Genomic DNA, 56,935 nt, shown 5'->3' with positions numbered 1-56,935 from the left:
GCTTGAGCCTTGGAAGCTACGGCCTTCTTGGCGGCGTGCTTCTTGGCCTTCTTGGCGGCCGGAGCGGAAGCGTCAGCCTTGGCGGCTTGAGCCTTGGAAGCAACAGCCTTCTTGGCGTGGTGCTTGTGAGCCTTCTTGGCTACCGGAGCGGAAGCGTCAGCCTTGGCGGCTTGGGCCTTGGAAGCAACGGCCTTCTTGGCTACGTGCTTGTGAGCCTTCTTGGCCTTCGGAGCGGAAGCGTCGGCCTTGGCGGCTTGAGCCTTGGAAGCTTCTACCTTCTTGGCAGCGTGCTTCTTGGCGTGGTGCTTGTGAGCCTTCTTGGCAACCGGAGCGGAAGCGTCGGCCTTAGCGGCTTGAGCCTTGGAAGCTACTTTCTTCTTTTCAACTTTCTTGGCCTTGTGGATGGCCGGGGCGGAAGCGGCAGCCTTTTCAGCGGCGAAGCCGTTGGCGGAAGCCAAGCCGAAAGCAGCGGTCAGGGCGAGCAGAGCCAGCTTTTTCATTTACGAAACTCCTAAGTTTCTTTGGATTGGGGTGAAACGGACAGGAAATAGTCCTAATTCAGGGCGAGATGCTAGCTGTGGCAAGCCTTTGGCGTCTAGGAGAGGCATGTATCTCAATGTTACGGAATGTACATCAGGCGATGGGCCAGCGAAGTTCGAAGCGCGCGCCGCCCAGCGGCGAGGTCTCCACCTTGATGCTGCCGCGGTGGGCGCGGGCGATGCCGGCTACGATGGCGAGTCCCAGGCCATGGCCGCCGGTCTGGCGGCCGCGGCTTTCATCTAGCCGCACGAAGGGGTCGAACACCCGGCCACGGTCTTCTTCCGGTATGCCGGGACCATCGTCGTCGACGATGAGGCAGAACTGCTGCTTGTCGACCAGGATGTGGGTGGCGACGATGGAGTTCGCATGCCGGCGCGCGTTGGACAGCAGATTGTCCAGCGCCCGGGTGATCAAATGCTCGTCCGCCGTGATGGACAGCGCCTCGCCCACCGGCTCTATCCAGTGGATTTCCTGGGCCAGCGCGGCCTGGCCGGCGATGCGCTCGCGCGCCCAGGGCAGCGCGTTGAAGCTGCTGAGCTTCAGCGGCGCTTCCGGGCGGTCCAGCCGGGCATGGAACAGTAACTCTTCCACCAGTTTGTCGATGGCGGTCAGGTCGCGTTCTATGGCTTGGCGTTCCGGAGAATCTTCGTCGCCGTCCAGCAGCGCCAGCCGGTAGCGCAGCCGCGCCAGCGGCGTGCGCAGCTCATGGGCGACGGCGTTGGTCAGCGTTTTCTTGCTATTGATCAGCGCGGCGATATTGTCGGCCATGTGGTTGAAGGAGACGCCCAGATGATGCACGCCTGAGCGAGGCGGCAATTCGACGCGGGCGGCCAGATCGCCGTTGGCCAATCGGCCGGACGCCCTTTCCAGCGCCACCAGGTCGCGCCAATGCGGCCGCATCCACAGGAAGACCGGAATGGCCAGCGACAGGCCCAAGAGGCCCAGCAGCGCGTAGTCGAACCATTTGAGCCGGTGCAGGAAGAACAGATAGCGCAGCGGGCCGGCCACCAGCAGGTAGTTGCTGTCTTGCAGCTTTTGCAGGAACAGGTATTTGTCTTCCAGCATGACGATCTCGCCGCGGTCCAGCGCCCGGCGCGAGTCGTCGTCCAAGATGTAGTTGCTCATCTTCTCCACCTTGACGCGGAAGGTGAAGCCGTAGTCGGAGTTGGCCAGCGTTTCGCTCCAGCGGTCTTCCGGCACGCCGCGCAGATCGGCCTCGATCAGCGACAAGGTGGTGCGCAGCAGGTCGGCCAGGTAGCGCTCGCCCACGTCGTCCACGGCCTGTTTGTAGACCACGCCGACCAGGATGACCGCCACCAGGAAGCAGGACATCAGCAGCAGATAGAACTGGATGAACAGGCGGCGCATCCGCGCTTACTCCCAGCCGGACAAGGAGAACAGATAGCCGCGGTTGCGCACCGTCTTGATGCGGAACGGCTCGCTGGGGTTGTCGCCCAGCTTCTTGCGCAGGCGCGAAATGGCCACGTCTATGCTGCGGTCCAGGCCATCGTAGCTGACGCCGCGCATCTCCTTGAGCAGGATGTCGCGGTTCAGCGTCTCGCCGGCGTGGCTGGCCAGGAGCCACAGCAGGTCGAAGTCCGAAGTGGATAGCGGGATTTTCTCGCCGGCCAGGGTGACATCGCGGCTGACCGGGTCTATCGACAGCTGGCCGAATACCGCCTTGCGCGAGGCGTTCTTGCCTTGCTGCGGCTCGGCCGGCGCCTGGGTCGGCCGCAGGTGGCGCAATTGGGCGCGCAGCCGCGCCACCAGCACGGAAGGCGGGGTGGTTTTCAGGATGTAGTCGTTGGCGCCAAGCTCCAGGCCCAGGATCTGGTTCATGTCGCTGTCCAGCGAGGTCAGCATGATGATGGGGCCGTCGAACTGCGGCCGCAGCTCGCGGCAGATGGACAGGCCATCCTTGCCCGGCAGCATGATGTCCAGCAAAACCATGTCCGGCTTTTCGCGAGAGATGGTGTCGAGCGCGGCGTCGCCGCGCGGCTCCACGATCACTTCCATTTCGTGGCGCGACAGGAAGTCGCTGATCAGTCCGGCCAGGTCGGCGTCGTCCTCGACAAAAACGATGCGGTGGGTCATGCGTGCGTCCATACCATAAATTAAGCCAATTGCCGGCAAGTATCGCGCGGCGAGCGCCCGGGCTCAAGTGCGGCGGGACGGGTGGCTCAGCGCGGCGGAGGGTCCGCGCGCCATCCGCCGCCCAGCGCTTTGAGCAGGCCGACGCTGGCGAGCAGCTGGCCGCCGCGCAGCTGGGCCAGGCTTCTATGCGCGGCTAGCTGGTTCTGGCGGGCGAGGGCCAGCGTCAGCGCGCTGTCCAATCCTTCGCGGTGCCGCAGCTCGCTGATGGCGTAGGCCTGGTCCTGCTTGCGGGCCGCTTCGTCCTGCAGGCGGCGCGCGCGGTCCAGCCCATGCAGCATGCTCAGCGCGTCCTGCGCCTCCTGCATCGCCTGCAGCACGGCTTGGCGGTAGCCGGCCAGCGCGGCGCGGTAGCCTGCCTCGGCGTAGGCCACGCCGGCGCGGGTCTTGCCGTTGTCGAACAGCGTTTGCGAGGCCTGCAGTCCTATGGCCCAGACCAGGGCCGGCGTGGAGAACAGATTGACCAGTCCGGTCGATTCGCTGCCCAAATACGCCGGCGTCAGCGTCAGCTGCGGGAAATAGGCGGCGCGGGCCGCGCCGATCTGGGCGTTGGCCGCGGCCATCGCGCGTTCGGCGGAGGCGATGTCCGGGCGGCGCTGCAAGAGATCGCTAGGCGCGCCGGCAGGCGCTGCCGGGATAGTCGCCGGCAAGTAACCGGCGGCCAGGCGGAAGGAGGGGGCCGGCGCGCCGCTGAGCATGGCCAGCAAGTCTTCGTTGGCGCGGCGCTGGTTGAGCAGCAGCTCGCGCTGGGCGCGGCTGGCGGCCAGCGTCGCGGCCTGCTGTTCCTCGTCGGCGGCGGAGGCGAGGCCCGCAAGATGGCGGACATGGGTCAGCTCCAGCGCGCGGCGTTGCGCCTCTAGAATGTCGTCCAGCAGGCGGATTTCCTCGTCTTGCTGGCGCAGTTGCAGATAGGCGCCGGCGAGCTGGGCGCTTAGCAGCAGCGCTACGTTGGCGCGGTCGGCGGCGGCTTGTTCGACGCCGGCGCGCGCGGCCTCGACGTCGCGGCGCACCCGGCCCAGCCAGTCCACTTCGTAGCTGACGCCGAGCAGGGGTTTGAGATCGCCCTGCGCCACGCTGGCGTTGCTGGCGCCGTAGCTGGACAAGGGGCGATCGGCCGAGATGCGGCTGCGGGAGGCGGCCAGGCCCAGATTGGCGGAGGGCAGCTCGGCCGCGCCGTGGATGCGGCTTTGCGCTTCGGCCTGCTCCAAGCGGGCTAGCGCCTGGCGCAGCGTCGGGCTCTGCTCCAGCGCGGCGGTTTCCAGCCGGTTGAGCTCGGCGTCGCCGAATACGGTCCACCAGTCGCGCTTGGGCTGGGCGTCCGCCGGCGCGGCAAGCGTCCAGCCGGCTTCGGTTTTCCATTGCGCCGGCAACTCGCTCGCCGGGCGCTGGTAGTCGGGGCCGACGGCGGTGCAGCCGGCCAGCGCGGCGGCTATCAGCAAGAGCGGCGCGCGCATGCTCATTCCTCCCGCAGCGGGGCGACGACGCTCACCGGCTGGCCTTCGTTGATCGCATCCGGCGGATTGACGATGACTTTGTCGCCGGGCTTCAGGCCATGGCGGATCTCCACTTCGTGGCCGTAATCCGTGCCCAGGAGCACCGGCTGCAGATGGATTTTCCCATCCGCGCCCACCAGCGCCACCCGGCTGCCCTTGCCGTTGAACTGCAGCGTATTGGTGGGCAGCGTCAGCGCGTCGCCCTTGGGCAGGCGGAAGGTGGCGTCCACATACTGTCCCGGCAGCAAGCCGTGATCGGCGTTGGCCAGCGTGACTTCCACCTGCAGGGTGCGGCTGGCCGGATCGATGGCGCCGGCGGTGCGGGCGACCTTGCCCGTGAGCGGCCGGCCCGGCGCTTCCTGGCTTCGGATGTCCACCTTCTGGCCGGCATGGATGGCGGCGGCCTGGGCCTGCGGCACATAGGCGTACAAGTGGAGCTGGTCTATCCGGGCGACGGCGAACAGCGCTTGCGGCGCGCCGCCGTTGCCGGCATTGACCAAGCTGCCGGTGTCGATGTTGCGGCGGGTGACGATGCCGTCGAACGGCGCGACGACGCGGGCGAAGTCCTGCAGGTCGCGCAGCCGTTTCAGCTCGGCCTCGGTCTGGCGATAGGCGCTTTCCTTCTCGTCCAGTTCCTGCTGCGATACGGCGTCCTGCGCGCGCAGCGTCTTCCAGCGCAGATAGGCCGTTTTGGCCAGCGCGAAGTTGGCTTGCGCCGCCTGCGCTTGCTTGTCTATGTCGGGGATGTCCAGCTCGGCTAGCAGCTCGCCTTTCTTCACCGGCTGGCCGATGTCCTTGAGCCAGCGCTGGATATAGCCATTGGTGCGGGCGAAGATCTGGGCTTCGGCTATGCCTTGCAGCGTGGACGGCAGCGTCAGCGTGGTGTCGCCGCGGCCGCGCGCGGGCGAGACCACGCTGACCGTCAGCACAGCGCGGCGCTCGGCTTCCTTGGCCAGCGTTGCGGCGTCGGCGCGGCGCGCCAGCAGCTCGCGGCCCAGCCCGGCCAGCAACAAGACGACGACGACTAGGGCGGCGACGCGCGCCTTGCGCGCCACCGCGCCGCGGCGGGAATGATGCAGGTGAAGTTCAGGCAGGCCCTGGCGGGCGTGGCGTGGCTCGGTCATGTCATGCGTCCTGTGCGGCGGCGTCTGCGATGGCGCCGGCCGCCTTGCGTTTTGCCAGATAGCTGTGGAAAGAGGCGAAGACCACCGGCACGAACAGCAGCGTGGATACGGTGGCGAACAAGAGGCCGCCGATCACGGCGCGGCCCAGCGGGGCGTTTTGCTCCGAACCTTCGCCTATGCCGATGGCCATGGGAATCATGCCTATGATCATGGCCAGCGCGGTCATCAGCACCGGGCGCAGCCGGGTGGCGCCGGCCTCCAGCGCGGCGGACAGCGGCGGCAGCCCGTCCTGCATGCGGTGCCGCGCGAACGACACCACCAGGATGCTGTTGGCCGTGGCCACGCCCATGGTCATGATGGCGCCGGTCAGCGCCGGAACGGACAGGTCGGTGCCGCTGAGCATCAGCATCCAGGCGATGCCGGCCAGGGCGGCCGGCAGCGCGCTGATGATGATGAAGGGGTCCAGCCAGGACTGGAAATTCACCACGATCAGCAAGTAGACCAGCACGATGGCGCCGAGTATGCCGATGGAGAGGCCCAGGTAGGAGGAGCGCATGGTTTCGACCTGGCCGCGCATGCCGACATGGCTGCCCTTGGGCAGATGGGCTTGCTCCTCGCGCATGACTTGCTGAATATCGGCCGCCACCGAACCCAGATCGCGGCCGCGCGCGCTGGCGTAGATGTCTATCGACGGCAGGATGTTGTAGCGGGTGACGATGGCGGGCGTGCGGCCGGGCGAGGCCCTGACCAGATTGCCCAGCGTCTGTTCGCCCTTGCCATGGCTGCCCGGCGCGTTGACCGGCAACTGCAGCAGCTTGTCCAGCGAGTCCAGCCGGTACTGCGGCGTTTGAGATTGCATGGTGTAGACGATGTGATTGGACGGGTTCAGCCAGTAGGCCGGCTGGGTTTGCTGGCTGCCGGACAGCGGCAGCAGCAGGTTCTGCGCCACGTCGAACGGCGCGATGCCCATGCCTTGCAGCCGCGCGCGGTCCATCGTCAGCTGGATGGCCGGCGCGTCCAGGCGCTGGTGGATGTGAGCGTCGGCCGCGCCGGGGATGGCGCGGATGCGCGTCAGCAGGCGGCCGGCGTAGGCGGCGTCGCTGGCCAGGTCTTTGCCGAAGACTTGCACGTCTATGGGCGCCGGCGAGCCGAAGTTCAGTATCTGCGTGATGATGTCGGCCGGCTGGAAGAAGAATTCCACGCCGGGAAAGCGCTTCTCCAGCGCCGGCGGCAGCGCGGCGATGTAGTCGGCGCTTGGCTTGTGGCCAGGCATCAGCGAGATCAGCACCTCGTCGTCCAGCGTGCCTATGGTGCCGGAATTGCTGTAGGACAGGTTGATGCCGCTATAGGGCAGGCCGATGTTGTCGATGATGGTGTCCAGGTCCTGCGGCGGAATGACTTTGCGGATTTCCGCGTCCACCTGGTCGGCCAGCACGGCGCTGTCCTCGATGCGGGTGCCGGTGGGCGCGCGTGCATGCAGCTTGATCTGTCCGGTGTCCACGTCGGGGAACAGGTCGCGTCCCAGTAGCGCATAGAGGCCGCAGGACGCGACGCAGAAGCCCAGAAAGACGGTGATGAAGCGCTTGCGGTGTGTCAGCAGGTGGCTGAGCAGGTGCACGTAAAACTCGCGCAGCCGCTCGAAACGCGCGTTGAAAGCCAGGTGCGCGCGATGGATCCATGCCGAGGCGCGGCCGTCATGATGGCGGTGGCCCATCAGCAGCAGCGCCAGCGTCGGCACCAGGGTCCGCGACAGCACATAGGAGGCCAGCATGGCGAATACCACCGCCTCCGCCATGGGCACGAACAGATAACGCGCCACGCCCTCCAGGAAGAACATGGGCACGAACACGATGCAGATGCACAGCGTGGAGACGAAAGCCGGGATGGCGATTTCGCCGGCGCCGTCCAGGATGGCGGTGTACAGCGGCGAGCCCATGTGCAGGTGGCGCTCGATGTTTTCTATGGTCACCGTCGCATCGTCCACCAGAATGCCCACCGCCAGCGCCAGGCCGCCCAGCGTCATCACGTTGATGGTTTCGCCCAGCATGTGCAGCGCGATGATGGAGGCGAAGATGGACAGCGGGATGGAGACGGCGATGATGGACGTGGTGCGCCAGTTGCCGAGGAACAGCAGCAGCATGACCGCGGTCAGCGCGGCCGCCACCAGCGCCTCGTGGATGACGCCGCTGACTGCGGTCTTGACGAAGACGGACTGGTCGGCCAGCAGGGCGATGCGCAAGTCTTTGGGCAGCAGCGGCAGCAGTCCGGGCAGCTTCTCTTTCAGATGATCCACCACGTCCAGGGTGGAGGCGCCGCCGTTCTTGTAGATGGACATCATCAGGCCGCGCTGGCCGTTCTGCTTGACGATATTGGTTTGCGGCGAAAAGCCGTCTCGCACATGCGCCACTTCGCGCAGGAAGACGGTGGCGCCGCCCTGGGTCTTGATCGGCAGGTCGTTCAGGCCGGCTAGCGTGTCCGGCGAGCCGTTCAGCTCCACATTGTATTCGGTGCCGCCTATCTTGGCGGTGCCGGAGGGCAGCGCCAGATTCTGCGCGTTGACCGCGTTGACCACGTCGGCCGGCGTCAGGCCATGGGCGGCGATGGCCTGGCTGTCCAGGTCCACCGACAGCAGGCGGATCTTGCCGCCGTAGGGATAGGTGATGGCGATGCCCGGTATCGTCACCAACTGCGGCCTGAGCGTGTTGATGGCGGCGTCGAAGACGTCTTGCTCCGACATGGACTTGCTGGACATGCCCAGTTGCAGCACCGGCACGCTGGAGGCGGTGTACTTGATGATCAGCGGCGGCGTAGCGCCGGGGGGCATCTGCTTGACCACGGCTTGCGACACCGACACCACCTGGGCGATGGCGGTCTGGATGTTGGCGCCGGGCTGGAAAAAGATCTTGATGATGGCGATGCCGTTCAGCGACTGCGACTCGATGTGCTCGATGTCGTTGACCGTGGTGGTCAGCGTCCGCTCGTGGATCTGGGTGAGACGGTCCGCCATCAGCTGCGGCGGCAGGCCGCCATAGCCCCAGATCACGCTGATCACCGGGATGTCTATCTCCGGCAGTACATCCACCGGCGTGCGCAGGAGGGCGAGCGGCGTGGCCAGCAGGATGACGATGGCCATCACGATGAAAGTATAGGGCCGTTTCAGGGCGGTTTCGACGATCCACATGGCGCGGCGGGTCTCTTCGGTTGATGACGCGCGCGAAGGCGGTCTATTGCAGCTTATGCCAGCCAATGGCTGCTTGGCGGCTGGAATGCGGACAAGTCTGCGGCAGGGGCTGTCGCAGGCGCATTCAGAGTGCATTAACTGGTCAAGGAGTCGTACCGTTGACGGGCGGGGGGACTTAGACGAAAAAAAAGTCCGCAGCCGAACGGCCGCAAGAAAAAAGCCCTCCCGGAAGGGGAGGGCCGGCGGCAGGGCGCGGCGCGCTCAGTTCTTGTGGCGCGCGTGGCGATTCAGCGAAACGACGCGAGTCTTGCCGATGCGGTGGCGGTAGATTTCGCGCAGGTAGCACACGGCTTTCTGCACATGCTCGCGGGTCAGCCGGATGTCGTTGATGGACACGAACTTCTTGTTGTCGCGGATCAGCTCGCGGTACTTCTTCTCGTACATCGGCTTGATGGCGAACCAGTTGGTGTCCAGAATTTTGGTCGGGTTTTCGTATTCGTTGAGCAGCTTTTCCAGCATCGTCTCGTCGAACGTGTCCGCTGTGATCAGATCCAGTATCGCGTTGTCCAGACTTTCGTCGAAACGGTGGTTGCCGTGGGCGAAGCAGCGCTTGATGAAGGCGACGATCAGCGTCAGGAAATCGTCGCTGAGGCAGGGGCTCTTGGCCACCAGCGTGGTCAGCGACAGATTGGTGGACGCGCCTATCACCAGCGCGTAGCGCTTCAGCGTGGTGCTGGGGAACAGGTCGTTCAGGTGGCGCTTCAGCCGGTTCAGATCCAGGTAGGACAGCTTGTAGCCCTTGGGCAGGGACAGGATGGCCACCACCGACGAGCAGTTCTGGAAGAAGAACAGCTGGTTCAGCTTGTCCGCCGCATAGCCGGATTGTTTGTAGTCGGCCAGCGCCGCGCGGTAGCTCTCGCACTCTATGGGCAGCAGGCTGATGCCCTCTATCGCCTGCGTCTGCTGGTTGAAGTGCGGCAGGTCGATCGAGCGGTAGAACAGATCGTCGATATCCAGCTTGTTGACGAAACCGTCCGAGCCCAGCGGGTCCGACACCACGGATTCGGCGTAGGCCACGGCCACCGGGCCGGCCAAGCTCATGAACAGGTCGTTGGCGTCCAGCCGTATGGTCTCGCCCATGTCTATGCCGGCGCGCAGGAAGTAGTTTTCGTCGTAATCGCTGGTGACGGCCTGGGCGGTCAGGATGTTGAAGATCTGCTGCGAGATGTACTGGTTGGCGTGGCGCTCCATCGCGTTGACGTCCAGGTGCTCGATGTTGCCGCCTTCGCTCTCCTCGGCGTAGCGCATGATGTCGTTGGAGATCAGCATCATCGCGTTCCACGGACGGATGCGCCGCATCACGCTCTCGGCGCCGGCCTCTTCATTGACGAAGTTGTACGAGAAGTCCCATTCCTCGGCCAGGTATTTGCACAGCAGCCGGCCGGCGTTGATGTGCAGCGCCTCCGAGCCTTCGGCGTGCTGGCCCGAGATATTGGGCAGGATGCAGATGCCGCTGGTGAAGATGGGCTCGAACACGAAGCCGTAGTCGTCGACCTGGCCGGCCTTGTCCTCGCCTCGGGTCTCGAAGGTCTTGCTCATGTAGGCGTATTGCTGGGCCAGGCCGAATTCCGAGGCCATGCCGGAACCGGTGCCGCCGCCGGCGCTGAAGATATAGAAATACAGCCGCGACTGGTTGGCCTTGATGCCGCAGGAGTCCACCAGATAGGAGTGGATCAGCGCCCATTCCGGGTCGGAAAAACTGACCGTGTCCTTGTTCAGGATGATCTTGGCCAGGTACTGGCCCAGTATCGGCGCGTTGCCGGCGCCGCCGGCGTGGACCTCGGCCAGGTCCATGATCTTCATCTTGTTGTAGTTGTTGAAGAAGTCGCTCTGCTCGCCGCGGCGGGAGAAGCGGATGCGGCCCTTGATGTCCTTGTCCAGGTCGCCCAGCATCACCATGGGTTCGATCAGAAAGGCCGGCTTGGCGCTCTTGTGCTGGGTCAGCAGATTGCGGTGCAGCCACTTGCGCGGCCGGCGTTGCTCTTGCTCGGGCACGGCCTTTTCATCGCTGGAGAATTCGTTCAGATAGAACTTGCGCGCGTTGTAGACCAGGGTGGCCACGTCCAGCGCGATATTGGAGCCGCAGCGGCCCAGGCCGATTAGGCAGACCGAGGGGAAGGGGCGCTCGACGACATCATCCTGGCCATCCTCGCCGCTGCGGGAGAAGGCCATGCCGCGCAGCGTGTCCAGATGCTGCAGGATGCGGTTGGTGTCGTGCTCGATGAAATATTGCAGCAGGCCCGGCTGTACGCGCTCGTTCAGTTGCAGCAGGTTGCGTGAGGCTGCGGGATGCGGGGGGCCGGCGTTGAACTCGTCGTCGGAGGCGGAGGAATGCGAGGATTGGTCGTACATAGATTGCATGATCATCCATTCTCTATTCAGGGTTGACCCTTTTAGCGGAGCGGCAAGCGCGCTAGCCTGCTCCGTTTCCTATTGCAGCAGCTGGTGTTTTTGGTGTTTTTCACATTCCATTGTCAGGCGCAATCGACTTTTTGACCACTAAATTTTGTGCCGGGCGCGACATGGGTATGCATTTTGCGACTAAGCCGGCCGCGAAGTTTTGGCCGGCATGGGGAAGGAATGGGGGACTTGAGCGGCGCGCGGTCCGAATGAAAAAGGCCCGGCGAAGCCGGGCCTGGTAGGGGGGCGGACTCGGCCGCTTAAACGCGGCGAGCCAGCTCTTCCGCCTTGCCCAGATAATTGGCCGGCGTCAGTTCCAGCATGCCGGCCTTGACGGCATCCGGCAGATCCAGGCTCTTGATGAAGGCGTGCAAGGTTTCGCGCGTGATGCCGCCCTTGCCGCGGGTCAGCTCCTTCAATTGCTCGTACGGATTGGCGATGCCGTGGCGGCGCATGACGGTTTGCACCGGCTCGGCCAGCAGCTCCCAAGCCGCGTCCAGCTCGGCGGCGATCTGCGCCGGGTTGATTTCCAGCTTGTTCAGGCCCTTCAGGCAGGACTTCAGGCCGAGCAGGGTGTAGCCGAAGCCGACGCCCATATTGCGCAGCACGGTGGAGTCGGTCAGGTCGCGCTGCCAGCGCGACACCGGCAGTTTTTCCGCCAGATGGCCCATGATGGCGTTGGCCATGCCCAGATTGCCTTCTGCGTTCTCGAAGTCGATCGGGTTGACCTTGTGCGGCATGGTGGAGCTGCCCACTTCGTCCTTCTTGACCTTCTGCTTGAAGTAACCCAGCGAGATATAGCCCCAGATGTCGCGGTTCAGGTCGATCAGGATGGTGTTGACGCGGCTCATCACCTGGTACAGCTCGGCCATGTAGTCGTGCGGCTCGATCTGGATGGTGTACGGATTGAAGGTGAGGCCCAGGCCGGTGACGAAGCGTCCGCACAGGCTTTCCCAGTCGATGTCCGGGTAGGCCGCCAGGTGGGCGTTGTAGTTGCCTACGGCGCCGTTGATCTTGCCCAGGATTTCCTGGTGCACCAGTTGCTCGCGCTGGCGCTTCAGGCGGTACACCACATTGGCCAGCTCCTTGCCCATGGTGGACGGCGTGGCCGGCTGGCCGTGGGTGCGGCACATCATGGGCACGGCGGCCAGCTCATGCGACAGTTTTTGCAGCCGGTGGATCACTTCGTCCAGATTCGGCAGCAGCACGGTGTTGCGCGCGGTCTTCAGCATCAGCGCGTGGCTGAGGTTGTTGATGTCCTCGGAGGTGCAGGCGAAGTGGATGAATTCGCCGGCCGCCATCACTTCCGGATTACCGGACAGCCGTTCCTTCAGCCAGTATTCGATAGCCTTGACGTCGTGGTTGGTGCGGACTTCGATGGCCTTCACTTCCTCGCCGTGTTCGACGCTGAAGTTGGCGATCACGTCGTCGATCTCGCGGATGGTGGCGTCGGAGAACGGTTTGACCTCTTCGATGCCCGGCTCGGCGGCCAGCATCTTCAGCCATTCCAGTTCCACTTTGACGCGGCACTTCATCAAACCGAATTCGGAGAACAGGTTGCGCAGGGCCTCGACCTGGCCGGCGTAGCGGCCATCCAACGGGCTCAGGGCGGTCAACGTAGTCAGATTCATGCGGGGTATTTCCAAACGTGGTTCGCCAAACAGCGGCGGGTTGCGATACAAACGGTTCCGGCGACGCGGCCGGGGCGGCCCCTTAATCAATGTAGCGTGCAGGCGCCGCTTCGCCGGCGGCTTGTCTTTATCTCAAAACAAACGGGCGACTGGCGCCCGTTTGTTTTCGCTTACATGCCGGGCATCATGCCCTTCATGCCTCGCATCATCTTCATCATCCCGCCCTTGGACGAGAACTGCTTCATCATTTTCTGCATCTGTTCGAACTGCGCCAGCAGGCGGTTCACCTCCTGCACCGTCACGCCAGAGCCGGCGGCGATGCGGCGCTTGCGGCTGGCCTTGAGCAGTTCCGGCTTGCGGCGCTCTTCCATGGTCATCGAGTTGATGATGCCCTCGATGCGGCGCATGGATTTTTCAGCCTCCGCGCCCTGGATGCCCTTGGCCATCTGGCCGATCTGGCCCGGCATTTTTTCCAAGAGATTGGACATGCCGCCCATTTTCTTCATCTGCTGCATCTGCGCCTTGAAGTCCTCGAGGTCGAAGCCCTTGCCGGACTTCAACTTCTTGGCCATGGCCTCGGCTTCCTTCTGATCGATGCCCTTCTGGACTTCCTCGATCAGCGACAGCACGTCGCCCATGCCCAGGATGCGGCTGGCGATGCGGTCCGGGTGGAACGGTTCGATGCCCGTGACCTTTTCGCCGACGCCGATGAACTTGATCGGCTTGCCGGTGACGTGGCGCACCGACAAGGCGGCGCCGCCGCGCGAATCGCCGTCCATCTTGGTCAGGATCACGCCGGTCAGCGGCAGCGCGTCGTTGAAGGCCTTGGCGGTGTTGACCGCGTCCTGGCCCTGCATCGCGTCCACCACGAACAGCGTTTCCACCGGATTGACCGCGGCGTGCAGCGCCTTGATCTCCTCCATCATCGCCTCGTCGATGGCGAGACGGCCGGCGGTATCTACCAGCAATACGTCGAAGAAGTGGCGGCGCGCGTGGTCGATGGCGGCGCGGGCGATGTCCACCGGCTTCTGTGCGGCGTCGGACGGGAACCATTCCACGCCGACTTGCGAAGCCAGCAGCTTCAGCTGCTCGATGGCGGCCGGACGGTAAACGTCGGCTGACACCACCAGCACCTTCTTCTTCTGGGTTTCCTTCAGCCGCTTGGCCAGCTTGCCGACGGTGGTGGTCTTACCGGCGCCCTGCAGGCCTGCCATCAGCACGATGGCGGGCGGCACGGCGGCCAGGTTCAGCTCGTCGTTCTTCTCGCCCATCAGCTTGACGAGTTCTTCGTTGACTACGCCCACCAGCGCTTGGCCCGGGGTCAGGCTGCCCATCACGTCCTGGCCGAGCGCGCGTTCCTTCACCTGCGCGATGAAGGTTTTGATGACGGGCAGCGCCACGTCAGCCTCCAGCAAGGCCATGCGCACTTCGCGCATCGCGTCCTGGATATTCGATTCGGTCAGCCGCGCATTGCCGCGCAAGGATTTCATCACGCCGGACAGGCGGCTGGTCAAGTTGTCTAGCATGGTGCTGTCCTTACTCTCTGCCAACGATAGGCAGCTTGGTGTAGACTCTCAAACAGTCGATTTTACCACGAGCCGCCGGGTACGCGCCCGGATTTGATCACACCCTTATATATGACCAGCCTCCTGCTCGTTTTGACCCTGTTTCTGATCCTGTCCTATGGCGCCTTCACCTGGCATTACGTGGCCAACTGGAGAGGCCTGGCCCATTGGCCGCGCAACCCCCGCATCGAGCACAGCCTGCTGGGCCTGCTGCTGCTGGCCCAGACCGTGGTGGTGGTGTCGCCGCTCAGCGCCAGCGGCGGCCTGGCCCTTGGCGTCGGCCACGCCTTGAGCCTGATGGTGTGGATCATGTTGCTGATCTACTGGACCTGCAGCTTCTTCTATAAGGTGGAGGGGCTGCAGCTGTTCATGATGCCGCTGGCGATGGGGGCGCTGGCCTTTGGGCTGGTTTTCCCGGGTCGCCATTTCGTCAGCGACCTGTCCAACCCGGCCTTTGTGCTGCACATCCTGGTTTCCATGCTGGCTTACAGCCTGTTCGCCATCGCGGCGCTGATCGCGGCGCTGATGCTGGTGCTGGAGCGGGCGCTGCACCATAGGCGGGTGTCCCTGCTGGCCAAACAGCTGCCGCCCTTGCTGACACTGGAAAAAATGATGTTCCAGGTCATCGCGGCGGGGTTCTTGTTATTGACGCTGACCATGGTCAGCGGCATGGCCTTCTCCGAGGAAGTGTTCGGCAAGGCGGCGGCGCTGACGCACAAGACGGTATTCAGCGTGCTGTCCTGGCTGATCTTCGCCTCCCTGCTGCTGGGGAGGAGGCTGCGTGGTTGGCGGGGCCGCGTGGCCATACGCTGGACCTTGGCCGGTTTCCTGTCATTGATGCTGGCATACGTGGGCAGCAAAGTGGTTTTAGAATTGATCTTGCAGCGCGGTTAGCTGCATGTCATGACAATTTAAAACCCTTTGCGCCTTTCATTTAGGAGTCCGCCATGAAGAAACTGTTCGCCGTCCTTGCCGGCCTGCTGCTGTCTTTCCATGCCGCCTGGGCCGCCGTCAATCTGAATACCGCCACGCCGCAGCAACTGGAAGCCCTGCAGGGAATAGGGCCTGCCAAGGCCAAGGCCATTGTCGACTACCGCAGCAAGAACGGTCCGTTCAAGACCGTGGATGATCTGAAGAAAGTCTCCGGCATCGGCGACAAGACGCTGGACAAGCTGCGCAAGGACCTGATGGTCGGCGGCGCGGCGCCGGCCGCCAAGCCCGTGGCGAAGCCCGCCGCCAAGTAGCCGTCCCGCGCGTTTTCGCGCCTAGCGCATCGCAACCGCCATTCCATCGAGTGGCGGTTTTTCGTTTATCGCGATGATATGAGAATGAAGAGGCGGGGCAGGTGATTTGTTGCATGCGCGCAACGATGCGCGGCATGTGTTGTTTGTGGGCCGCAGCCTGTGGGCGGATCTGGCTGGCGTAATCGCTTTGGCCGCTGGGCTTTGTTGGAAATGCTGTTGTTTTTTTGGTGATTTCCAGTCTGGTTTCGCGCTTGATCTTTGTTTTTTTGCAACGTCAGTCTTATATTGGCAACAGCGATCGACGGAATATACCGTCGGCACATAAATGTCCGGGCCATTGGCTGCAAGCCACTGAGTCAACAGGACAAAATCAACTGACTTGAAAGGATCTGCAATGAACAAGAAGCTGATTGCTTTGGCGCTGGCAGCCCTGCCTGCAGCGGCCATGGCTGATGTCACCATCTATGGCTCGATCAGGGCCGGTATCGAAGACAACAAGACCTATAGCTCCACCTTCGGCACCAACGCTCAGGGTAACCCGCAGAGCGGCGTGCAAATCAATGACTGGACCTCCCGCATCGGTTTCAAGGGCAGCGAAGACGTGGGCAACGGTCTGAAGGCGATCTGGCAGGTGGAAAGCCGTCTGCATATGGATGGTACTGGCAGCGACAACCTGGCTACTCGCGACACTTTCGTGGGTCTGGCCGGCGATTGGGGTAAGGTCCGTCTGGGCCGCCTGTCCAACTACGCCAACTCCGACATGGAGCAAGTGGACCCGGGTTACTATAGCGGCGAAAGCGTAGGGGGCCTGGGCATGTTCACTCGCCTGGATACTCGCCACAATAACGCTATCCGTTACGATAGCCCGAACTTCTACGGTTTCAGCTACGCAGCCCTGTATGCGGCTGATGAAACTCGTGCGAACGTGAATGGCACGCGTACCAATGCCCAACTGATCAACCTGGGTCTGAGCTACGAGAACGCGGGCTATTTCGCCAAGTACAACTTCGAAAACCGCGGCGACGCCAACAAGGTGGGTGCGGGCCTGAAGGATTGGCACCGCCTGGAAGCTGGCTATAACGCCAATAACATTTACGTGGCCTTGGGCTACCAGCAAGTTCGCGGCTACTTGGGTCAAGCCCTTGACTCGAAGAACAATGTTACTGGCTTCGCTGACTCCACTGGCGTGGTTTACAACGTTGCCGCCCTGAATACAGCTTTCGCAAGCTCGGCCAGCACTTTCGATGTCACTCAAGTTGTGAAGACCAAGGAATTGGCGCTGACTGGCGGCTATACCTTCGGCGCGTTCACTCCGTACCTATCCTATGCCAAGGGTTACGATGCGACTGCCGGCAGCAAGACTATCAGCAACTCGGGTTACGATCAGTTCGTGCTGGGTCTGGATTACGCCGTGTCCAAGCGCACCGAGGTTTACACCTCTTATGGCCACGTGAATTGGAAGGCCAGCGGCGTCGCCAGCGAAAACTCTTTCGGCCTGGGCCTGATTCATAACTTCTAAGCGCCCCGCGCGCCATGAAAAGGATTGCTTCGGCAGTCCTTTTTTTATTGTTTTCAGCGAGATGTCGGATGTATCGGGAGCGGCTGGGCAACTGGGACGGGCGGGAAAAGGTTTTGTGTCGGGACCGAGGACGATTTTGCATATAATATCGTCAAAACCCTCATTCCATCGCGGCGCAACAGCCCATACCGGATCAATTTTCATATGGAAGCTACGGCAGGGATTTCCGGGCTCGGACGAGCCCTGGTTCAGCATAATATGCTGCTGCAGCAGGACGCAGACGCCATCCAGAAGCATGCGGCGGCTTCGCATATCAGCTTCGTCGAACAGCTGATTCTGAGCAAGAAAATGAGCGCGCGCGACGTGGCCATTTTCGCCTCGCGCATTTTCGGTTATCCCTTGCTTGATATGACCTCGCTCGATACCGAACAGCTGCCCAAGGGCCTGGTCGACGACGACCTGGTCGCCAGCCGCCGCCTGCTGCCCCTGCTCAAGCGCGGCAACAAGCTGTATATCGGCACCTCGGACCCCACCCAGACCTCGGCCTATCACGCCATCACTTTCAAGACCGGTTTGACGGTGGAGATCGTCGTGGTCGAGGACGACAAGCTGTCCAAGCTGGTTGGCCGCTACCAGGATAGTCCCGCTTCGGCGCTGAAGGAGCTGGAAGGCGAGGACTTGGGCGATCTGGAGTTTGCCGACCCAGACGCCCAGGCCGACGCGCCTCAGGTGGAGGTGGACGACGCCCCGGTGGTCAAGTTCATCCACAAGATGCTGCTGGACGGCATAGGCGTGGGTGCGTCCGACATTCATTTCGAGCCGTACGAAAAGTATTACCGCATCCGCTATCGAGTGGATGGGGCGTTGAAGGAAGTGGCGCAGCCGCCCTTGCTGCTGAAGGAAAAAATCGCCTCGCGCATCAAGGTGATTTCCAGGCTGGATATTTCGGAAAAGCGGGTGCCGCAAGATGGCCGCCTGAAACTGGTGATCTCCAAGACCCGGGCCATCGATTTCCGCGTCAGCACATTGCCCACGCTGTACGGCGAAAAGATCGTGATGCGGATTCTGGATTCCTCATCGGCGTCGCTGGATATCGAGCAACTGGGTTTCGAGCCCGAACAGAAACAATTGTTGCTGCAGGCAATCGCTCGTCCCTACGGCATGGTGCTGGTTACCGGGCCTACCGGCAGCGGCAAGACGGTGTCGCTGTATACCTGCCTGAACATCCTGAATAAGCCGGACACCAATATTTCGACGGCCGAAGACCCGGTGGAAATCAACCTGCCCGGGATCAATCAGGTCAACGTCAACGAAAAGGCCGGCCTGACTTTCGCTTCGGCGCTGCGCGCCTTCCTGCGTCAGGATCCGGACGTGATCATGGTGGGCGAAATCCGCGATTTCGAAACCGCCGACATCGCGATCAAGGCCGCGCAGACCGGCCATATGGTGTTTTCCACGCTGCACACCAATAATGCGCCGGCCACGCTGACCCGCTTGCTGAACATGGGCGTCGCGCCGTTCAATATCGCCAGCTCGGTGCTGCTGATCATGGCGCAGCGCCTGGCCCGCCGCTTGTGCAATCATTGCAAGAAGCCGGTGGAAATCCCGGAGGAGGCGCTGCTGCGCGCGGGCTTCTCCAAGGCGCAGCTGGATGGCAGCTGGCATCCATACGGCCCGGTGGGCTGCGAAGAGTGCCGCAATACCGGCTACAAGGGGCGCGTCGGCATTTACGAGGTGATGCCGATCAGCGATGCGATGACGCGGCTGATCATGAAGAACGGCACGGCGATGGATATTTCCGACCTGGCCTTGCAGGAGGGCATGGTGAATCTGCGCCACGCCGGCTTGCTCAAGGTCAAACGCGGCATGACCTCTCTGGCGGAGATCGAAGCGGTCACCAACGACTGAGCCCCGGCGAATGGCGCGGCATGGCGTCTGGATGAAAACATGGAAGGTTGGAGTGATGGCGACGACAAAAAAAGCAAGCCCGGGACATATCTGGGAATGGGAGGGCAAGGACAAGAGCGGCCGCATCATACGCGGCGAGTTGCGCGCGGAGTCGGACAACGTCGCCAAGATGCAGTTGCGGCGGCAAGGCATCAATGTGGTCAAGATCCGCAAGCGCCGCGCCGGCTTCGGCCGCAAGATCACCGACCGGGACATCACGCTGTTCACACGCCAGCTGTCCACGATGATGAAGGCGGGGGTGCCGCTGCTGCAGGCGTTCGATATCTCGGCCAAGGGGCATAACAACCCGGCGGTGACGCGCCTGCTGCTGGAGGTGAGGGCCGACGTCGAAACCGGCATGTCGCTGGCCGAGGCCTTCCGCAAGCGGCCCTTGTATTTCGACAAGCTGTTCTGCAACATCATCGCCGCCGGCGAAACCGGCGGCGTGCTGGACTCGCTGTTGGACAAGCTGGCCACCTATAAGGAAAAGGTGATGGCCATCAAGTCCAAGATCAAGTCGGCGATGATTTACCCGACGGCCATCGTGGCCACCGCCTTCGTCATCACCGCGGTGATCATGATCTACGTGATTCCGGCGTTCAAAGACTTGTTCTCCAGTTTCGGCGCCAACCTGCCGGCGCCCACGCTGTTCGTGATCTGGCTGTCGGACTTGTTCGTCCATTACTGGTGGCTGATCTTTGGTTCCATCTTCGGCGGCATTTTCGCGTTCTTCTACGCCTTCAAGCGCACGCCCAAAATGCAGGAGCAGATGGACCGCATCCTGCTGCAGCTGCCGGTCATCGGCGACATCATCCGCAAGGCCACCATCGCGCGCTGGGCGCGCACGCTGTCCACGCTGTTCACGGCGGGCGTGCCGCTGGTGGAGGCGCTGGACTCGGTGGGCGGCGCCGCCGGCAACCAGGTGTACGCGGAGGCGACCAAGCGCATCCAGGCCGACGTCAACACCGGCTCCAGCCTGAGCTTTTCGATGCAGCGCACGGATCTATTCCCCAATATGGTGCTGCAAATGACGGCCATCGGCGAGGAGTCCGGCTCGCTGGACCAGATGCTGGACAAGGTGGCGGATTTTTATGAAGAAGAAGTCGATAACGCGGTTGCCGCGCTGTCCAGCCTGCTGGAGCCGGCCATCATGGTGATACTCGGCGTATTGATAGGGGGCTTGGTGATCGCGATGTACATGCCGATTTTCAAAATGGGCCAGGTGGTGGGCTGATGCTGCAAGACATCGCATGGTTGTTGGCCACGCATACGGCTTGGCTGGTGGGCGCGGCCCTGGTGTTCGGTTTGCTGGTGGGCAGCTTCCTGAACGTGGTGATCCATCGCATGCCGCGCATGCTGGAGGATGAGTTCCTAGCGGAGAGCGTGGGCTATCTGGCCGACTGCGAGCGGATGCCGGCGCTGCGGCTGGCGGCGCAAGGCGCGGCGGAGCAGCTGGCGGAGCGGGAGAGCTACAATCTGTGGCGTCCGGCCTCGCACTGCCCGTCCTGCAAGGCGCCGGTGCGGGCCTGGCAGAACATCCCGGTGCTAAGCTTTGCGCTGTTGCGCGGCCGCTGCGGCCATTGCGGCGCGCGGATCCGCCTGCGCTATCCGCTGGTGGAGCTGCTGTGCGGCGCGCTGTTCGGCGTGCTGGCCTGGCAGTTGGGTTGGGGCTGGCCCTTGCTCGGCGCCATGGTCTTGACCGCGGTTTTGCTGGCGCTGACTTTCATCGACCTGGACACCCAGCTGTTGCCGGACAGCCTGACCTTGCCGCTTTTGTGGGCCGGTTTGCTGTTCAATCTGTATACAGGATGGGTGCCCTTGTCATCCGCCGTGCTGGGCGCCGCGTTGGGGTATCTATCGCTGTGGCTGGTGTCGCAGGGCTATCTGCTGCTCAAGGGACGTCCGGGAATGGGCGGAGGCGATCTAAAACTGTTGGCCGCGCTGGGCGCCTGGCTGGGTTGGAGCATGCTGCCGCTGGTGGTTTTGTTATCGTCGCTGGTCGGGGCGGTGTTCGGCATCGCCATGATGGCGGCTTCGCGCATCGGGCGCGGACAGTACATCCCCTTTGGCCCGTATCTGGCAGCGGCCGGCTGGATCGCCCTGGCGTGGGGGCCGCAAATCGTGGAGGGCTATCTGTCATGGCTATCCCGGTAATCGGGCTGACCGGCGGCATAGGCTCCGGCAAGAGCGCGGCGGCGGAGCGTTTCTCCGAGCTCGGCGTGCCGGTGATAGACACCGATCAGATCGCCCATGCCTTGACTGGCCCAGGCGGCGCGGCGATGGCCGAGATCGGGCGGGAGTTTGGCCCGGAGGCGGTGGCGGCGGACGGCGCGCTGAATCGGGCTGCGATGCGGGAGCGCGTGTTTGCCGATCCGGACTGCAAGCGCAGGCTGGAGGCCATTCTGCATCCGGCGATCTACGATGAGAGCGTGCGGCGGCTGGAGGCTGCGCGCGGAGACTACGCGGTGCTGGTGGTGCCTTTGCTGTTTGAAAGCGGCCGCTATTTGCCGCTGTTGGCCCGCACGCTGACGGTGGACTGCCGCGAAGAGGTTCAGGTGGAGCGGGTCAGGCGGCGCAACGGCTTTACCGAACAGGCGGTGCGCGCCATCATGGCGGCGCAGTGCCCGCGGGCGGAGCGGCTGCGTCGCGCCGACGATGTCATAGACAATAACGGCGGCTTGGCAGAATTGAGACTTCAAGTCGATGCCAAACACGGTTATTATCTGGCAAATCTTGTCAATGCGATGTTTTAAGGCTTGCTGAAAGCCGTGGAGAAGGGCAGATCTGCCGTGATCAGTTTTGAATTTCCTGTCACCGAGCGCACCCGTATTCTGCTGCGTCTGGAATATTTGTACGGGCGGCTGGCCTACTTTGTCGGCAAGGATCACCCTTATGACCATCACGCTGCGCTGATGGTGCTGTTCGAGCTGATGGAAACCGCCTCGCGCGCCGACCTGAAAGCCGATCTGCTGCAGGAGCTGGAGCGGCAGAAGCAGCAACTGGAAGCGCTGCGCGAAAATCCCAATGTGGCCGAGGAGACGCTGGAGGGCGTGCTGGAGGAGATCGAGCGCGCTTCGAGCAAGCTGCTGGCGCTGACCGGCAAGTTTGGCCAGAATCTGCGCGAGAACGAATGGCTGATGGCGATCAAACAGCGCGCCGGCATTCCCGGCGGAACCTGCCAGTTCGATCTGCCGTCCTATCACCTGTGGCAGCAGAAGCCGGCCGAGGAGCGCCGCCAGGACATCCTGCGCTGGTCCGCGCCGCTGATGCCGACGGCCGAGGCTTCGGACATCCTGCTGCGCTTGCTGCGCGACAGCGGCAAAACCCATCATTATGTGGCGCGCAAGGGCGCGTTCCAGCAAATGTCGGGCGGCAAGGTGGTGCAGCTGATCCGCGTGGCCTACGACGATGGCCTGGCGCTGTTGCCCGAATTGTCCGCCAATAAATATGCGCTCAATATCCGCTTTGTCGGCGCCGTGACCGGAGAGACCCGGCCGCGCCAAACCGAGCAGGATGTCGAGTTTTACCTGACCAATTGCAAATTCTGAGTTTCATGCCCGAATCCGTCCGCATTGTCGCCTGTCCCACCTGCCGCGCCGAAGTGCGTTGGGAGCCGCAAAGCCGCTATCGCCCGTTCTGCAGCGAGCGCTGCCGCTTGATAGACCTGGGGCAGTGGGCCAGCGAGAACTACCGGGTGCCGGCCGAGGAAGACGCGCCGCCAGGCGAGCCGCCTGCGCATTGAACGCGCATCCGCCATGAAAAAACCGCCAGGCATGAAAACCTGGCGGTTTTGCTTGCGGCGTTCGGCTCAGGCGCGCGCGGCCAGCGCGACGCCGGAGGCGAAGTAGCTTTTGACGCCGCTGAAGATGGCGTTGGCCATTTGCTGCTGAAACTCCGCCGTGATCAGCCGCTGTTCCTCGTCCGGATTGGAGATGAAGGCGGTTTCCACCAGGATGGACGGGATGTCCGGCGCCTTCAGCACGGCGAAGCCAGCCTGTTCCACCGCGTTCTTGTGCAGTTTGTTCAAGCCGCCCAATTGTCCCAGCACCGTCTTGCCCAGCTTCAGGCTGTCGTTGATGGTGGCGGTCTGCGTCAGGTCCAGCAGCGTGTGCGCCAGATACTTGTCCTTGCTGGCGATCTTGACGCCGCCGACCAAGTCGGAGTTGTTCTCCGTCTGCGCCAGCGCCTTGGCGAAGGCGCTGGTGGCGCCTTTTTCCGATAGCGCGAACACGGACGAGCCGCGCGCGGCGCGGTTGGGCGCGGCGTCGGCGTGGATGGATACGAACAGATCGGCGTTGAGCTTGCGCGCCTTGGCTACGCGCACGCCCAGCGGAATGAACACGTCGTCGCTGCGCGTCATATAGGCGTGCATATTCGGTTCGGCGTCTATCAGCTGCTTAAGCTGATGGCCTATCTTCAGCACCACGTCCTTCTCTCGGTTGCCTTGCAGGCCGATGGCGCCTGGGTCCTCGCCGCCGTGTCCCGGGTCCAGCATCACGACGATGGGACGGTCGGCATCCTTGGCCTTGGGTTTGACGCGGGCTGGCGGCTGCTCCATCTTGCCCTTGCTGTAGTCTTGCAGCAGGGCCAGCAGCGGATCGTCCTGCTGGCCGTTGGGATAGAGGTCCACCACCAGTCTATTCTTGTATTCGGCGATAGGGGCCAGCGTGAAGACCTGAGGCTTGACCTCGGTCTTCAGGTCCAGCACCAGACGCACCGTGTCCGGGTCGAACTGGCCGGCGCGCGCGCTGGCGATGAAGGGATCGGCCTTGGCTATCTGGCTGCTGATGTCCTTCAGCACGCCGTTCAGCTGCACGCCCTGCAGGTCTATCACCATCCGGTTCGGATTGGCCAGCGTGAACTGCTTGTACTGGATGGCGGCGGCGGATTCCAGCGTGATGCGGGTGTAAGTGGAGGAGGGCCAGATGCGCAGGGCGACGATCTGGCTGTCGGCGGCCCGGCCGGGGCGGCTGACGGCTAACAGGAAAGTGGCGGCCGCGACGCCTAGCAGGGCGCGGCGGCTGGGGTCGAAAGTCGAATCAGGCATGACTGTCCGGTTTGAGTCTGAGCTTGGAAGTGATAAGTGCGACCGCTGCCGGTGACGGCAAGTTCCAGCGTGAGGTCGGCGGCGGGCAACAGGCCTTCGGCCTTGTCCGGCCACTCCACCAGGCACAGGCTGTCCTGGCCGAAATATTCGCTGAAACCGGCGTCGTTCCATTCTTCCGGATCGGCGAAGCGGTAAAGGTCAAAATGATGGACACTATAGTCGGGAAACGGGTAGCTTTCCACCAGGGTATAAGTGGGGCTTTTCACTTTGCCCTGATGGCCCAGCGCCGCCAGCAGGCCGCGCGTGAACGTGGTTTTGCCCGCGCCCAGATCGCCCAGCAGGTGGACGACGAGGCCTGGCCGGGCCGCGGCGGCGAAGGCGGCGCCCAGTGCCAGCGTGGCGTTCTCGTCCGGCAGGCTGCCCGACAGAACGCTGGTATCATCCATCGCCATGACTGAGAATTCTCCTCAAAAACCGGATTATCGCGAATTGTCGCGCCAAATCAAAGCCTGGGCGCGAGAGGCCGGCTTCGCCGACGCCCGGGTCGGCCGCGCCGAGCTGCCGCCGGAAGCCGAGGCGAGGCTGAACGACTGGCTGGCCGCCGGCTTCCACGGCGAGATGGACTATATGGCCCGCCATGGCGCGCTGCGCGTCAAGCCGACGGAGCTGGTGCCCGGCACGCTGTCCGTCATCTCGCTGCGGATGAACTACTGGCCCGCCTCCGAGCCGGCCGAGAACGTGCTGGCCAACCCGTCGCTAGCCTATCTGTCGCGCTATGCCCTGGGCCGCGACTACCACAAGGTGCTGCGCAATCGTTTGCAGAAACTAGCCGAGCGCATCGAAGCCGCCGTCGGCGCCTTCGGCTACCGCGTGTTCACCGACAGCGCGCCGCTGGCCGAGGTGGCGCTGGCCTCCCAGGCCGGCCTGGGCTGGCGCGGCAAACACACGCTACTGTTGACCAAACGCCAGGGCTCGCTGTTTTTCCTCGGCGAAATCCTGACCGATCTGCCGCTGCCGGAAGACGAGCCGGAGGAGGGGCATTGCGGCCGCTGCACGCGCTGCCTGGAAGTCTGTCCCACCGGCGCCATCGTCGAACCTTATACAGTAGACGCGCGGCGCTGCATTTCCTACCTGACTATAGAACTGAAAGGCGCGATTCCGCATGAATTGCGCCCTTTGATAGGCAACCGCGTGTACGGTTGCGACGACTGCCAGCTATTCTGTCCGTGGAACCGTTTCGGCGCTTTAACAGAAGAAACTGATTTTGCGGTGCGTCATGGCCTGGATGCGGTCAATCTGGTAGAACTGTTCGACTGGAGCGCGGAGCAGTTTCGCGAGCGCATGGCCGGCAGTCCGATCTACCGCATAGGCTACGCCAAGTGGCTGTCCAATCTGGCGGTGGGGCTGGGCAACGCGCCCGCTTCGCCGGAAATCGTCGCCGCGTTGCGGCGACGGCTGGACTATCCGGACGAGCTGGTGGCCGAGCCGGTGCGCTGGGCGCTGGGCCGGCACGGCGTGGCGTTTTGACCTTAGCCGCGCGAGGGCGCGATCACCAGCGATTCGCCTTCCAGCACCACCTTGTCGCCTATCAGGCATTCGGTGGTCAGGCGCACCCGCTTCTTCTCCGGAATCAGCTCGGTCACGGTGACGCGGGTGGTGACGGTCTGGCCGATGCGCACCGGCGCCTTGAAGCGGGTGGATTGGGACAGGTAAATGGTGCCGTAGCCCGGCAGGCGGGTGCCTATCACGCCGGAGATCAGGCTGGCGGTCAGCATGCCGTGCGCGATGCGGGTTTCAAACGGCGTGGACGCGGCGTAGAGCTCGTCCAGGTGCACCGGATTGTTGTCGCCGCTGACGGCGGAAAACAGCAGCACGTCGGCCTCGGTGATGGTTTTGCCGGCTTCGGCGCTTTGGCCGACGGCGAGGTCTTCGAAATAGACGGTCATGACAGCTCCAGTGGTTTATGACAATGAAATGCTGCGATGCGTCGACGCATTGTGACAGCTTCGGCTTGAAATGCAAACCCGCGGGAAATGACGTACTATCGATGCCGAGTTGCATTTTCACCACGCTTGTCGCGTCGGGCTACAAACCAAACGCTCGTTTGAAAATTGCTTGGGGCATAATCAGGCACAGCTGGCCGTTCTTTGCCTTCCGCGTTTCGATTAACCCACAGATGTTTGCTGGAGGAATATGAAAGTTCTAGTCGCAGTGAAGCGCGTTGTTGATTACAACGTGAAAGTCCGCGTCAAAGCCGACGGCAGCGACGTTGATGTCGCCAATGTCAAGATGTCGATGAACCCGTTCGATGAAATCGCCGTCGAAGAAGCCGTGCGTCTGAAGGAAGCCGGCAAGGCGACCGAGATCGTCGTCGTTTCCATGGGCGTGAAGCAGTGCGAGGAAACCCTGCGCACCGCGCTGGCCATGGGTGCCGACCGCGCCATCCTGGTGGAAACCGAGACCGAACTGCAGCCGCTGGCCGTGGCCAAGCTGCTGAAGGCGGTGGCGGACAAGGAACAACCGCAGCTGGTGATCCTGGGCAAGCAGGCCATCGACGATGACGCGAATCAAACCGGCCAGATGACTTCCGCGCTGCTGGGCTGGGCCCAGGGCACGTTCGCCTCCAAGGTGGACCTGGCGGCCGAAACCGTGGACGTGGTCCGCGAAATCGACGGCGGCCTGGAAACCGTCAAGCTGCGCCTGCCTGCCGTGGTCACCGCCGACCTGCGCCTGAACGAGCCGCGCTTCATCAAGCTGCCCAATATCATGGCCGCCAAGAAGAAGCCGCTGGACAAGACCACCCCGGCCGATCTGGCCGTGGACGTCGCGCCGCGCTTGAAGACGCTGAAAGTGGCCGAACCGGCCAAGCGTTCCGCCGGCGTCAAGGTGGCCAATGCCGCCGAACTGGTCGCCAAACTCAAGAACGAAGCAAAGGTGCTGTAAGACATGGCTATTCTCGTTATCGCTGAACACGACAACCAGAGCCTGAAGTCAGGCACCCTGAATACCGTCACCGCCGCCGCCAAGCTGGGCGAAGTGCATGTGCTGGTGGCCGGCCACAACGCCGCCGCCGCCGCCGAGGCCGCCAAGAGCGTGGCCGGCGTGGCCAAGGTGCTGCTGGCCGACGCCGCCCACTACGCGCACGGTCTGGCCGAAAGCCTGTCCGCGCTGGTGGTGGACTTGGCCAAGGGTTACAGCCACGTCCTGGCCCCGGCGTCCTCCTTCGGCAAGAACCTGCTGCCGCGCGTGGCCGCCTTGCTGGACGTGGCGCAGATTTCCGAAATCACCGCCATCGAGTCGGCCGACACCTTCGTGCGCCCGATCTACGCCGGCAATGTGATGGCCACCGTGCAATCGTCCGACGCCATCAAGGTCATCACCGTTCGCACCACTGCCTTCGACGCGGCTGGCCAGGGCGGCTCCGCCGCGGTGGAAGCCATTTCCGCCGGCGCCGACAGCCAGCTGTCCGCCTTTGTCGGCCAGGAGCTGACCAAGTCCGATCGTCCGGAACTGGGCTCGGCCAAGGTCATCGTATCCGGCGGCCGCGCCCTGGGCTCGGAAGAGCAGTTCAAGGCCGTGATCGAACCGCTGGCCGACAAGCTGGCCGCCGCCGTCGGCGCTTCGCGCGCCGCCGTGGATGCCGGTTACGCGCCGAACGACTACCAAGTGGGCCAAACCGGCAAGGTCGTGGCGCCACAGCTGTACATCGCCGTCGGCATCTCCGGCGCGATCCAGCACCTGGCGGGCATGAAGGACTCCAAGGTGATCGTCGCCATCAATAAGGACGAAGAGGCCCCGATCTTCCAGGTGGCCGACTACGGCATCGTCGGCGACCTGTTCACCGTGGTGCCGGAGCTGGTGGCCGAACTGTCGAAGTAAGCGACAGCCGGGGGCGACCGCAAGCGCCCCCGACCGAGCAGGCAACATAGCCGCCGGAACACACAACAGCAACCGGCGCCCTGCATGAGCGCCGGTTTTTTCATGGCTTGCGCTGAGCGGGCCAACGCGAGAGAAGCAGAGGAGAAGCGCGATGATTTATCACGCCCCAGTCAAAGACATTCGATTTGCCCTGAACGAGCTGGCCGACCTGCCGGCGATCTGCGGCCTGCCGGGCTACGGCGAGTGCTCGGTCGAACTGACCGACGCCGTGCTGGAAGAAGCGGCCAAGTTCGCCGAAGGCGTATTGGCCCCCATCAACCGCCAGGGCGACCAGGGCGCCAAGTGGAAGGATGGCGACGTGACCGCCGCGCCGGGCTTCAAGGAAGCCTGGCAGCAATATGTGGAATCGGGCTGGGTGGGCCTGCGCGCGCCGGAGGAATATGGCGGCCAGGGCATGCCGGCGCTGGTAGCGGCGGCGGCCGAAGAAATGTGGTGCGCGTCCAATCTGGCGTTTTCACTGGCCCCGCTGCTGACGCTGGGCGCGGTGGAAGCCATCCATCATCACGCCTCGGATGAGCTGAAAAATATCTATCTGCCGATGATGGCTGGCGGCCAGTGGACCGGCACCATGAATCTGACCGAGCCGCAAGCCGGCTCCGACCTGGCCCAGGTGCGTTCGCGCGCGGTGCCCGCCGCCGACGGCAGCTATCGCATCAGCGGCCAGAAGATCTTCATCACCTGGGGCGAGCACGATATGGCCGAGAACATCGTCCATCTGGTGCTGGCCCGGTTGCCGGACGCGCCGCCCGGCGTGAAGGGCATCTCGCTGTTCATCGTGCCCAAGTTCCTGGTCAATGCCGACGGCTCGCTCGGCGCGCGCAACGACGTGCGCTGCGTGTCGCTGGAGCACAAGCTGGGCATACACGGCAGCCCGACCGCGGTGATGAGCTTCGGCGACAACGACGGCGCCGTGGGTTATCTGGTGGGCGAGCCCAACAAGGGCCTGAACTATATGTTCACCATGATGAACCATGCCCGCCTGGGCGTGGGCATCGAGGGCATGGCGGTGTCGGAGCGCGCTTATCAAAAAGCGGTGGAGTACGCGCGCGAGCGCGTGCAGAGCCGCGCCGTCGGCTCGCCCGATCCGGCCGGCGTGCCCATCATCCAGCATCCGGACGTGCGCCGCATGCTGATGACCATGCGCGCCCAGATCGAAGCGCAGCGCTCGCTGACCTTCTACGCGGCCGCCGCGCTGGACCGCGCCGCGTGCCACCCGGTGCCGGACGAGGCCGCGCGCAACCAGGCGCTGCTGAACTTCCTGATCCCCATAGTCAAGGGTTGGAACACCGAGCAGGCCAACGAGATCACCAGCTTGGCGGTGCAGGTGCACGGCGGCATGGGCTTCATCGAGGAAACCGGCGTCGCCCAGTATTACCGCGACGCGCGCATCACCGCCATCTACGAGGGCACCACCGGCATTCAGGCGCTGGACCTGATAGGCCGCAAGACGGCGATGGAGCATGGCGTCACCGCGCGCGCCCTGCTGGCGGAAGCGCAATCCACCGCCGCCAAGCTGCAGGCTGCCGGCTTCGACAGCATCGCCCGCAATCTGGCGGCCGCCATTGCGGAGGCAGAGCGTTGCGTGGCCTTCATTCTGGAAACCTTCGGCAGCCAGCCGCAATTGGCCGCCGCCGGTTCCGTGCCTTTCCTCAAGCTGATGGGCATCGCGCTGGGCGGCTGGCAGCTGGGCCGCGCCGCCTTGATCGCCAAAGACAAGTTGCAAGAGGCTGACGCGGATGCGGACTTCCTGAACGCCAAGATCGTCACCGCGCGCTTCTTCGCCGAGCACCTGCTGCCGCAGGTTTCCGGCCTGGCCGCAGCCATTCTGGGCGGCGCGGACAGCGTGCTGGCGCTGGCAGACGCGCAGTTCTGAGCGGGATTGGCTTTGCATATGACGCCACGGCATGCCGTGGCGTTTTTTATGCGAGAATGCAGAAAATTTGGCTGAACGGGCTGTTTGGCAGGATGTAAATGGGCGTCAATACCCGCGTGCGATTGATTGTCGGCAAATATTAACGCCGACTTAAATTTCAAGCGTCATCAAAACCGCCATTAAACTATTGCAAAATGCCCCTCTTGCTGCTTAATCTAGCGTGCCTGCAATGGCATTTGTTCAGCATATTTTGGATAACGGGATGTCGATGGGCTTCGGGGAATACACCAAAAAAGGCCGCAAGCTGGACTTGGGCCGCCTGCGCTTGCCAAGCAAGCCATGGCATAAGGCGCTGCCGGCGCTGGCCGTGGGCGCGCTCGCGTTCTGGGTTGGCCAGCAACTAAGCGTCTGGCTGTCCCCGGCCGCGCACGCTTATCGCGCGCTGGCGCCAGCCCAGCCGCAAGTGGCTGCCGCGGCAGTCGCCCAGTCCCATTGGTTCGGCGAGGCGCCAGCGCAGGCGGTCGCCGCGCCGCCGCCGATTCGCCTGCTTGGCGTGTACGCGCCGTCCTTGCCGGGCGTGCAGGGTTTCGCCGTCGTGGACAACAATGGCCGCGCCGAGCCGTTGCTGCAAGGCAAGCAAACCGCCGATGGCTGGGAGCTGGTGAAGGTCGCGCCCAACGGCGTGACCATCCGCTCCGGCGGCAACGAGCAGTTCGTTCCGCTGCAGGCGCGACATGGCGGCGCAGGCGGCGGCGACTCCGCCCCGCAACAGCCTGCCGCCATGCCAGGCATGGCGCCGCCGCCGCAAATGCCGGGGGCGGTGCCGCTGCCGGTGCCCGACCAGAACGCCGTACCTGATGCCCAGCCCCAACCCGCGGTCAATCCCGCCGCGATGATTCGCCAATAAGAGAGCGCAATGCGAATTTCCAAACTCGTCGCCACCCTGGCCCTGATCTATAGCTGTCAATTGCTGGCGGCGCCGCAAAACGACACGGTAATGCTCAACTTCGTCAACGCGGACATCGAAACCGTGGTCAAGGCGATAGGCGAAATCAGCGGCAAGAATTTCCTGATCGATCCGCGCGTCAAGGGCACGGTCAACATCGTTTCCAGCCGGCCGGTGCCGCGCGCCTTGTCCTACCAAGTGCTGCTGTCGTCCTTGCGTCTGCAGGGTTTCGCCGCGGTGGAGGGCGACGGCGTGATCAAGATCGTGCCGGAGGCGGACGCTAAACTGCATGCGCGCGCGATCAAGGGCATGCCGCGCGGCGACGGCGACAGGCTGATCACCAAGGTGTTCGCGCTGAAAAACGGCAACGCCAATCAATTGGTGCCGGTGATCCGCCCGCTGGTCTCTCCCAACAACACGGTGGCGGCGTATCCGCAGTCCAATGCCTTGATCGTCACCGATTACGCCGACAATATCCGCCGCATCGAGTCCATCATCGAATCGGTGGAGGCGGCCTCCTCCGGCGACACCGCGGTGATTCCGGTGTTGTTCGGTTCCGCGGTGGACCTGGCTTCCACCTTGAACAAGCTGCTGCAGGACGGCGGCGGGGCCGAGGGCGGCAAGACCAGCATCCTGGCCGACCCGCGCGCCAATATGCTGATGGTGCGCACTGACGCGCCGGGCAAGATAGGCAAGATCAAGAGCCTGCTGAAGATGCTGGACCAGCCCAGCCAGGCTGGCTCCAATGTGCGGGTGGTGTATCTGAAGAATGCCCAGGCGGCCGAGATCGCCAAGACCCTGCGCGCATTGCTGGCCAGCGAAAGCAGCCCGGTGCAGGGGCGCAGCGTGATCAGCGCCGCGGCCGGCGGCGGCAGCGCTAATCTGATGAGCGGCGTCAGCGGCGGCCAGTCTGGCGGCGCCGCGCCGGGTTCCGGCAATGCCGCGCCGAGCGCCGCGCCGGTGCTGGACAACGGCGCGGCGGCCGCCGCCGCGTCCTCTGGCCCGGCCGGAGCGGGCGTGGCCGCCATGATACAGGCGGACAGCAACAGCAACGCGCTGATCCTGAACGTGCCGGACCCGATGTACCAAAACCTGCGCAATGTGATCGACTTGCTGGACAAGAGAAGGGCGCAGGTCTACGTCGAAGCGCTGGTGATGGAAGTCACGGCCAGCCGCGTCAACAAGATAGGCGTGCAATGGTCGGCCAAAATCGGACAGAACGGCCTGGCCGGCGCCTCCTTTCCCAACGGCAAGCCGATTCTTGGCGCGCCGTCGACGACGGACAGCACCGGGCTGGGCACGCTGGTCAACAGCCTGACCAATGGCGGCTTGACCGCCGCCATCATCAACAATATCACGGTGGGCGGGGTGCAGATTCCGACGCTGGGCCTGCTGGCTCAGGCGCTGGAGCAGGAGGCCAAGGGCAATCTGGTGGCCAGCCCGCAGCTGGTGACCATGGACAACGAGAAGGCCAAGATCGTGATCGGCCAGGAAGTGGGCGTGCTGAGCGCCTCGTATCCGGCCGGCTCCAGCGGCACCTCCAACGCGCCATACAACACTTATGACCGCAAGACGGTCGGTTTCGCGCTGGAGATCACCCCGCAGATTTCCGAGGGCGGCGCCATCCGGCTGAAAATCAGCCAGGCGGCCGACTCCATAGATTCGACCACGCTGAGCGCGGCGGCCGGCCCCACCTTCAGCCGCCGCATGCTGGACACCGTGGTGACGGTCAACGACGGCGGCCTGGTGGCGCTGGGCGGCCTGACCCAGGATCAGATCAGCAATGCGGAAGACAAGGTGCCGCTGCTCGGCGATATCCCTTACCTGGGCAATCTGTTCAAGTACCAGGACAAGGAGCGCAAGAAGACCAACCTGATGATCTTCATCCGGCCCACCATCATCCGCGACGAGATCGGCAACAGCGCGGTGGCGGGAGAGCGCTACGGCTATGTGATGGGAGACTTGCAGAAACAGACGGACAGCAAGCTGCCGTATGATCTGAACGATGCGCTGAAAGCGCTGCCGAGCAAAGGCATCCGCGGTTCGCTGGATGGCCTGAGCCAGGCCGAAGACAAGGCCAAGGCGGCGCAATGATGCAGGCCAAGCTTTCCACGTTGCTGCCGTTTCCGTTCGCCCGCGCCAACGGCGTGATCCTGCTGGATAGCGAGGCCGGCCGCGTGCTGCTGCTGCGCGAAGACGCCAAGCCGGCGGCCTGGGCCGAGGCGCTGCGCCTGCACGGCGGGCCGCTGGTGGGCGCGGAGACGCTGACGACCGCCCAGTTCGAGAAACGGCTGTCTGAACATTACGCCAGCCGCGACGGCGCGGCGGCGGAAATGGTGGACGATATCGGCCAGGACATGGACCTGAACCAGATGGTCGAATCCTTGCCGACGGTGGAGGACTTGCTGGAAAGCGAGGGCGACGCGCCCATCATCCGCATGATCAACGCCTTGTTGACCCAGGCGCTGCGCGACGGCGCCTCGGACATTCACATCGAAGCCTTCGAAGACCGCTCGGTGGTGCGCTTCCGCCTGGACGGCACGCTGCGCGACGTGGTCAGCCCGCACCGCGCGTTGCACGCGGCCATGGTGTCGCGGATCAAGATCATGTCCGGCATGGACATCGCCGAAAAGCGCATCCCGCAAGATGGCCGCATCTCGCTGCGCCTGGGCGGACGGCCGGTGGACGTGCGCGTTTCTACATTGCCCACCAGCCACGGCGAGCGCGTAGTGCTGCGTTTGCTGGACAAGGAAAACGCGCGCCTGGACCTGGCCACGCTGGGCATGGCCGCCGACACCCTGGCATCGGTGGACAAGCTGATCAATCAGCCGCACGGCATCCTGCTGGTCACCGGCCCCACCGGCTCGGGCAAGACCACCACCTTGTATGCCGCGTTGTCTCGCCTGGATGCCAGCCACACCAATATCATGACGGTGGAAGACCCGGTGGAGTACCACCTGGACGGCGTGGGCCAGACCCAGGTCAATCCCAAGATCGATATGACTTTCGCCAAGGCCCTGCGAGCCATCCTGCGGCAAGACCCGGACGTGGTGATGATAGGCGAAATCCGCGACCTGGAAACCGCGCAGATCGCGGTGCAGGCGTCCTTGACCGGCCACTTGGTGCTGGCCACCCTGCATACCAACGACGCCGCCAGCGCGGTGACTCGTCTGACCGATATGGGCGTGGAGCCCTTCCTGCTCGCTTCGTCCCTGCTGGGCGTGATGGCGCAGCGGCTGGTGCGCCGCGTCTGCCCTGAGTGCAAGGCGCCGCATCCGGTGCCGCTGGAAGACGAGCCGGGCGTCGTGCATTACCGCCCGGTGGGCTGCCCGGTCTGCGCCCAGTCCGGCTACAAGGGGCGCTACGGCGTGTATGAATTGATGCTGGTGGACGACGCGATGCAGCGGCTGATCCATGACCGCGCGTCCGAGCAGCGCCTGCGCGACCACGCGCAGCGCCACGGCATGCGCAGCCTGCGCGACGACGGCCTGCGCTGGGTCAAGGCCGGCGAGACTAGCCTGGAAGAAATCCTGCGGGTGACGAGAAGCTGATGGCGGCCTTCAAGTACACCGCCTACGACGCGGCGGGCAAAGAGCAGAGCGGCCTGTTGGAGGCCGACTCCGCGCGCGCCGCCCGCGTGCAGCTGCGCGATCGCGGTTTGTTGCCGGTGACGGTGGACGGCGTCAACGCCAAGAGCGGCGGCGCCGCCAGCAATGTGCTGCGCCGCGGCCTGCCGCGCGCCGAGCTGGTGATGATCACCGAGCAGCTGTCCACGCTGCTCAACGCCGGCCTGACGCTGGAAAAAGCGCTGACGGCGGTGACGGAGCAATCGGAAAACCCGCGCAGCCGCACGGTGCTGGCGGCCCTGCGCAGCGACATCCTGGAGGGCAAGAGCTTCGCCCAGGCCCTGTCCGCCGCGCCGGGCGTGTTCTCGCCGCTGTACCGCTCGCTGGTGCAGGCCGGCGAACAGTCCGGCCATCTGGACATGGTGATGGCGCGGCTATCGGAGTACCTGGACAAGCGGCAGAACACGCAGCAGAAAGTGACGCTGGCGCTGGCTTATCCGGCCGTGGTGACCTTGGTGGCCATCCTGGTGGTGAGCGGCCTGATGAGCTACGTGGTGCCGCAAGTGGTCAGCGTGTTCGCTCAGACCAAACAATCCCTGCCTTTCCTGACGCGCGCGCTGATGGCCTGCAGCGATTTTCTGCGCCAGTGGGGCGTGGTCATGCTGATCGCCATCGTCGCCTCGGTGACGCTGTTCATCCGCGCTTTGCGCGCGCCGGCGCTGAAGCGGCGCTTCCATGTGCGGGTGCTGAAGCTGCCGGTGTTCGGCCGCTTGTTCCGCGCCCTGAACACCGCGCGCATGGCCAGCACCCTGTCCATTCTGGTGGGCTCCGGCGTGCCGCTGCTGACCGCGCTGGAGACGGCGCGCGGCCTGATGACCATGCTGCCGATGCAGGACGCGGTGGCCGACGCGATGGCCAAGGTGCGCGAGGGCGTGTCGCTGTCGCGCGCGCTGCATGCCAGCCGCCAGTTCCCGCCGGTGCTGATCCACCTGATTTCCAGCGGCGAGGCCAGCGGCACGCTGTCGCACATGCTGGACCGCGCCGCCCAGCAGCAAGAGCAGGAGGTGGAGCGCAAGCTGGCCACCTTCACCACGCTGATGGAACCCTTGCTGATCCTGGTGATGGGCGGCATGGTGCTGCTGATCGTGCTGGCCATCATGATGCCTATCGTCGATATGAACCAGATGGTGCATTGAGGCTATCGAAATTGAAGCAACCCGGCATGGCCCGTCCTGCCGGATCAACTGACGGAGAGGCAATGAAACAGTTGAAACACGCCGCCCAGCGCGGCTTTACCCTGATCGAAATCATGGTGGTGATCGTCATCCTCGGCGTGCTGGCCGCGCTGGTGGTGCCCAAGGTGATGAGCCGCCCGGACGAGGCGCGCGTGGTCGCCGCCAAGCAGGACATCGGCGCCATCAGCCAGGCGTTGAAGCTGTACCGGCTGGACAATGGCCGCTATCCCAGCACCGAGCAGGGCCTGCTGGCCCTGGTGCAGAAGCCCTCCGCCGCGCCGGAGCCCAAGAACTGGAAGCCGGGCGGCTATCTGGAGCGCCTGCCCAAGGATCCGTGGGGCAATGCCTACCAGTACGCCGACCCAGGCACGCACGGCGAAATCGACATCTGGAGTTTCGGCGCCGACGGCCAGCCGGGCGGGGAAGGCAACGACGCCGACATCGGCAACTGGGACAGCGGCAAGTAAGCCGGAGCGCCTGATTTGAACCGGCTAGCGCGCGCGCGCGGTTTCACGCTGATCGAGGTGATGGTGGTGATGCTGATCATCGGCGTCCTGGCCACCACTGTCACGCTCAGCCTGAAGCCGGACACTCATCGTCAGCTCAGCGACGAGGGCTACCGCTTCGCGCGCGTGCTGGAGCAGGCTGGCGACGCCGCCGAGATGGGCGACGCGCTGGCGCTGAGCTGGAGCGGCAAGGGCTATGTCTTCAGCCGCCAGGACGAGGATGGGGTCTGGAGCAAGGCGACGGATGAATTGCTGGCGCAGCATGAGTGGCCGGATGGCATCGCCGGCGGCGGCCTGCTGCTGGACGGCCGGCCGTGGCCGGAAAACAAGCCGCTGATGCTGTGGCAGGATGGCCGCGCGACGACGCTGGCGCTGCAATTGAACGGCGCCGGCCGCAAGCTGACGGTGCTGCAGTCGCCTTTGGGACGGGTGACGGTGGCGGACGGCTCATGAAGCGGCAGCAAGGCTTCACCCTGTTCGAGGTGCTGGTCGCGCTCGCCATCATCGCGGTGGCGCTGGGCGCGCTGCTGCGCGCCACCGGCCTCGCCGCCGACAACGCGGAAGGCATGGAGCTGCGCATGCAGGCCAATTGGGAGGCGCAGAACCAGATCGCCGCCATGCAGGCGCTGCGGCAGTTTCCCGAGCTGGGGACGCAGGCCGGCGAGAGCAAGGAAGACGGCCAGGCCTGGCGCTGGGAGCGGGAAGTCGGCGGCACGCCGAATCCGAACTTCCGCAAGGTGGTGGTGCGCATCCTGGCGCCGGGCGTAGGCCATTACGTGCTGGCCGAGGTGACCGGCTATCTGAGGCAACAGCCGGGAGGCGGCGGTTGAGCGCGAAAGCACAAGGCGGCATGACGCTGCTGGAAATCCTGGTGGCGATGAGCCTGTTGGCCATTCTGTCCGTGATGGGCTACAAGGCATTCGGTTCGCTGCTGATCGCGCGCGAGCGGCTGATGCAGACCGGCGAGCAGTGGGTGGATACGGCGCGGGCCTTCCGCCGGCTGGAGAGCGACTTGACCAGCCTGCAGCCGCAGGCCAATCAGGCCGATCCGATGCAAGGCCAGATGCTGGGCGCCAGCACCATGACGCTGCAGCAGGACGGCAACGGCCAGACGCTGGCGCTGGAGTCGGTATCCACGCGCTATCCGGGCGGCATGGAGAGGATTATCTATCACGCCGGCGCCAAGGGGTTGTCATGGTCGGCTGGGGAGGCCGGCGGCGGGCAGCCGGCGGTCTATCCGCTGCTCGGCGCGGAAATGAAGGCGGGGTGGCGGGTATTGCTGAACGATGGCAGTTGGCAGGACGCCTGGCCCAGCGGCGACGCTCAGGGCCGGGTGGCGCGGGGGCTGGAAATGCGCGTGGGCATGCCGGGCGGCCGCGTGGCGCGCCGGCTGTGGACCCTGCCATGAGGCGGCGGCAATCCGGCATGGCCGTGATCATGGCGCTGCTGATCGTGGCGCTGGCCACCACCGCCGCCAGCCTGGTGCTGTGGCAGCAGGGCCTATGGTGGCACCAGCTGGAAAACGACAAGAGCCGCGCCCAGCTGCGGCTGGTGGCCGAGGCCGGCCTGGGCTGGGCCATGGAGATCCTGCGCTTCAACAATGTCAGCGGCGGCGGCGTGGTGGCGCAGTCGCAGCTGTGGGCGCAGCCGCTGCCGCAAACCGAGGCGCAGGGCGTCAAGGTTGGCGGCGCGCTGAGCGATTTGCAGGGGCGTTTCAACATCAACTCGCTGGTCAACGCCCAGGGGCAGGTGGACAAGGATCAGCTGATGTTCTATCGCGACTTGCTGAAAACGCTGAGCCTGCCCAGCACGCTGTCCGAACCGCTGCTGCGCAAGCTGCGCGGCCTGTCTGACAAGGAAGACCCGCTGACGCAGAGCGAGCAGGACGCCGCGCCGCGGCCCAGCCATCCGCTGGCGCGGGTGGAAATGCTGCGCTGGCTGCCTGGCTATACGCCCGAGGTCATGGATACGCTGCTGCCGCATATCGCGGCGCTGCCGCCGCAGGCGACGGCCATCAACGTCAACACCGCCACCGACAAGGTGCTGAAGACGCTGATGCCGGGCATAGGCGACGGCAATCTGATGGTGCTGATGAAGCAGCGCCAGGCCGTGTATTACAAGGACAAGGCGGACTTCCTGGCCAGGCCGCCCGGCAATCTGGTCAAGAGCAACTTTTCCAATATGGTGGGCGCCACGTCCAATTATTTTCTGCTCGACAGCCGCTCCAGCTACGGCAAGGCCAAGCTGCGGATGCGGGCGATGATTTACAGCAATCTGAACGTCGTCAGGCTGGTGTGGCGGCGGGACGGCAACGACGACCGCGGCGCGCGGTCGGATGGAGAAACGAATGACGACGCTGCGACTCTATCTGCGGGCCGGCTGGCCCGATAGCGAGCCGGGCCTGGCCTGGGCCTTGCTGGGCGCGCGCGGCGAGCTGGCGGCTCAGGGCGACAGCGCGCCAGGCGGCTGGCCCAAAGCGGAGCACTGCGAGCTGGTGCTGCCGGCAGGCCGCACGCTGTTCGGCGAGGTGAAACTGCCGGACGCGGTCAAGCAGCCGACGCCGGCGGTGATAGGCTTCGCCTTGGAAGAGGGGCTGGGCAACGACCCCGCCGCCAATCTGTACTCGCTGGGCGAGACGCGGCCGGACGGCCGCCGCTCGGTGGCCGTCACCGAGGCCATGGGCGTGCGCCGCGCGGTGGCCATGCTGAAAAGCCTGGGCCGGCTGTGCGACCGCATCGTGCCGGAGGAGTGCCTGTTGCCGGCGCCGCCGGCCGACGGCTGGAGCGTGACGCGGCTGGCCGACTGCTGGCTGGTGCGCGCGGCCTCGCCGTTCGCCGCCAGCCTGCCGCGCGGCGGCGCGGCGCTGGAGCAGGCTTTGTTCAGCTCGCTGCTGGCGTTGTCGGCGCCGGCGCGGCTGAGTTTGAGCTGCATGGACGGCGCGGACGAACTGCTGTCTAGGCTGCCGGGCTGGCAAGGCGAAACGGCGCGCGGCGAGGCCTATGACTGGCGAAGCGGCCGCCGCCAAGGCGGCTTCGACTTCGCCCAAGGCGAGCTGGCGGCCAACCGCCGCTGGCGCGACTGGGCGCCGTCGCTGAAGCAAACCGGCTGGCTGCTGGGCGGCCTGCTGGCGGCGCAATTGGCGCTGACGCTGGGCCAGTCCGCCTGGTACGCCTGGCAGAAGCACAGCCTGTCGAATCAAATCCGGTCCGCGGCCACGCCGTGGATAGGCGGCCAGGCCTTGCCGGGCAGCAGCGCGCTGCCCATGCTGCGCGCGGTGGACAAGCTCAGGCTCAGCCACGGCCAGCCTGCGCGCGACGATATGGTAGAGCTGATGGGCGCCCTGGCCGCTGCGGCCGGCCGCGATCTGCAGGTTCGAGCCATGGAATACGAGGCCGGCAGGCTCAAGCTGCAGGCGGCGGAAGTGCCGGCTGAAACGCTGGCGCGCTGGCGCAAGTTGCTGGCGGCGCGGCAGATCATGCTGGACGCGGCGAGCAGCCAGCCGGGCAGCAAGCAACTGGTGGTGGCGCGGGAGCCATGACGATGAAAGCGTACAAGCAACAGTTTCTCGAATACTGGGGCCAGCGCACGGCGCGCGAGCAGCGCCTGCTGGCCGCCATGGCCGTCGTGCTGGGTGCGGCCGTTTTGTATCTGGGCATCTGGGAGCCCGCCAACAACTCGCTGCAGCGCAACCGCGCGGCGGTGGAGCGGCTGCAGGCAGAACTGGGCATGGTGCAGGCCCTGGCCGACGAGGCCGCCAAGCTCAAGCGCCAGCCGGCGCAGACGCCCTTGGCGGGCAAGGATCTGATCCCGCTGTTGCAGCAGACGGCCAAGAGCCAGGGGCTGCCGGCCGCGCTGCAGTTCAGCGCGGAGGGCGACAGCGGCGTGAGCATGGAAGGCGTGCTGGGCTTCGACGACTGGGTGCGTTTTGCCGGCGTGCTGGCGGCGCAGCAACAGGTGCGAGTAGTGAATGTGAAGGTGGAAGCGCAGCCAGCGCCGGGCCAGGTCAAGATCAAGGCGCTGCTGGCGCATGCGGGAGCAGAGGCATGAGGCGCAAGATAGGCAAGTGGCTGCTCCTGGCTCTGCTGTTGCTGGCGGGGGCGCTGTCGGCGCTGCCGGCCAGCTGGCTATCCTGGCCGGTGGCCCGCTTCAGCGACAAGCATTGGGACGTCAACCAGGCCAAGGGCAGCGTGTGGAACGGCAGCGCGCAGCTGGTCTATCTGGGGCCGGCCGGCGAAGTGCAGGCGATGAGTCCGCTGGCCTGGCAGTGGCAGCCCAAGGCGCTGCTGTCCGGCCTGCTGGCGTGGCATCTGGACAGCGCGGGCCAGCCGGGCTTGCTGCAGCTCGGATTCGGCAAGCAGGAGGTCAGGGGGCTCGCGCTGTCGCTGCCGGTGGCGGCGCTGGCCAATCTGTCCAAGACCTGGCAGGCGGCGCGGCTGGGCGGCGAGCTGCAACTGAATATTCCGCAACTGGCACGCCAGGGCAAGGAAATCAGCGGCAACGCGCAGCTGACTTGGCGCGGCGCGTCCACGCCGCTGACCGCGGCTCTGCCTTTCGGCAGCTATCAGCTGGATGTGGCGGGCACGCCGCAAGGGCTAAGCTTGAACCTGTCCACGCTGGAAGGTCCGCTGATGCTGAGCGGGCAGGGCAGTTGGCCGGCCGGCGGCGCCTTCAGCATGGCCGGCTCGGCGGATAGCCCGCCGGACAAGTACGATGCGCTGAAGCCGCTGATGCTGATGCTGGGCCAGCCTTCCGGTCCCACCAGCGTCAGTTGGCAGTCCAAGACTGGCATGTGACGGTTTTTTTGCAAAATTCGGCCGATCGATATTGTGCAGTCGCAAAATGCGCGATACTATAGAAAGGTTTAACCAACGGGACAGGCGCGAGGCGCCGTGTCCCGTTATTCACATAAGAAATTTGAAAATCCCTTGGTGTAAAACAAAACCGGCGCTGCCGGTTTTTGTGTAAGCGCCGAGGCAAAGCAACAGGAGCCAGCCAGTGTCAATCCTCCCCGCAATCCTTGTCTTGGCTGACGGCACGCTTTTTAAAGGTAGTGCTATCGGTGCCGCCGGCCACACGGTCGGCGAGGTGGTATTCAATACCGCCATCACCGGTTACCAGGAAATCCTCACGGATCCTTCCTATACCAGGCAGATCGTCACTCTCACTTACCCGCACATCGGCAATGTCGGCGCGAATTCGGAAGACACCGAATCCCGCGCCGTTTTTGCATCAGGGCTGATCATTCGTGATCTGCCGCTGCTGCACAGCAACTTCCGCGCCGAAGACTCGCTGTCCGATTACCTGAAAAAGAACAACGTCGTCGCCATCGCCGACATCGACACCCGCAAGCTGACGCGCATCCTGCGCGAGAAGGGCGCCCAGGCTGGCTGCATCATGGCCGGCGACATCGACGAGGCCAAGGCCTTGGAACTGGCGCGCGGCTTCGGCTCCATGGCCGGCCAAGACCTGGCCAAGGTCGTGAGCTGCCAGAAGCCCTACGCCTGGACCGAAAAGCAATGGAAGCTGGGCGCTGGTTATCAGATCCAGGCCGCTACCCGTTTCCACGTGGTGGCCTATGACTTCGGCGTCAAGCACAACATCCTGCGCATGCTGGCCGAGCGCGGCTGCCAACTGACCATCGTCCCGGCCCAGACGCCGGCCGAAGACGTGCTGGCGCTGAATCCGCACGGCGTGTTCCTGTCCAACGGCCCCGGCGATCCGGAGCCGTGCGACTACGCCATCGAGGCCATAGGCAAGATACTGGAAAGCAAGCTGCCGGTGTTCGGCATCTGCCTGGGCCACCAACTGCTGGGCCTGGCCTCCGGCGCCAAGACCTCCAAGATGAAGTTCGGCCACCACGGCGCCAACCACCCGGTGCAGGATCTGGACTCCGGCCGCGTGATGATCACCAGCCAGAACCACGGCTTCCAGGTGGATGAGACCAGTCTGCCGGCCAATGCCCGCGTCACCCACCGCTCGCTGTTCGACGGCACGGTGCAGGGCATCGCGCTGACCGACCGCCCGGCGTTCTCCTTCCAGGGCCACCCGGAAGCGAGCCCGGGACCGGAGGACGTGGCTTATCTGTTCGACCGCTTCATCGCGGCGATGGCGGAACGGCAGTAAGGACGGGATAGCATCATGTTGGGCATTACCGACCTTAGCACCTATCTGATCGGCACCTTGATCGTGATCCTGCTGCCGGGACCGAACGCCATGTACGTGCTGTCCGTGGCGGCGCAGCGCGGCAAGCGCGCAGGCTTCGCCGCCGCGGGCGGCGTGGTCAGCGGCGACTTCATCCTGATGACGTTGGCGGCCACTGGCGCAGCCGGCCTGCTGCAGGCCAATCCGTCGCTGTTCGCGGTGGTCAAGTACATCGGCGGCGGCTACCTGGCCTGGCTGGGCATCAATATGTTGAAGTCCGGCATCCTGGCCTGGCGCCGCGCGCGCCGCGGCGAGGCTTCTCCGGCCAAGGCGTCGCCGCTGTCTGGCGGCCACCCGTACCGCAAGGCGTTGCTGATCAGTCTGATGAACCCGAAGGCCATTTTGTTCTTCGTGTCCTTCTTCGTGCAGTTCGTCGATCCGGCCTACCCGCATCCGGCGCTCACTTTCGCCGCGCTGGGCGCCATCGTGCAGTGCTGCAGCATCGCCAACCTGTCCATGCTGATCCTGCTGGGCGACAAGCTGGCCGCGGCCTTCCGCCGCCGGCGCAAGCTGACGGCGGCGCTGGGCGGTTCGGTGGGCGCGATCTTCGTCGGATTCGGCGCCAAGCTGGCGGTAGCCAGCCTGTAAGGTCATATTGAATACGCCGCGCCGCCGGGGAGGGGGCGCGGCCCGAGAATACAAGTCATCAAAGAGTAGAAGCCATGCCTAAGCGTACCGACATTAAAAGCATCCTGATCATTGGCGCCGGCCCCATCGTCATCGGCCAGGCTTGCGAATTCGACTATTCCGGCGCCCAGGCGTGCAAGGCCCTGCGCGAGGAGGGCTACAAGGTCATCCTGGTCAACTCCAATCCGGCCACCATCATGACCGACCCGGACATGGCCGATGTCACCTATATCGAGCCCATCAGCTGGCCGGTGGTGGAAAAGATTATCGCCAAGGAGCGTCCGGACGCCATCCTGCCGACCATGGGCGGCCAGACTGCGCTGAACTGCGCGCTGGACCTGGCCAAGCACGGCGTCCTCGAAAAATATAAAGTGGAGCTGATCGGCGCCACCGAAGACGCCATCGACAAGGCGGAAGACCGCGGCCGCTTCAAGGAAGCCATGGCCAAGATCGGCCTGTCCTGCCCGTTGTCCTTCGTCTGCCACACCATGGAAGAGTCGCTGGAGGCGCAGTCCAAAGTGGGCTTCCCCACGCTGATCCGCCCGTCCTTCACCATGGGCGGCTCCGGCGGCGGTATCGCCTACAACAAGGAAGAGTTCGTCGCCATTTGCGAGCGCGGCTTCGAAGCGTCTCCCACCCACGAGCTGCTGATCGAGCAGTCGGTGCTGGGCTGGAAAGAGTATGAGATGGAAGTCGTTCGCGACAAGAACGACAACTGCATCATCATCTGCTCCATCGAAAACTTCGACCCGATGGGCGTGCACACCGGCGACTCCATCACCGTGGCCCCGGCGCAGACGCTGACCGACAAGGAATACCAGATCATGCGCAACGCCTCCTTGGCGGTGCTGCGCGAGATCGGCGTGGATACCGGCGGCTCCAATGTGCAGTTCGCCACCAATCCAGCCACCGGCGAGATGATCGTCATCGAAATGAACCCGCGCGTCAGCCGTTCCTCCGCACTGGCGTCCAAGGCCACCGGCTTCCCGATCGCCAAGATCGCCGCCAAGCTGGCCGTGGGCTTCACGCTGGACGAACTGAAGAACGACATCACCGGCGGCGCCACCCCGGCTTCGTTCGAACCGTCCATCGATTACGTGGTCACCAAGATTCCGCGCTTCGCCTTTGAAAAATTCCCGCAAGCCGACGACCGCCTGACCACCCAGATGAAGTCGGTGGGCGAAGTGATGGCCATGGGCCGCACGCTGCAGGAATCGATGCAGAAGGCCCTGCGCGGCCTGGAGACCGGCTTGTCCGGCTTCGACTCGGTCACCACCGACGAAGCCGCCATCCGCCACGAGCTGGGCGCGCCGGGACCGGAACGCATCCTGTACGTGGCCGACGCCTTCCGCATCGGCATGAGCCGCGACGACATCCACGCCGTCAGCAAGATCGACCCGTGGTTCCTGGCCCAGATCGAAGACATCGTCGGCGAGGAAAAAGCGCTGGCCGGACGCAAGGTGGAAGACACCGATTACGCCGAACTGCGTCGCCTGAAGCGCAAGGGCTTCTCCGACCGCCGCCTGGGCGAGCTGTTGGGAACCGACCAGGCCGCCGTGCGCGCCAAGCGCTGGGCGCTGGGCCTGCACCCGGTATACAAGCGCGTGGACACCTGCGCCGCCGAATTCGCCACCAATACCGCCTACATGTACTCCACCTATGAGGAGGAGTGCGAATCCAAGCCGTCCGACCGCAAGAAGGTGATGGTGCTGGGCGGCGGGCCTAACCGCATCGGCCAGGGCATCGAGTTCGACTATTGCTGCGTGCATGCGGCATTGAGCCTGCGCGAATCCGGTTTCGAGACCATTATGGTCAACTGCAACCCGGAAACCGTATCCACCGACTACGACACCTCGGACCGCCTGTACTTCGAGCCGCTGACGCTGGAAGACGTGCTGGAAATCTGCCGCATCGAGAAACCGTTCGGCGTCATCGTCCAGTACGGCGGCCAAACTCCGCTGAAGCTGGCGCGCGCGCTGGAGGCCAACGGCGTGCCCATCATCGGCACCACGCCGGACATGATCGACGCCGCCGAGGACCGCGAACGCTTCCAGAAGCTGCTGAACGAGCTGGGCTTGAAGCAGCCGCCTAACCGCACCGCCCGCGCGCCGGCCGAGGCGATGAAGCTGGCCGAGGAAATCGGCTACCCGCTGGTGGTGCGCCCGTCCTATGTGCTGGGCGGCCGCGCGATGGAAATCGTCCACGAGCCGGCCGACCTGGAGCGCTATATGCGCGAGGCGGTGAAGGTGTCCAACGACAGTCCGGTGCTGCTGGACCGCTTCCTCAACGACGCCATCGAAGTGGATGTGGATTGCGTATCCGACGGCGATCAAGTAGTCATCGGCGGCATCATGCAGCACGTGGAGCAAGCCGGCGTCCACTCCGGCGACTCGGCCTGCTCTCTGCCGCCGTACAGCCTGTTCCCGGCGATGCAGGACGAGATCCGCCGCCAGACCGTGGCCATGGCCAAGGCCTTGAACGTGGTCGGCCTGATGAACGTGCAGTTCGCGATCCAGGGCGAGACCATCTATGTGCTGGAAGTGAATCCGCGCGCCTCGCGCACCGTGCCTTTCGTGTCCAAAGTGACCTCGGCGCCGCTGGCCAAGATCGCCGCCCGCGCCATGGCCGGCATCAAGTTGGCGGACCAAGGCTTCACCAAGGAAGTGATTCCGCCGTTCTACGCAGTGAAGGAAGCCGTATTCCCCTTCATCAAGTTCCCGGGCGTGGACACCATCCTGGGGCCGGAAATGAAGTCCACCGGCGAAGTGATGGGCGTGGGCAAGACCTTCGCCGAAGCCTACGTCAAGGCGCAGCTGGGCGCGGGCGACCGTCTGCCCAAGACCGGCAAGGTGTTCCTGTCGGTGCGCGACGGCGACAAGAACGGCGCGGTGGATGTGGCGCGCGAGCTGCAGCGTTTGGGCTTCGGCGTCTGCTGCACCCGCGGCACCGCCAAGCATCTGGTCGACGCCGGCTTGATCGTGCAGGTGGTGAACAAGGTCAACGAAGGCCGTCCGCACATTGTGGACATGATCAAGAACGGCGAGATCGATCTGGTCATCAACACTGTGGACGAGAAGCGTACCGCGATCCAGGACAGCCACTCCATCCGCCGCTCCGCCTTGCAGGCGCGCGTGCCGCAGTACACCACCTTGTCCGCGGCCAAGGCGGTGTGCGTGGGCATGAGCCACGCCGAGGCTTTCGATGTGTACAGCGTGCAGCAACTGCACGCGCAGATCGCAGGATGAGGGGGAGTAAACGCCGGTAGGCTTTGATGCGGAGGCGATTTGCCGTTACAATTCCGCTCATACCCGCTTACCCAAGCCGCCGTCTCGTACGGCGGCTTGTGTTTTTGATGAAGGCGGACAACCGCCTGTGGAGAATACTGTAATGATCAAAGTCCCGTTGACTGTACGCGGCGCCGAGTTTCTGAAGGAAGAACTGCAACGCCTGAAGAGCGTGGAGCGTCCGTCGGTGATCGAGGCGATCGCCGAGGCTCGCTCGCATGGCGACCTGTCGGAAAATGCCGAGTATGACGCGGCCAAGGAACGCCAGGCTTTCGTGGAAGGCCGCATCGCCGAGCTGGAAGGCAAGCTGTCCAATGCCGTGATCATCAATCCGGCCGAGCTGGACGCCGACGGCCGCGTGGTGTTCGGCGCGACCGTGGATCTGATGGATCTGGAGACCGAAGAGAGCGTCACCTACCAGATCGTCGGCGACGACGAGGCCGATATCAAGGTCAGCAAGGTATCGGTGAACTCGCCGATCTCGCGCGCGCTGATCGGCAAGGAAGCCGGCGACGTGGCCGAAGTGGTGGCGCCGGGCGGCATCCGCGAGTACGAAGTGCTCGACGTCAAATACATCTGAACGATTCCTGACCGCGCGCGATGATGCCCATCGCGCGTTTTTCATCAGCGGCGCCTGTTGCCGGGAGACGAAATGGACGGTTTGCGCGCATTGGCCAAGACCTTCTGGATTGGCGGTTTGTGGGTGATAGGCGTGATCGTGGCGCCGGTGCTGTTCAAGACGCTGGATGCGGCCACCGCCGGCATGGTGGCGGGACGCCTGTTCGCCGTCATTGCCTGGGTGGGCCTGGTGTGCGGCGCCTTCCTGCTGGTGGACATGGTGTGGCGCAACGGGGTGTCCGGGCTCAAGATGGGCGCGTTCTGGCTCATCGTCGGCATGCTGGTGTGCACACTGATCAATCAGTTCGGCGTGGCGCCCATCATCGTCACCTTGAAGCAGCAGATGAACCACGCGGCCGAAGGCTTGTTCGGCGGCGGCTTCGCCACCTGGCACGCCATTTCCAGCCTGATCTACCTGGCGCAGAGCCTGCTGGGCCTGGCCTATATCTGGCGCGGCGAATAAACTTGGCATGAAAAACGGTGGCTAGGCCACCGTTTTCGTAGGGCGGATGCCTCATGGGGCGATCCGCCGGCGTGTGGTTCGAACGATTGACGAGACGGATGGCGGAACGCCCGGCTGGGCCGGGCTTCCACCCTACGCGTTGAGCGATGGGCATGAAAAACGGTGGCTAGGCCACCGTTTTCGTAGGGCGGATGCCCCGCAGGGGCGATCCGCCATTGCCTTGTCTGCGGGCGCTTGCCCGGCGCGACTCAGCCTTTGAGGGCTTGCTTGTTCTTCGGCAGGGCGATGCGAGCCTTGTCGCTGGGACGCCACAGCACCAGCAGCTTGCCGATGTGCTGCACCGGGGCGCAGCCCAGTTCGTCGCAGATTTGTTCGAACATGGCCACGCGGGCGTCCCTGTCGTCGCCGAGCACGCGAACCTTGATCAGTTCGTGGGCGTCCAGATTGATGGCGATTTCACGCACCACGGCCTCGGTCAGGCCGTTGTTGCCTACCATCACCACCGGGTCGATGCCGTGCGCCAGACCTTGCAGGTACTTGCGCTGAAACGGCTTGAGTTCAATTTTCATGGAAATACGGAATTCAAAGCAAAACGCGATTCTACTAGAATTTGCCCCTGCCCCCCAAATTTGGTCCCGAATTAACCGAAAAACAACAGGATAGCGTCGTGAGAGACGGGGCATCGGCTATCCTGAGCATTGAAACGACAGAAGGCGCCGAGATGGCAAGAAGCAAGAGCAGCAACAGCTGGCTGCAGGAACACGTCAACGATCAATATGTGCACATGGCGCAGAAGGACGGCTACCGCGCCCGCGCCGCCTACAAGCTCTTGGAGATCAACGACAAGGACAAGCTGATCCGGCCCGGCACCGTGCTGGCGGATCTGGGTTCCACTCCGGGCAGCTGGTCGCAGGTGGCCGCGCGCATCGTCGGCGATTCGGGCAAGGTGTTCGCGCTGGACATCCTGCCGATGGATCCGGTGCCAGGCGTGGACTTCATCCAGGGCGACTTCCGCGAAGAGTCGGTTTTGCGCGAGTTCGAGCAATTATTGGGCGGACGCGAGCTTGATCTTGTAATTTCCGACATGGCGCCCAATATCTCAGGCATGAGCGCCATCGATCAGGCCAGGAGTTTCCTGTTGTGCGAGCTGGCTTTGGACTTTGCGCGCGATCATTTGAAACCCGGCGGCCATTTTCTCGTCAAAGTGTTCCAGGGCAGCGATTTTCAGGATTACCTCAAGGCCATGCGCGAGCTGTTCTCCGAGGTGGTCACCCGCAAGCCGAAGGCGTCGCGCGACCGCTCCAGCGAAATCTACCTGCTGGGCAAGGGTCGGCGCTGACACGAAACGGCGCGGAGCGTACAATCGTAGTCATTTAACGTATAAGCAACCAAAAAGTCAGGGCACAGAGGAGTCCGCTACTCGTGAACAATATCGGCAAAAACATCGCCATCTGGGTGATCATCGGCTTGGTGCTGATGACAGTGTTCAATCAGTTCAGCAAACGTCAGGACACCCAGAATCAGCTCGAATACTCGCAGTTCGTCAGCGATGTCGAGTCCGGCAAAGTGCAGTCCCTGACCATAGAGGGCCATCCGCTGCGCGGCCAGTGGCTGAAAGGCAAGCTGACCGACGGCACCGCCTTCGCCACCTACGCGCCCTATGATCCGCAGCTGGTGGACGACCTGATCAAGAACAATGTGCGCTTCTCCGCCAAGCCGGAAGAAGAGCCGTCCATGCTGATGAGCATTTTCATCAGCTGGTTCCCGATGCTGCTGTTGATCGGCGTGTGGGTATTCTTCATGCGCCAGATGCAGGGCGGCGGCAAGGGCGGCGCGTTCTCGTTCGGCAAGAGCAAGGCGCGCATGCTGGACCAAGACGCCAACACCGTGGTGTTCGCCGACGTGGCCGGTTGCGACGAGGCCAAGGAAGAAGTGAAGGAAATCGTGGACTACCTGCGCGATCCTTCCCGCTACCAGAGCCTGGGCGGCCGCATTCCGCGCGGCATCCTGCTGGCAGGCAGCCCGGGTACCGGTAAAACGCTGCTGGCCAAGGCCATCGCCGGCGAGGCCAAGGTGCCGTTCTTCAGCATCTCCGGCTCGGACTTCGTCGAAATGTTCGTCGGCGTGGGCGCGGCCCGCGTGCGCGACATGTTCGAGCAAGCCAAGAAGAACTCGCCGTGCATCATCTTCATCGACGAGATCGACGCGGTCGGCCGTCAGCGCGGCGCCGGCCTGGGCGGCGGCAACGACGAGCGCGAGCAGACGCTGAACCAGCTGCTGGTGGAGATGGACGGCTTCGACACCAACTCCACGGTGATCGTGATCGCCGCCACCAACCGTCCGGACGTGCTGGACCCGGCGCTGCAGCGCCCGGGCCGCTTCGACCGCCAGGTGATCGTGCCGCTGCCGGACATCCGCGGCCGCGAGCAGATCCTGAACGTGCACATGCGCAAGGTGCCGATCGCCGCCGACGTCAACGCCGAAGTGATCGCCCGCGGCACGCCGGGCTTCTCCGGCGCGGACCTGGCCAACCTGATCAACGAGGCCGCCCTGTTCGCCGCCCGCCGCAACAAGCGCCTGGTGGACATGGAAGACCTGGAGTCCGCCAAGGACAAGATCATGATGGGTGCCGAGCGCCGCAGCATGGTGATGACCGAGGAAGAGAAGCGCAATACCGCTTACCACGAGTCCGGCCACGCGGTGGTCGCCAAGCTGCTGCCGAAGTCCGACCCGGTGCACAAGGTCACCATCATCCCGCGCGGCCGCGCGCTGGGCGTGACCATGCAGCTGCCGGAGCAGGATCGCTTCGCCTACGACCGCGGCTACCTGATGGACCGTCTGGCCATCTTGTTCGGCGGCCGTATCGCGGAAGAGCTGTTCATGAACCAGATGACCACCGGCGCCAGCAACGACTTCGAGCGCGCGACGCAGATGGCGCGCGACATGGTCACCCGCTACGGCATGTCCGACAAGCTGGGCCCGATGGTTTATGGCGAGAACGAGGGCGAAGTGTTCCTCGGCCGTTCCATCACCACGCACAAGAACCTGTCGGAAGCGACGATGCAGCAGGTGGACCAGGAAATCCGCCGCATCATCGACGAGCAGTACGCGCTGGCTCGGCGTCTGCTGGAAGATAACCGCGACAAGGTGGAGGCGATGACCGCCGCGTTGCTGGAGTTCGAAACCATCGACGCCGAGCAGATCAACGACATCATGGAAGGCAAGCCGCCGCGTCCGCCGAAGCCGGGCTCCGGTTTCGCCGCCAAGCCGGAAGCCAAGCCGGCGGAACCGGCAGAGCCGGCCGCATCGTCGGCCTCGTCCGATCCGGCCCAGGAAGTCTGATTTCCATGTCATCCCTAGCCGGGCAAGCCTTCGCGGGCTTGCCCGGTTTTCACGTCTAGTCTTCTCATCCTGCCATGCCATCATCCCAAATCAGCAAGCCCATCGCCGTGTTGCTGTATCCAGGGTGCATTTTTTTCGAGATCGCCTTGCTGGCCGAGGAGCTGGCCGGACATGCGCCGCTGCGCTATTTGACGCCGGACGGCGAGGCGCACAGCGCTTCCAATGGCGCCGTGCTGGCGGCGGATGGCGATGACTCGGCGCTGGAACGGGGAGCTTGGGCTGCCGTGCTGGTGCCGGGCGGGGATCCCGGCTCCATTGTTCCTGATGGTTTGGCCAATGCAGGTTTACGAGCCGCGGCGGGGCAGGGGGCCGTTGTCGCGGGCATTTGCGCCGGCAATCTGGTGTTGGCGGCGGCAGGGCTGCTCAAAGGCCGGCGCGGCACGCATAATTACACGGTTGACGACGCCTCTCCCGCTGCAGTGGCTTTGACTGTGCCGTACTGGCGGGGCATGGAGTATTTCCGCTGCGATGTGGTCATCGATGGCCGCATCGTCACCGCCATGCCCTGGGCCTATGTCGAATTCGCCGCCACGGTCATGTCGGCGCTGAATCTCATGGATGCGGCGGCGCGGGACGCGTTTCACCGCAGGCATGGCCCGCGTTTGGGCCTGGGAGCATAACAATCATGAAAACCTTGCTGTGCGGGCGTTTCACGCTCGATCTTTCCCGCCCGTTGGTGATGGGCATCCTCAATGTCACGCCGGACTCCTTCTCCGATGGCGGCCGCTTCAATCGCATAGACGACGCGCTGCTGCGTGCCGAAGCCATGCTGGCGGAAGGGGCTGACATCCTGGACATAGGCGGCGAGTCTACTCGTCCCGGCGCGCCCTATGTCAGCCCGGACGAGGAGATGGCGCGCGTGCTGCCGGTGCTGGAAAAGCTGCGAGACATCGGCGCGCCGCTGTCGCTGGATACGCGTCGCGCCGAAGTGATGCGCGAGGCGCTGGCCCTGGATGCGGCGGATTTGATCAATGATGTGTCGGCGCTGGAGGATGAAGGCGCTTTGCCGCTGATCGCGCAAAGCCGCGCGGCAGTCTGCCTGATGCACAAGCAGGGCAATCCGGACACCATGCAACATAAGCCGACTTATCGGGACGTGGTGGACGAGGTGGGCGATTATCTTAAAGTCCGCGTCCAGCTATGTCTGGCCGCGGGCATGCCGCGCCAGCGGCTGCTGGTGGATCCCGGCTTCGGTTTCGGCAAGACGCTGGAGCATAACCTGGCCCTGCTCAAAAGACTGGATGAAATCGAACGCGCCGCCGGCGCGCCGCTGTTGGTCGGCTTGTCGCGCAAATCCATGCTGGGTGCGATCACAGGCGAGCCGGTGCCGGCGGAGCGGATGGGAGCCAGCGTCGCGGCGGCGCTGGAGTCGGCGCGGCGCGGCGCGGCGGTGATTCGCGTGCATGACGTCAAGGTGACGCGGCAAGCGCTGCAACTGTGGCAGGCATTGCAGGAATCTTGATGGAAAGCTGGTTTTCCACGTAGGGGAAATGGCAAAATACCAGCTGCATTGGTCAACCGGCCTTTATTCAGGCGCGGTCTTAACCGAACAAAGAGAAAATTGAATGAGTCGCAAATATTTTGGCACCGATGGCGTGCGCGGAGAGGTCGGCCAATTTCCGATCACTCCCGAATTCGTGATGAAGCTCGGCTATGCGGCAGGGCGAGTTCTGGTCAATCATGACAAAGCTCATCGTCCGACTGTGTTGATCGGCAAGGACACTCGTATCTCCGGCTATATGCTGGAAGCGGCCTTGCAGGCTGGCTTCACTGCTGCCGGCGTCAATGTGCTGCTGACCGGCCCCTTGCCGACGCCCGGCATCGCTTACTTGACGCGCGCGTTGCGACTGGAGGCCGGCGTGGTGATTTCGGCCTCGCATAATCCTTTCCACGATAACGGCATCAAGTTCTTCGCCGAAGGCGGCAAGAAACTCGACGACGCGCTGGAGCTGGAAATCGAAGCGATGCTGGATCAGCCTATGGAGACCAATCCTTCGCTGGAACTGGGTCGGGCACGCCGGATCGAGGGCGCGGCAGACCGTTACATCGAATTCTGCAAGAGCACCTTCCCCAACGAGATGAGCCTGAAGGGCTTGAGGCTGGTGGTGGACTGCGCCAACGGCGCCACCTATCACATCGCGCCCAAGGTATTCCATGAGCTGGGCGCCGAGCTGGTGGAAATCGGTTGCGAGCCGAATGGCTACAACATCAATGACCGAGTCGGCGCGACTTATCCGAAAACGTTGCAAATGGCCGTGCTGGAGCACCAGGCCGATTTCGGCATCGCGCTGGACGGCGACGGCGACCGCCTGATCATGGTGGACGCGGCAGGCCGCGTCTACGACGGCGACCAGCTGATCTATGTGATCGCCAAGGCTCGCGCGGCGCGCGGCGCGCTGAAGGGCGGCGTGGTCGGCACCGTGATGACCAATATGGCGATGGAGCTAGCCTTGCAGAAGCAGGGCGTGCCATTTGGCCGCGCCAAAGTGGGTGACCGCTACGTGCTGGAAATGCTGCATGCCGATGGCTGGCAGGTGGGCGGGGAAGCCTCCGGCCACATCCTGTGCCTGGACAAGCACAGCACCGGCGACGGCATCATTTCCAGCCTGCAGGTGCTGGCCGCGGTGCAGGAACTGGGTTTGAGCCTGGCTGATATCTGCGCCGACTGGCAGCCCTTCCCGCAAACGCTGATCAATGTCCGTCACAACGGCTGCGACTGGAAGGGCGCTGCCGCCCAACCGCTGGCCGAGGCCGAGGTTGCGCTGAACGGCCGCGGCCGCGTGGTGTTGCGCCCGTCCGGCACCGAACCGGTGGTTCGGGTGATGGTGGAGGCCGATGACAAGGCTTTGGCCGACGCTTGGGCCGGCGCCATCGCCAAGGCGATCGAAGCGGTCGCCTAAGGCCTGCCGCGGCCGGCAGGCGCGCAGCGAGAATGCCAGGCTTGGGCCTGGCATTTTTTTTGTAAATTCAATGTCATATTTCGCGTTAATCAAATTGATTGTCATTTTTTGGCGGATAGAATGGCCGCTTCCACGCTCAGGATGACAAAGCAAAATGAACGCGATCCTCCCGTCTCGGCCCCTTTCCTGCGCGCTGGCCATCGCGCTGGCATTGTCGGCCCTGCCTGCCAAGGCCGGCTGCGACCAGGCGTCCAGCCATCGTCTTCACCAGATACAGGGCGCAGGTTTTCAGAGTCCTGCGCTCAAGCAGACCGTGAGCGCGCGAGGTGTGGTCAGCGCGCTGCTGTATGGCAAGGAAGGGCCCGTGGGCTTCTTCATGCAGGAGGAGGCGCGCTATCAGGATGCCGATCCCGCCACTGCTGAAGGCATCTACGTGTATACCGGAAGGCTGGCTTTGCCGCCGTTGAAGACGGGCGATGTGGTCGCTGTGCGCGGCAAGGTGCTCGAGTTCGGCCGCAAAGGCGATGCGCGCAGCGAAACTCAGTTGCAGCCAGCTTCCGCCGACGATGTGCAGGCCTGCGGCATTCGGGGCGACCTGACGCCGATCACGCTGCGCTTGCCCTTGAGCGGCGGCGCGGCGCAGCTGGAGGCGCTGGCCGGCATGGCGGTCAAGTTCGAGCAGCCCTTGCATGTGGCTGACAGCTACAACTATGGCCGCTATGGCGAGCTGACTTTGTCCAGTCAAGCGCGACAATGGGCGCCGACTCAGCTTTATCGGCCGGGCAGCGCAGAGGCGCAGTCGCTGCGCGCGGGCAATCTGCGCGATCGCGTGTTGTTGGACGACGGCAAAACCTGGCAGAACGCCGACGACTGGCTGCCGGGGCCGGGGGGATTGTCGGCTGGCAATACGCTGCGAGTGGGAGATCGCTTAGAGGGCTTGACCGGCGTGGTGTCGTTCAGCAACGGCGCCTACCGCATCCAGCCGCTCTATCCGCCGCGAGTCTCCGCCGCGAATCGGCGCGCAGCGGCCCCTGTTCGCCAGCCGGGCCTGTTGCGGGTGGCCAGCTTCAACGTGCTCAACTTCTTCAATGGCGATGGACAGGGCGGCGGATTCCCGACCGAGCGCGGCGCCAAGACCCATGGCGACTTTCTGCGGCAGAAGGCCAAGGTCGTCGGCGCCATCCGCCAATTGGATGCCGACGTGTTGGGTCTGATGGAGCTGGAGAACGACGGTTTCGGCCCGCGATCCGCCATCGTGGAACTGCTTGAGGCACTGAACGCCGGCCTGACGGCAGACCGTCAATATCATCTTGTCGATCCCGGTTTGCCCAGAATAGGCAGCGACGCCATCACCACCGGCATGCTGTATCGCCCGTCGCGAGTCAAGCCCGACGGCGCTGCGCAGGCGCTGACGGTGGGCGACCCAGGCAAGAACCGCCCCAGTCTGGCGCAAACCTTCGCCGTGGACGGCAAGAGACTGACCTTGGTGGTCAATCATCTGAAGTCCAAGGGCAGCAGTTGTGATCAGCTCATGGCGAATGGCGTGGTGGACACGGACCGCGGGGATGGCCAGGGTAATTGCAATCTGACCCGCTTGCAGGCGGCGCTAGACCTGCTGAAATGGGCGAAGCGGCGAGGCGCGTCGGACCAGGAAGGGCTGCTGCTGATGGGAGACATGAACGCCTACGCCAAGGAAGACCCGATTCGCGCCTTGGAGGAGGGGGGGCTGTCCAATTTGCTGGCCCGTTTCGGGAAGGACGCTTATTCCTACGTCTATCAGGGGGAGTCCGGCAATCTGGACCATGCCTTGGCCGATGCCGCGCTTGGCAAATGGGTGGCGGATGCCGGCGAATGGCACATCAACGCCGACGAGCCGGCCGCGCTGGAGTACGGCGGCGAGTTCAAGTCCGCCGCTCAGCGGCAGCGTTATTATGCGCCCGACGCCTACCGCTCGTCCGACCATGATCCGCTGTACGTCGATCTGCGGCTGGGGCCTAGCGGCGGCGCGTGGCGCTGAACCGCCCGCAGGCGGCTGCGCTCAGTCGAGCGCGCGGCGCGGCACCCTGGGCATGACCGCGCTCATCAGCTCATAGCTGATGGTGCCGGCGGCGGCGGCTACCTGCTCAATTGGCACTTGCGATCCCCACAGCTCCACCCGGCTGCCGATGCCAGCCTGCGGCAGATGGCTGAGGTCCACCGCCAGCATGTCCATGGACACGCGGGCGACGGTGCCGCTGGCCTGGCCGTCTACGGCTACCGGCGTGCCGTTGGCGGCGAGGCGCGGGTAGCCGTCGGCGTAGCCGCAGGCGACGATGCCTATGCGCATCGCCCGGTCCGCGATGAAGCGGCGGCCATAGCCGACCGCATCGCCCTCCTGCAGTTGCTGCACGGCGATGATATCGGCCGACAGCGTCATCGCCGGCTCCAGCCCCAGCTCGACGCCGGTGGCGTCATCGAAGGGCGAGACGCCGTACAGCGCGACGCCGGGGCGGCCGATGTCGCCGTGGGTGAGCGGGTGGCGCAGCAGAGCGGCGGAGTTGGCGGCGCAAACGGGCAGGCCGCTGGCGACGGCCACCGGCGCGAAGCGGGACCACTGCTCGGCCACGCCGAAGTCGTCGTCGGCGGTGGCGAAGTGGGTCATGATGGCTGCTGGACGGACGCCCGGCATGCTCCGCAACCTCGTCAGCGCGTCCGAGGCCTGTTCCGGACGAAAGCCCAGCCGGTTCATGCCGCTGTTGATTTTTAGCCAGATGTCTACGAGGCGTTCGGCGGAACCTTTGGCCAGCCAGGCCATCTGTTCTAAGGTGTGGATGGCGCCGCTCAGGCGGTAGTCGGCCATCGCGGCGGCCTCGGCCGCGTCGAACGGGCCCTCCAGCAGCGCGATGGGCTGGCGTATGCCGGCCTCGCGCAGGCGCGCGGCGTCTTCGATATTGAGCAGGGCAAAACCGTCGGCCTGATCGGCCAACGCCTTTGCCGTGTCCAATACCCCATGGCCATAAGCGTCGGCCTTGATCACGGCGAACAGCTTGCGGGACTGCGAATGCTGGCGGATGAATTGGAAATTGCGGCGAATGGCCGGGAGGGAAATCTCCAGCCGAATAGGACGAGTCATGTCAAGAAAGCGTGAGGAGGAGGTGTGCTATTATACACCCCCGTGCTTGGACTTTAGCCGACCTGCCGCCGCCATGTCGCCCTGACTTGATCGCCGACAGACGGAATAACGATGGATACACTGCAGATACTTCTAGACTTTTTCACCGGCTACGGCTACCTCGCCGTATTCGCGGTGTTGCTGGTTTGCGGGTTCGGCGTGCCGATTCCGGAAGACATCACTTTGGTCGCCGGCGGCGTCATTTCCGGGCTGGGCTATACCAATGTGCATTATATGTTCGTGGTGGGCATGGCCGGGGTCTTGGTGGGCGATGGCATCATGTTCCTGGCCGGGCGCATTTTCGGCCACAAGGTGCTGCGCT

The 56,935-nt window shown here is 64.2% G+C and carries 51 protein-coding genes (1 of these 51 cut by a window edge); 37 read left to right on the top strand and 14 right to left on the bottom strand.

Annotated features, from left to right (window positions below):
- The 9 genes from C2I19_RS08515 to ffh all read right to left on the bottom strand — a co-directional run.
- On the bottom strand, positions 1-500 hold a 500-nt coding region (locus C2I19_RS08515), incomplete at its 3' end, for a histone (protein ID WP_103902273.1).
- Between the two features lie 133 nt (positions 501-633).
- Positions 634-1,908 carry a two-component system sensor histidine kinase RstB gene (gene rstB, locus C2I19_RS08510; protein WP_103902272.1) on the bottom strand — a complete coding sequence of 425 codons (1,275 nt, stop codon included), beginning with the start codon at positions 1,906-1,908 and terminating at the stop codon, positions 634-636.
- A gap of 6 nt (positions 1,909-1,914) precedes the next feature.
- Complete coding sequence (rstA, locus tag C2I19_RS08505; protein ID WP_103902271.1) at positions 1,915-2,634, bottom strand: two-component system response regulator RstA; 720 nt, start codon at positions 2,632-2,634, stop codon at positions 1,915-1,917.
- Positions 2,635-2,720: 86 nt separating this feature from the next.
- On the bottom strand, positions 2,721-4,145 hold the full coding sequence (locus C2I19_RS08500; protein WP_158253662.1) for an efflux transporter outer membrane subunit: 1,425 nt from the start codon (positions 4,143-4,145) through the stop codon (positions 2,721-2,723).
- Between the two features lie 2 nt (positions 4,146-4,147).
- Complete coding sequence (locus tag C2I19_RS08495) at positions 4,148-5,308, bottom strand: efflux RND transporter periplasmic adaptor subunit (RefSeq protein ID WP_103902269.1); 1,161 nt, start codon at positions 5,306-5,308, stop codon at positions 4,148-4,150.
- A gap of 1 nt (position 5,309) precedes the next feature.
- Positions 5,310-8,489 carry an efflux RND transporter permease subunit gene (locus tag C2I19_RS08490; RefSeq protein ID WP_103902268.1) on the bottom strand — a complete coding sequence of 1,060 codons (3,180 nt, stop codon included), beginning with the start codon at positions 8,487-8,489 and terminating at the stop codon, positions 5,310-5,312.
- A 261-nt stretch (positions 8,490-8,750) separates the two neighbouring features.
- Complete coding sequence (locus tag C2I19_RS08485) at positions 8,751-10,916, bottom strand: hypothetical protein (protein ID WP_103902267.1); 2,166 nt, start codon at positions 10,914-10,916, stop codon at positions 8,751-8,753.
- 293 nt (positions 10,917-11,209) lie between these two features.
- Complete coding sequence (gene purB, locus C2I19_RS08480; protein WP_103902266.1) at positions 11,210-12,580, bottom strand: adenylosuccinate lyase; 1,371 nt, start codon at positions 12,578-12,580, stop codon at positions 11,210-11,212.
- A 170-nt stretch (positions 12,581-12,750) separates the two neighbouring features.
- Positions 12,751-14,106: a signal recognition particle protein gene (gene ffh, locus C2I19_RS08475; protein WP_103902265.1), complete on the bottom strand. Its 1,356-nt coding sequence runs from the start codon at positions 14,104-14,106 to the stop codon at positions 12,751-12,753.
- A gap of 111 nt (positions 14,107-14,217) precedes the next feature.
- Here ffh and C2I19_RS08470 point away from each other — a divergent pair, with 111 nt between their 5' ends.
- The 9 genes from C2I19_RS08470 to yacG all read left to right on the top strand — a co-directional run bounded on the left by C2I19_RS08470 (position 14,218) and on the right by yacG (position 22,597).
- Complete coding sequence (locus C2I19_RS08470; RefSeq protein WP_103902264.1) at positions 14,218-15,039, top strand: cytochrome C assembly family protein; 822 nt, start codon at positions 14,218-14,220, stop codon at positions 15,037-15,039.
- A gap of 53 nt (positions 15,040-15,092) precedes the next feature.
- Entirely contained in the window at positions 15,093-15,389 is a 297-nt protein-coding gene (locus C2I19_RS08465; protein ID WP_103902263.1) for a ComEA family DNA-binding protein, read from the top strand.
- Between the two features lie 394 nt (positions 15,390-15,783).
- Entirely contained in the window at positions 15,784-16,908 is a 1,125-nt protein-coding gene (locus C2I19_RS08460) for a porin (protein WP_103902262.1), read from the top strand.
- Positions 16,909-17,112: 204 nt separating this feature from the next.
- On the top strand, positions 17,113-18,816 hold the full coding sequence (gene pilB / locus C2I19_RS08455) for a type IV-A pilus assembly ATPase PilB (protein ID WP_103902261.1): 1,704 nt from the start codon (positions 17,113-17,115) through the stop codon (positions 18,814-18,816).
- A gap of 55 nt (positions 18,817-18,871) precedes the next feature.
- Positions 18,872-20,089 (top strand): type II secretion system F family protein, encoded by a 1,218-nt coding sequence (locus C2I19_RS08450; protein WP_103902260.1) that lies wholly within the window; start codon positions 18,872-18,874, stop codon positions 20,087-20,089.
- The gene (locus tag C2I19_RS08445; protein WP_103902259.1) at positions 20,089-21,009 is read left to right on the top strand and encodes a prepilin peptidase; all 921 of its coding nucleotides are present in this window, start codon (positions 20,089-20,091) and stop codon (positions 21,007-21,009) included. Before C2I19_RS08450 ends, C2I19_RS08445 begins: the two co-directional genes overlap by 1 nt.
- Entirely contained in the window at positions 20,994-21,608 is a 615-nt protein-coding gene (gene coaE / locus C2I19_RS08440; protein WP_103902258.1) for a dephospho-CoA kinase, read from the top strand. The genes C2I19_RS08445 and coaE overlap by 16 nt, the downstream gene beginning before the upstream one ends.
- Before the next feature lie 36 nt (positions 21,609-21,644).
- Positions 21,645-22,403, top strand: coding sequence for a cell division protein ZapD (zapD, locus tag C2I19_RS08435; RefSeq protein ID WP_103902281.1), 759 nt, complete (start codon positions 21,645-21,647; stop codon positions 22,401-22,403).
- 5 nt (positions 22,404-22,408) lie between these two features.
- The gene (yacG, locus tag C2I19_RS08430; protein WP_103902257.1) at positions 22,409-22,597 is read left to right on the top strand and encodes a DNA gyrase inhibitor YacG; all 189 of its coding nucleotides are present in this window, start codon (positions 22,409-22,411) and stop codon (positions 22,595-22,597) included.
- Positions 22,598-22,663: 66 nt separating this feature from the next.
- On the opposite strand, the gene C2I19_RS08425 is transcribed toward yacG, so the two are convergent.
- Together C2I19_RS08425 and tsaE are read right to left on the bottom strand one after the other, a co-directional pair.
- Positions 22,664-23,902, bottom strand: coding sequence for an N-acetylmuramoyl-L-alanine amidase (locus tag C2I19_RS08425; RefSeq protein WP_103902256.1), 1,239 nt, complete (start codon positions 23,900-23,902; stop codon positions 22,664-22,666).
- Positions 23,860-24,354, bottom strand: coding sequence for a tRNA (adenosine(37)-N6)-threonylcarbamoyltransferase complex ATPase subunit type 1 TsaE (gene tsaE, locus C2I19_RS08420; RefSeq protein WP_103902280.1), 495 nt, complete (start codon positions 24,352-24,354; stop codon positions 23,860-23,862). Before tsaE ends, C2I19_RS08425 begins: the two co-directional genes overlap by 43 nt.
- Between tsaE and queG the strand changes: the two genes are divergently transcribed.
- Complete coding sequence (queG, locus tag C2I19_RS08415) at positions 24,353-25,429, top strand: tRNA epoxyqueuosine(34) reductase QueG (protein WP_103902255.1); 1,077 nt, start codon at positions 24,353-24,355, stop codon at positions 25,427-25,429. The two genes, tsaE and queG, sit on opposite strands and share 2 nt — an antisense overlap.
- Before the next feature lie 2 nt (positions 25,430-25,431).
- Here queG and C2I19_RS08410 read toward each other — a convergent pair whose 3' ends face one another.
- A complete protein-coding gene (locus C2I19_RS08410; protein WP_103902254.1) occupies positions 25,432-25,848 on the bottom strand; it encodes a MaoC family dehydratase in 417 nt (138 codons plus the stop codon).
- Between the two features lie 247 nt (positions 25,849-26,095).
- Between C2I19_RS08410 and C2I19_RS08405 the strand changes: the two genes are divergently transcribed.
- The 20 genes from C2I19_RS08405 to C2I19_RS08310 all read left to right on the top strand — a co-directional run bounded on the left by C2I19_RS08405 (position 26,096) and on the right by C2I19_RS08310 (position 47,160).
- Entirely contained in the window at positions 26,096-26,845 is a 750-nt protein-coding gene (locus C2I19_RS08405) for an electron transfer flavoprotein subunit beta/FixA family protein (protein WP_103902253.1), read from the top strand.
- A 3-nt stretch (positions 26,846-26,848) separates the two neighbouring features.
- Entirely contained in the window at positions 26,849-27,781 is a 933-nt protein-coding gene (locus tag C2I19_RS08400) for an electron transfer flavoprotein subunit alpha/FixB family protein (protein ID WP_103902252.1), read from the top strand.
- A 151-nt stretch (positions 27,782-27,932) separates the two neighbouring features.
- A complete protein-coding gene (locus C2I19_RS08395) occupies positions 27,933-29,714 on the top strand; it encodes an acyl-CoA dehydrogenase (protein ID WP_103902251.1) in 1,782 nt (593 codons plus the stop codon).
- A 262-nt stretch (positions 29,715-29,976) separates the two neighbouring features.
- Positions 29,977-30,621 carry a type II secretion system protein N gene (locus tag C2I19_RS08390; RefSeq protein WP_158253661.1) on the top strand — a complete coding sequence of 215 codons (645 nt, stop codon included), beginning with the start codon at positions 29,977-29,979 and terminating at the stop codon, positions 30,619-30,621.
- Between the two features lie 9 nt (positions 30,622-30,630).
- Entirely contained in the window at positions 30,631-32,754 is a 2,124-nt protein-coding gene (gene gspD / locus C2I19_RS08385; protein ID WP_103902249.1) for a type II secretion system secretin GspD, read from the top strand.
- On the top strand, positions 32,751-34,211 hold the full coding sequence (gene gspE, locus C2I19_RS08380) for a type II secretion system ATPase GspE (protein WP_103902248.1): 1,461 nt from the start codon (positions 32,751-32,753) through the stop codon (positions 34,209-34,211). The genes gspD and gspE overlap by 4 nt, the downstream gene beginning before the upstream one ends.
- Positions 34,211-35,422, top strand: coding sequence for a type II secretion system inner membrane protein GspF (gspF, locus tag C2I19_RS08375; protein WP_103902247.1), 1,212 nt, complete (start codon positions 34,211-34,213; stop codon positions 35,420-35,422). The genes gspE and gspF overlap by 1 nt, the downstream gene beginning before the upstream one ends.
- Before the next feature lie 62 nt (positions 35,423-35,484).
- Positions 35,485-35,928: a type II secretion system major pseudopilin GspG gene (gene gspG, locus C2I19_RS08370; RefSeq protein WP_103902246.1), complete on the top strand. Its 444-nt coding sequence runs from the start codon at positions 35,485-35,487 to the stop codon at positions 35,926-35,928.
- A 15-nt stretch (positions 35,929-35,943) separates the two neighbouring features.
- On the top strand, positions 35,944-36,420 hold the full coding sequence (locus C2I19_RS08365) for a prepilin-type N-terminal cleavage/methylation domain-containing protein (protein WP_103902245.1): 477 nt from the start codon (positions 35,944-35,946) through the stop codon (positions 36,418-36,420).
- Positions 36,417-36,797 (top strand): type II secretion system minor pseudopilin GspI, encoded by a 381-nt coding sequence (gene gspI / locus C2I19_RS08360; protein WP_103902244.1) that lies wholly within the window; start codon positions 36,417-36,419, stop codon positions 36,795-36,797. The genes C2I19_RS08365 and gspI overlap by 4 nt, the downstream gene beginning before the upstream one ends.
- Positions 36,794-37,375: a type II secretion system protein GspJ gene (locus C2I19_RS08355; protein ID WP_103902243.1), complete on the top strand. Its 582-nt coding sequence runs from the start codon at positions 36,794-36,796 to the stop codon at positions 37,373-37,375. The genes gspI and C2I19_RS08355 overlap by 4 nt, the downstream gene beginning before the upstream one ends.
- Positions 37,372-38,358: a type II secretion system minor pseudopilin GspK gene (gene gspK / locus C2I19_RS08350; protein WP_158253660.1), complete on the top strand. Its 987-nt coding sequence runs from the start codon at positions 37,372-37,374 to the stop codon at positions 38,356-38,358. Before C2I19_RS08355 ends, gspK begins: the two co-directional genes overlap by 4 nt.
- Entirely contained in the window at positions 38,315-39,505 is a 1,191-nt protein-coding gene (gene gspL / locus C2I19_RS08345; protein ID WP_158253659.1) for a type II secretion system protein GspL, read from the top strand. Before gspK ends, gspL begins: the two co-directional genes overlap by 44 nt.
- The gene (locus C2I19_RS08340; protein WP_103902240.1) at positions 39,502-40,014 is read left to right on the top strand and encodes a type II secretion system protein M; all 513 of its coding nucleotides are present in this window, start codon (positions 39,502-39,504) and stop codon (positions 40,012-40,014) included. Before gspL ends, C2I19_RS08340 begins: the two co-directional genes overlap by 4 nt.
- The gene (locus C2I19_RS08335) at positions 40,011-40,760 is read left to right on the top strand and encodes a type II secretion system protein N (protein ID WP_103902239.1); all 750 of its coding nucleotides are present in this window, start codon (positions 40,011-40,013) and stop codon (positions 40,758-40,760) included. Before C2I19_RS08340 ends, C2I19_RS08335 begins: the two co-directional genes overlap by 4 nt.
- Positions 40,761-40,962: 202 nt before the next feature.
- The gene (gene carA / locus C2I19_RS08330; RefSeq protein WP_103902238.1) at positions 40,963-42,090 is read left to right on the top strand and encodes a glutamine-hydrolyzing carbamoyl-phosphate synthase small subunit; all 1,128 of its coding nucleotides are present in this window, start codon (positions 40,963-40,965) and stop codon (positions 42,088-42,090) included.
- A 15-nt stretch (positions 42,091-42,105) separates the two neighbouring features.
- Entirely contained in the window at positions 42,106-42,756 is a 651-nt protein-coding gene (gene leuE, locus C2I19_RS08325; protein WP_103902237.1) for a leucine efflux protein LeuE, read from the top strand.
- A gap of 74 nt (positions 42,757-42,830) precedes the next feature.
- Positions 42,831-46,040, top strand: a complete 3,210-nt coding sequence (gene carB / locus C2I19_RS08320) for a carbamoyl-phosphate synthase large subunit (protein WP_103902236.1) — start codon at positions 42,831-42,833, stop codon at positions 46,038-46,040.
- 142 nt (positions 46,041-46,182) lie between these two features.
- Complete coding sequence (greA, locus tag C2I19_RS08315; protein ID WP_103902235.1) at positions 46,183-46,659, top strand: transcription elongation factor GreA; 477 nt, start codon at positions 46,183-46,185, stop codon at positions 46,657-46,659.
- Positions 46,660-46,731: 72 nt separating this feature from the next.
- Complete coding sequence (locus C2I19_RS08310) at positions 46,732-47,160, top strand: DUF4149 domain-containing protein (protein ID WP_103902234.1); 429 nt, start codon at positions 46,732-46,734, stop codon at positions 47,158-47,160.
- A 248-nt stretch (positions 47,161-47,408) separates the two neighbouring features.
- Here C2I19_RS08310 and C2I19_RS08305 read toward each other — a convergent pair whose 3' ends face one another.
- Entirely contained in the window at positions 47,409-47,729 is a 321-nt protein-coding gene (locus C2I19_RS08305) for a YhbY family RNA-binding protein (RefSeq protein WP_103902233.1), read from the bottom strand.
- A gap of 152 nt (positions 47,730-47,881) precedes the next feature.
- On the opposite strand from C2I19_RS08305, the gene rlmE reads away from it, so the two are divergent.
- The 6 genes from rlmE to C2I19_RS08275 all read left to right on the top strand — a co-directional run bounded on the left by rlmE (position 47,882) and on the right by C2I19_RS08275 (position 55,479).
- Positions 47,882-48,499, top strand: a complete 618-nt coding sequence (rlmE, locus tag C2I19_RS08300) for a 23S rRNA (uridine(2552)-2'-O)-methyltransferase RlmE (RefSeq protein ID WP_103902232.1) — start codon at positions 47,882-47,884, stop codon at positions 48,497-48,499.
- An 83-nt stretch (positions 48,500-48,582) separates the two neighbouring features.
- Positions 48,583-50,502, top strand: a complete 1,920-nt coding sequence (ftsH, locus tag C2I19_RS08295; RefSeq protein ID WP_103902231.1) for an ATP-dependent zinc metalloprotease FtsH — start codon at positions 48,583-48,585, stop codon at positions 50,500-50,502.
- 74 nt (positions 50,503-50,576) lie between these two features.
- Positions 50,577-51,182 (top strand): DJ-1/PfpI family protein, encoded by a 606-nt coding sequence (locus C2I19_RS08290; RefSeq protein ID WP_103902230.1) that lies wholly within the window; start codon positions 50,577-50,579, stop codon positions 51,180-51,182.
- Between the two features lie 5 nt (positions 51,183-51,187).
- A complete protein-coding gene (gene folP, locus C2I19_RS08285) occupies positions 51,188-52,024 on the top strand; it encodes a dihydropteroate synthase (protein WP_103902229.1) in 837 nt (278 codons plus the stop codon).
- A gap of 103 nt (positions 52,025-52,127) precedes the next feature.
- A complete protein-coding gene (gene glmM, locus C2I19_RS08280; protein WP_103902228.1) occupies positions 52,128-53,462 on the top strand; it encodes a phosphoglucosamine mutase in 1,335 nt (444 codons plus the stop codon).
- A gap of 154 nt (positions 53,463-53,616) precedes the next feature.
- Entirely contained in the window at positions 53,617-55,479 is a 1,863-nt protein-coding gene (locus C2I19_RS08275) for an ExeM/NucH family extracellular endonuclease (RefSeq protein ID WP_103902227.1), read from the top strand.
- Between the two features lie 21 nt (positions 55,480-55,500).
- Here C2I19_RS08275 and alr read toward each other — a convergent pair whose 3' ends face one another.
- Positions 55,501-56,574: an alanine racemase gene (gene alr, locus C2I19_RS08270; protein WP_103902226.1), complete on the bottom strand. Its 1,074-nt coding sequence runs from the start codon at positions 56,572-56,574 to the stop codon at positions 55,501-55,503.
- 111 nt (positions 56,575-56,685) lie between these two features.
- Here alr and C2I19_RS08265 point away from each other — a divergent pair, with 111 nt between their 5' ends.
- A protein-coding gene (locus C2I19_RS08265; protein ID WP_103902225.1) for a DedA family protein crosses the window boundary here: on the top strand, positions 56,686-56,935 show its 5' end (the start). It continues 368 nt past the right edge of the window; the window shows 250 of its 618 coding nt (coding positions 1-250); it begins with the start codon at positions 56,686-56,688; the stop codon falls past the right edge of the window.

It is taken from the genome of Chromobacterium alticapitis, assembly GCF_002924365.1.
Classification (GTDB): Bacteria; Pseudomonadota; Gammaproteobacteria; order Burkholderiales; family Chromobacteriaceae; genus Chromobacterium; species Chromobacterium alticapitis.
This window is presented reverse-complemented; position numbering and strand designations above follow the sequence as displayed.

Excerpts from the sequence above, each read along its gene's own strand:
- C2I19_RS08340 (WP_103902240.1), top strand. The coding sequence starts at position 39,502 with ATGACGATGAAAGCGTACAAGCAACAGTTTCTCGAATACTGGGGCCAG.
- gspE (WP_103902248.1), top strand. The coding sequence starts at position 32,751 with ATGATGCAGGCCAAGCTTTCCACGTTGCTGCCGTTTCCGTTCGCCCGC.
- C2I19_RS08465 (WP_103902263.1), top strand. The coding sequence starts at position 15,093 with ATGAAGAAACTGTTCGCCGTCCTTGCCGGCCTGCTGCTGTCTTTCCAT.
- C2I19_RS08390 (WP_158253661.1), top strand. The coding sequence starts at position 29,977 with ATGTCGATGGGCTTCGGGGAATACACCAAAAAAGGCCGCAAGCTGGAC.
- tsaE (WP_103902280.1), bottom strand. The coding sequence starts at position 24,354 with ATGGCGATGGATGATACCAGCGTTCTGTCGGGCAGCCTGCCGGACGAG.
- rstB (WP_103902272.1), bottom strand. The coding sequence starts at position 1,908 with ATGCGCCGCCTGTTCATCCAGTTCTATCTGCTGCTGATGTCCTGCTTC.
- rstA (WP_103902271.1), bottom strand. The coding sequence starts at position 2,634 with ATGACCCACCGCATCGTTTTTGTCGAGGACGACGCCGACCTGGCCGGA.
- coaE (WP_103902258.1), top strand. The coding sequence starts at position 20,994 with ATGGCTATCCCGGTAATCGGGCTGACCGGCGGCATAGGCTCCGGCAAG.
- gspL (WP_158253659.1), top strand. The coding sequence starts at position 38,315 with ATGACGACGCTGCGACTCTATCTGCGGGCCGGCTGGCCCGATAGCGAG.
- purB (WP_103902266.1), bottom strand. The coding sequence starts at position 12,580 with ATGAATCTGACTACGTTGACCGCCCTGAGCCCGTTGGATGGCCGCTAC.
- C2I19_RS08500 (WP_158253662.1), bottom strand. The coding sequence starts at position 4,145 with ATGCGCGCGCCGCTCTTGCTGATAGCCGCCGCGCTGGCCGGCTGCACC.
- gspK (WP_158253660.1), top strand. The coding sequence starts at position 37,372 with ATGAGGCGGCGGCAATCCGGCATGGCCGTGATCATGGCGCTGCTGATC.
- C2I19_RS08490 (WP_103902268.1), bottom strand. The coding sequence starts at position 8,489 with ATGTGGATCGTCGAAACCGCCCTGAAACGGCCCTATACTTTCATCGTG.
- leuE (WP_103902237.1), top strand. The coding sequence starts at position 42,106 with ATGTTGGGCATTACCGACCTTAGCACCTATCTGATCGGCACCTTGATC.
- C2I19_RS08470 (WP_103902264.1), top strand. The coding sequence starts at position 14,218 with ATGACCAGCCTCCTGCTCGTTTTGACCCTGTTTCTGATCCTGTCCTAT.
- gspD (WP_103902249.1), top strand. The coding sequence starts at position 30,631 with ATGCGAATTTCCAAACTCGTCGCCACCCTGGCCCTGATCTATAGCTGT.
- C2I19_RS08485 (WP_103902267.1), bottom strand. The coding sequence starts at position 10,916 with ATGATCATGCAATCTATGTACGACCAATCCTCGCATTCCTCCGCCTCC.
- glmM (WP_103902228.1), top strand. The coding sequence starts at position 52,128 with ATGAGTCGCAAATATTTTGGCACCGATGGCGTGCGCGGAGAGGTCGGC.
- folP (WP_103902229.1), top strand. The coding sequence starts at position 51,188 with ATGAAAACCTTGCTGTGCGGGCGTTTCACGCTCGATCTTTCCCGCCCG.
- C2I19_RS08425 (WP_103902256.1), bottom strand. The coding sequence starts at position 23,902 with ATGCCTGATTCGACTTTCGACCCCAGCCGCCGCGCCCTGCTAGGCGTC.
- rlmE (WP_103902232.1), top strand. The coding sequence starts at position 47,882 with ATGGCAAGAAGCAAGAGCAGCAACAGCTGGCTGCAGGAACACGTCAAC.
- C2I19_RS08310 (WP_103902234.1), top strand. The coding sequence starts at position 46,732 with ATGGACGGTTTGCGCGCATTGGCCAAGACCTTCTGGATTGGCGGTTTG.
- C2I19_RS08445 (WP_103902259.1), top strand. The coding sequence starts at position 20,089 with ATGCTGCAAGACATCGCATGGTTGTTGGCCACGCATACGGCTTGGCTG.
- C2I19_RS08290 (WP_103902230.1), top strand. The coding sequence starts at position 50,577 with ATGCCATCATCCCAAATCAGCAAGCCCATCGCCGTGTTGCTGTATCCA.
- greA (WP_103902235.1), top strand. The coding sequence starts at position 46,183 with ATGATCAAAGTCCCGTTGACTGTACGCGGCGCCGAGTTTCTGAAGGAA.
- C2I19_RS08335 (WP_103902239.1), top strand. The coding sequence starts at position 40,011 with ATGAGGCGCAAGATAGGCAAGTGGCTGCTCCTGGCTCTGCTGTTGCTG.
- C2I19_RS08495 (WP_103902269.1), bottom strand. The coding sequence starts at position 5,308 with ATGACCGAGCCACGCCACGCCCGCCAGGGCCTGCCTGAACTTCACCTG.
- C2I19_RS08460 (WP_103902262.1), top strand. The coding sequence starts at position 15,784 with ATGAACAAGAAGCTGATTGCTTTGGCGCTGGCAGCCCTGCCTGCAGCG.
- gspG (WP_103902246.1), top strand. The coding sequence starts at position 35,485 with ATGAAACAGTTGAAACACGCCGCCCAGCGCGGCTTTACCCTGATCGAA.
- pilB (WP_103902261.1), top strand. The coding sequence starts at position 17,113 with ATGGAAGCTACGGCAGGGATTTCCGGGCTCGGACGAGCCCTGGTTCAG.
- C2I19_RS08275 (WP_103902227.1), top strand. The coding sequence starts at position 53,617 with ATGAACGCGATCCTCCCGTCTCGGCCCCTTTCCTGCGCGCTGGCCATC.
- yacG (WP_103902257.1), top strand. The coding sequence starts at position 22,409 with ATGCCCGAATCCGTCCGCATTGTCGCCTGTCCCACCTGCCGCGCCGAA.
- gspI (WP_103902244.1), top strand. The coding sequence starts at position 36,417 with ATGAAGCGGCAGCAAGGCTTCACCCTGTTCGAGGTGCTGGTCGCGCTC.
- carB (WP_103902236.1), top strand. The coding sequence starts at position 42,831 with ATGCCTAAGCGTACCGACATTAAAAGCATCCTGATCATTGGCGCCGGC.
- C2I19_RS08410 (WP_103902254.1), bottom strand. The coding sequence starts at position 25,848 with ATGACCGTCTATTTCGAAGACCTCGCCGTCGGCCAAAGCGCCGAAGCC.
- C2I19_RS08450 (WP_103902260.1), top strand. The coding sequence starts at position 18,872 with ATGGCGACGACAAAAAAAGCAAGCCCGGGACATATCTGGGAATGGGAG.
- C2I19_RS08405 (WP_103902253.1), top strand. The coding sequence starts at position 26,096 with ATGAAAGTTCTAGTCGCAGTGAAGCGCGTTGTTGATTACAACGTGAAA.
- ffh (WP_103902265.1), bottom strand. The coding sequence starts at position 14,106 with ATGCTAGACAACTTGACCAGCCGCCTGTCCGGCGTGATGAAATCCTTG.
- alr (WP_103902226.1), bottom strand. The coding sequence starts at position 56,574 with ATGACTCGTCCTATTCGGCTGGAGATTTCCCTCCCGGCCATTCGCCGC.
- C2I19_RS08395 (WP_103902251.1), top strand. The coding sequence starts at position 27,933 with ATGATTTATCACGCCCCAGTCAAAGACATTCGATTTGCCCTGAACGAG.
- C2I19_RS08305 (WP_103902233.1), bottom strand. The coding sequence starts at position 47,729 with ATGAAAATTGAACTCAAGCCGTTTCAGCGCAAGTACCTGCAAGGTCTG.
- C2I19_RS08400 (WP_103902252.1), top strand. The coding sequence starts at position 26,849 with ATGGCTATTCTCGTTATCGCTGAACACGACAACCAGAGCCTGAAGTCA.
- queG (WP_103902255.1), top strand. The coding sequence starts at position 24,353 with ATGACTGAGAATTCTCCTCAAAAACCGGATTATCGCGAATTGTCGCGC.
- gspF (WP_103902247.1), top strand. The coding sequence starts at position 34,211 with ATGGCGGCCTTCAAGTACACCGCCTACGACGCGGCGGGCAAAGAGCAG.